We start from the raw sequence: 43,622 nt of genomic DNA, 5'->3' as shown, positions 1-43,622 counted from the left end.
GCGCGGCACAGCCCACCGCCTACGACGCCCCGGAAAATCCCCCGGCCCCCGCTGCGCCGGCAGCGCCCTCGCGCCCGTCCCGGCCCGCCGGTAATCGCCGCGGCATTGGTTTTTGGGTATGGCTGGTGGTGATTGCCCTTACCACCGCAGCGGTGGCCGTGGGCGGTTGGTGGTTCGGCTCCGGACGCTACGGCGATATCCCCTCGGTCCTCGGCATGGACCAAGAACAGGCCGTAGCCACCGTGCAGGAGGCCGGTTTTTCGGTAAGTACCGACGAGATCTATGACGACGAGGTCGCGGCTGGGGAGGCGGTGAATACCCAGCCCCCTTTTGGCGAGCGAGTACCACGGGGTCATGATGTCGTGGTACTCTTTTCCCGCGGCAAACCGACCGTCCCCGCCATCCCCCGGGACCACGATCCGGTGAAATACGAGGCGGCGGTCACCGACCGCACCCTGGAGTGGGAGCTGGGCGAGGCCGCCTATGATGACACCGTTCCCGCCGGCAAAGTCCTCGACGCTTCTCCCTCCCCCGGCACAGAGGTGAAGGTGGGATCGGCGGTATCGGTGATTCTGTCCAAAGGCCCCGCCCCCGTCGAGGTGCCAGATATTCGCGGCCGTAGCGAAGACTCTGCCCGCGCTATGCTCAAGCGGGCCGGCTTGGAGGTCTCCGACGTGCGCAAGGAATACGACGAGGACGTGGACCCAGACGAGGCGGTATCGACCATCCCCTCCTCCGGTACCTCGCTGAACCGCGGCGACTCGGTGATCCTGGTGATGTCGAATGCCATCAAGGTACCGAAGATCACCGGGCTGAGCCTCGACGAGGCGAAAGACGTCCTCTCCGACGCCGGTATCAGCGTCCGGGATGCCTCCTATGTATCGAAGACCGGCCGCGTAGTCGATGAAGTGGTGGCAGTGAACCCCTCCCCCGGCTCCGGTCTGGATCCATCCAACCCCTCCGTCTCCGTGGAGGTGGCGTCAAAGGTGAAGATCCCGAGTGTTTTAGGCAAGCGGGTATCCGATGCGGTGAAACAACTCACCAAGGACGGCTTCGCGGTGGATACCTCGGGGCTAGACGATGATGATCGCGTGATCGCCCAAAGTCCCCTCCCTGGACTGAGCAGAGACTCCTCCCGCGGGGACGTGACCATCGAGCTCACGGCCCTCTAACGCCCAGCTGGCATAACACAACGGCCCGCACTCCCTATATCAGGGAGGCGGGCCGTGGGCGTGTCGCGAGCAGGACGCTACTGGTTGCGCAGCATCTCCGCGACGAGGAAGGACAGTTCCAAGGACTGCTGGGTGTTCAGCCGCGGATCGCAGGCCGACTCATAGCGGCCCGGCAGATCGATATCGGTGATGTCCTCAGCGCCACCCAGGCACTCGGTGACGTCTTCTCCGGTGAGCTCCACGTGGATACCACCGGCGTGGGTGCCGAGGGCGCGGTGCACCTCGAAGAAGCCCTGCACCTCATCCAGCACCTTGTCGAAGTGGCGGGTCTTGTACCCATTCGAGGAGGTGTGGGTGTTGCCGTGCATCGGGTCGGTCTGCCACACCACCTTGTGGCCGGCTTCTTCCACGGCGCGGACGATTCCGGGCAGCACGGTACGCACTTTGTCGTGCCCCATGCGGGCCACCATGGCCAAACGCCCCGGTTCCTTGTTCGGATCCAGCTTCTCGGCGTAGGCAACGGCCTCTTCTGGGCTGGTCTTCGGGCCCAGCTTGATGCCCACGGGGTTAGAAATCAATGCGGCGAAGTTCACGTGGAAATCGTCGATACCGCGGGTGCGCTCACCGATCCACAGCTGGTGCGCGGAGAGATCATAGAGTCCGGTCTCGCCATTTTCGTCCTGGCCGAGACGCAGCATGGCGCGCTCATAATCCACCAGCAACGCCTCGTGGGAGCAGAAGATATTGGCTTGGCGCAGGGACTCATCGGAGACACCGCAGGCCTGCATGAAGCTCAGTCCACGCTCGATCTCCCGCGCGAGGGCCTCATAGCGGGCACCAGCCGGCGATTGCGCCACGAACTCGCGGTTCCACTCCGTCAGGCGGTAGAGATCCGCCGTGCCGGAGGCAGTAAGAGCACGCACGAGGTTCATCGCAGCGGAGGAGTTTGCGTAGGCGCGGATCATGCGGGCCGGGTCGTGGCGGCGCGCCTCAGGGGTCGCCTCCACACCATTGACGATGTCGCCACGGTAATTGGGCAGGCCATTGGCATCGAGATCCTGGGAGCGCGGCTTGGCGTATTGGCCAGCAATACGGGCCATCTTCACCACTGGGGTGGAGGCGCCATAGGTCAATACGACCGCCATCTGCAGCAGGGTCTTCACATTCGCCTTGATGTGCGGCTCGGTATTGGCCTCGAAGGTCTCGGCACAGTCGCCGCCTTGCAGCAGGAATGCATTACCAAGCGCCACTTCACGCAGCTGGTTCTTCAACAGGTGAATCTCCGGCGGCAGCACCACCGGCGGCACAGACTCGAGGATCTTGCGCACCGCAAGGGCTTCCTTCTCGTCCCACGACGGCTGCTGCTTGGCTGGGCGCGCCACGACATCGTCAAAACGCTCCCGAATGCCCGCAGGCAGCGGGGGAAGATCGGGCAGCTCGGATTCTGATATATCTACACTCCAACTCACACGTTTATTCTTAGCACACCGAACTATTCTTCCCTCCCCTTGCCTACCCCAGCAGAGCGGGGCCGATGCTACTTTCGGCGCGAGATGGACTGGGCCGTCCCATCGAGGCCCAGCGGCATGGCGTTGGTGCAGATAAGAAACTTGGCGCGGTTGTGCCTGGCGTCGACAAGCGCATCGTGCACTGCGCTCGGCACGGCCGGCAGTTGCGGTCTACCAGCCATTTCCCAGTACTGCTTCAGCTCGCGGGTAAAGCGCGGCAGCTGCCGTGGAAGGCCCCGCATATCCCCCCAGAGCTGCGCGAGCACAATGTGGTCATAGGCGCCCACCCAGGCCCACAATTCGGGGCGCGTGCCGTCGTGGGTGAGGAACTCAAAGACCTCGCGGCGGATGGTGGCCCGCGTTTTCCACTCGCGGCTGCCGCGCTCCGGCAGCTTGTCGAGCACGTGCGCGCGCACCCAGTCATTGGCTGAGCGCGGATCAAACTCGCTCGACACGGCGTAATATTCACGGCCGTCCTCGGCAACAATCCCGATGGAGACCAGCTCGATGGTGGTCCCGTCCTCAATAAACTCGGTGTCGTAGAAGAATCGCACGGTGGTTGTCTGCTTGCTTTCTACGCCCCGGAAACTCTTCTGCCCCGGCGCGAGCGTGGCCGTCTGCGCGCTGCCCGGTGAAGAGAAGCCGACAGAGCACAGAAAGGCGAACGTACTCGAAGTGTCATTTCAGTCTAAGCACACCAGCGCGCCACGTGCTCAGCGGGGGTATAGCCACCCTCGCCACAGCCCTCCACGCGCCCGCGACTAGGAGTGTTGGTGGTGGACGGGCGCGGCCGATTCGGCGTTATTGTCCGCATGATTCTTCCCCGCACCCCTGCGGCCTGCAATCATCGGCTCGATCGCCGGCGGCGCTAGGGTCCAGCCGATCACTGGCACACGAGAGAGCAGGTAGAAGCCATAGCAGGCGGCCATTGCCACGATGAATACGCCGATCACCCACAGCGATGGACTCGACATCAGCCCGTGATCCGGTTCGATGAGCACGTCCTCGCGGTAGCGAAAGAGCATGCCGAAGAGCACAGAGATCGCGATGGGGTGGCCAATATAGATCACGAGGGTGTGCCGACCGACGAAAGCGAGTGCGGAAAACAGCAGCGGCACGCTGGCGAGCGCCACCGCCAATAAAATCGCTGTGGGCAGCAGCCAGAGCCGCCACAGCAGCCCCTCGATGAGGTCGATGAACTCGGTGCTCCAGCCCCACATGCCTTCCTCGCGCACGGGCATCCCCGCAAGCGCCCCCGAGCGAGCCGAGGCCACCCACCAATCATGCGCGGCATAGGCCGCCAGCCCACTGAGCCCATAGGCCGCAATGAAGCGTGGTTTGGTGCAGCTGCGGGCAATCCAGGTGATGGCGACACGGTAGCGCAGTCCGATCATGTAGATGGGCAGATACTGCGCGAAATGCAGCACAATCGACGCACTCACGGGGGTGAGCTGCAGCAGCAGTGGGCTAAAGGATGCGGCCACCGCCACCCCATTACTCAGCCGACGAGTGGCCCATGCCCACAGGCAGAACACGGCCAAGCAATACAGGAACCAGTACATGCCCTCGCCGCGGAGCACGCTCTCGAATACCCACCCCGCCCCGCGGTGCTCGAAGTCGGCGAAGCGCACCATCTCATATTCTTTGATGAACAAATAGATGGGCATCCACACCAGATAAGGAAGAAAGAAAAACCAGATGCGTTTGGTGAAGACCTCGCGGAGCGAAAAGCGCAGCACTTTCGCCGAGAAGTAGCCGGAGACCAAGAAGAATAGCGGCATGCGCAGTGGATCCAGCAGATGGTTGAGCTCCGCCAGCCAGGTGTCCATCCCATAGGGCACCTCTAGGCACACGTGCAGCAGCGCCACCCCCACAATGGACAGCCCCTTCGCGGCATCGGGCCACTTCAGGCGCTCTTTCACCACCGTGCGCTCATGCATATGCGGCATCCCGTGGCCGGTGGCATCCGGCTCCACCCTTTGTTCCACATCAGCAGCGTTATATCGCGCGGCAGGCTGATTCTGCGTCATGCGCCCTTCACTTTCTCCCTCGTGCCCCTTCATCGACGAGCGCGCTTATCGACGCTCATCTCCCCGACACGATCACCGCGAGTGCGCATGCAGCAGCGGCGCCGATAAGGGGTTGTGCAGGACTGCCCTAACCCTATCGACGCCGCTCAAAAAAGTTAAACTATGCCACCTTAGCGTAACCTAAGAATCGCTGTTTTAGCCCTCCCAATTGGCGGGGAGTTCCGCCCCTTCCGGATAGCCCTTGCCCGCAGCGAGTGCTTCTTTGACATCCGCGGCGTAGAGGTCCACATAGGGATAGCCCGACATCTCCGAGAACAGGGCCGTGATGTGGTCGGTGAGCGCGCGGGCGGCCTCATAGCTATCGGGGTCCAAGCCGCGCTCCTGCACAAAGGCGATGGGGTCGATCGGTGGGGCCACCTTCATCCACACCTTGGCGGGGCGCACAATCCACGAGCCGATGGGATTGGCCTTGCGGGAATTAATCATCGCTACCGGCACGATGGGCTGCTGGCACTCCAAGGCGGTGCGGGCCATGCCGGTCTTGCCGCGATAGATGCGACCATCCGGCGAGCGGGTGCCCTCGGGGTAGACGCCGAGCACGTCGCCGCGATCGAATACCTTACGGGCCGCAGCAATAGCGTTGGCGGCAGCATCCTCCGAGGTGCGATCAATCGGCACTTGGCGTAGGGAGGTAAAAAACCACAGCTGGATCTTGCCCACCAAGCCAGTACCGGTGAAGTACTCGTTTTTGGCGAGGAAGGTGATCTCGCGGTCGCACAGCAGCGGGAAGAAGAAGGAGTCCATCACGGACTGATGGCTAGAGGCGACGATCGCAGAGCCGCTCGCTGGGATATTCTCCTTGCCTTCGATCTCGGGGCGGTTATACACCCGCAGGAAGGGTCCGATGAGGATGTTCTTAAACACCCAGTACCACTTATTTTTCATGTGCGACTTCCCTAGCAAATGGGGCGCTGCAGATGATCTGCCCTGCACGGGGCACACCACGGCTCGGCGCCGGTGAATGCATGATCTGTCCTCCCACGAGGACCGTAAGTATAGGTTAGTAGAAACTAGCCTTCGCGTCCCGAAGTTTCGCCGCAGGCAAGCCCTCGGTGCGCACAGAATCACTCCACCGGGGCGAGGAAACGGATACGCGCCCGATCGGCCGCGCCAATCATGCCGGCATCCGAGCCCAGCTCCACCGTCTTAATATCGGCGAGCGGACGGTGTCCGGCGCCCACAATGCGCCGCGCGAAGCGCTGCTTCGCGGCCTCCAGATACAGCGGGGAATCCTTGGCCACGCCGCCGCCGACCACAATGAGCTCGGGGTCGAGGATATCGGCGACAATGGCCAACCCCTCCCCTAGCCAATGGCTAAAGTGCTCCACCACCTTCAGTGCGGCAGGATCCCCATTACAGGCCGCCTGCATAATCCGCCTGCCGGTGAGCTCATCAGCCTGCGAGCGGAAGCGGCGCACAAAGCTCGAATCCTCGAACTCGCCGGAGCCGATGATCTCCTTGGCGAAATCCGGCAGCGCCGTACCCGAGCAATAGCGCTCTAGGCAGCCTCGTTTGCCGCAGGGGCAGCGGCGCCCATCAGGGACCACCGTGATGTGGCCAAACTCGGGGGCGGTGCCGAAAGCGCCGCGATAAATCTCCCCGTTATGCATGAGCGTCGCCCCGATCCCAGTGCCGATGGCAAAAAGCACCCACGTCTGCGCATCGCGGGCGGCACCGAAACGGTACTCGCCCCACGCAGCGGCATTGGCGTCATGCTCGAGGACGACAGGAAGATCAATGAGGCGCTCGATATCCGCGCGCACATTCTTATCGCGCCACGGCAGATGCGGGGCGAAGCGCACCCGCTCACAGTCGGGATCGATAAAGCCGGCGACAGCAAGCCCCACCGCCCCCACATCGTGGCGAGAACGCAGAGACGTGACCACATACGCAATCGCCTCGTCGAGCCCACGCTGGGTGGACGGGGTCGGAACCTGTGTCGAGTCGATAATGCGCCCCTCGGGCGTCACTACGGCGCCGCGAAGGTTGGTACCGCCGATATCGAAACCGATGGAGTGGGTGGCAGACATAATGGAAGCTCTATAGGTCCCGTCTCTAGACGTTAAAACTCACCCAGTATATATGCGCTAGACTGCGCCAATCTAATCGCTGGACGAGTGGAGAATACGCTGCAGCCGCGCCGCCATAATCGGCCACGCCCAGTGCTCCAGCACATGGGCACGGCCCCGCTGGCCCATGGTACTGCGCAGGGCGTCATCATCGAGCAGGCGAACTAGCGCGTGCACCAAGCTGTCGATATCGCGGCCATCGACCACGATGCCCGTCTCCGTGGTCACGGTCTCGGGCGCACCGCCGGAGTCGCCTGCTACCACCGGCACGCCGCAGGCCTGGGCCTCCAGGTAGACGATGCCGAGCCCCTCGACGTCCAAGCCTTTGCCGCGGGTACGCGCCGGCATACTAAAGACATCGCTGGCGGCGAGCAGCTGCCGCATCTCGGTGAATTCCAGCTGGCCCATGAGATGGATGCGCTGGCTGGCATGGGAGTCGGCGTCGATAAGCGTGCGCAGCTTCTTCTCATACGAGCCGGTGCCGACCAACACAAGCCGCGCCTCGGGATGGCGGGCAAGAATGTGCGGCATGGCGCGCACCAGCTGGTCTTGCCCCTTGCGGGGCACAAGCCGCGAGATACAGATGATCAGCGGCTCATCGCCAAATCCATAGCGGGCGCGCACCTGTTGCCGCTGCGTCTCGCTCAGGGGGTGAAATAGCTCAGGATCTACTCCCGAGGGCAGCGGCTCATAGCGGGGATGGGAGCCTAGTGCTGGGCGGATCCGGCCCAAGGTGTAGTCGGAGATATAGGTGATCACATCCGCGGAGCGACCAATACCCCGCAGAATCTGCCGGGCGCCGGGCAGCATCGACCACCCGACCTCATGGCCATGGGTGGTGGCCACCACCTGGCGGGCCCCAGCCGCCCGCGCCGCCGAGCCAAGCACCGCGAGTGGGGCTGCCGCCCCAAACCATACGGTGTCGATGTCGTGCAGCGCGATGAGGCGACACATCTCCGCCTTGAGCCCCGGGGTAGGCAGCATGACGCGGCGAGGCCAGCGCACCACCGTGTACTCGGCCTGCGCGTCCCACGCCGCGGCCGCCGCAGCGTCTTGTGTGGAGGCCAACACCACAATCTCCGCGGGGTCGAGATAGGAGACAAAATCACGGAGATAGGACTGGATCCCGCCGACTGTGGGCGGGAAATCATTGGTAACAAGCAGCGTGCGGCCCATAGTCACCCCATTTTAGCGACGCACCCCAGGCCGCACAGTGGGGACTAAAAAATCACACCACACGATCCTCCCAGAGAGGACGGTGGTGTGAAGAGGTTTCGGCCGGTATTAGTAGCGGCGCGCGCCGTAGAAAGGCATGGAATCCACGGAGACGACCTGCACGGGAATACCGTAATCCGAGGCGTGAACCAGCTTGCCATCGCCGATGTACATGCCCACGTGGGTGGCTCCGGGGTAGTAGCCAACGATATCGCCCGGCTGCAGCTGATCGCGGGAGACCGGCGTGCCACCAGCCATCTGGGCCTGGGAGGTACGCGGAATGGACTTGCCCTGCTGCGCATAAGACCACACCATCAGCCCGGAGCAGTCGAAGGCGTCGGGGCCGGTTGCTCCCCAGCCATAAGGAGCGCCGAGCTTGCTCATCGCGGCATTCACCGCACTCATCCCGCCCGGGTTCGAGCTGGTGATACCGGCGAGATCGAATCCCTCGATGGGGCCGTTCTTATTTTGCCAGGCCTGGCGCAGGCTCGGCTCGAGAGCGTCGATACGCGCCTCGAGCTCGCTGGTGCGCTTGTTCAGCTCATCCTGCTCGCGCTCGAGCTTGGCACGCTGCGCTTTCAGGTCGCCGAGACGGAAATCAGCCACCGCCTTGGCTGCGGCGGCACGCTCGTGTTCCTGAGCGGCCTGGCGCAGCGCCTCCTGCAATTCCACAATGATGCGCTCATTCCGCTGGCTCAGAGCGCTCATATAGGCGGTGCGATCAATGGCGTCCTGCGGGTTATGGGCCGAGGAGATACCGGAAAGAGGGTCGAGGCTCGCACCTCGGTAGCGGGCCTTAGCCACCTGGTTCACATCGCTACGAATGCTCTCGGCGTTCTCGGCTGCTTCTTGCGCAGCCGCAGAAGCGCGCTGGAATTCCTCCGCGAGGCGAGCCGCTTCCTCATTGCTCTTGTCAATGTCGATGGAGAGCTGCTTGACTTCCTCGTTCTTCGCAGTGGCCTCGTGGGAAACCGCGTCCATCTCCTTAATCAGGCTGTCCATCTGGGCGGGGTCAGCGCTAGCGAGGGGCGCAGCAATGCTGCTGGCAGATAGGGCAAGGGCGCAGGTAATAAGCCCGAGCTTGGTGAGTTTCATGTGTTCTCCACGTGCAAGTTCGAAGTGCCGGCGCTGAAACAACAGCGTCACAGTAAAAGCTACAGCGAGCCAAGGGCTTCGCTGTGTGGTGTTCTCGCTCCCCTAGGGAGCAAACACCCAGATAGCGGGTAAGTTTAGCGTAAATTCCGCCAATACCAACCTTGGTGTGGCCACTGAGGCTTAGAGTAAATCACAGTGGTGAAAGTTATTGGCCTAGCCAGCTCGACACGGCCACTGCCTTGCCCACCCCCGAACGTAGGCGGCGGGCGAAGGAGGTCTAAGAGCACCGGCGACCCAGCGAATGCCGAGGCGCCGCCATAACGGCAAAACCGCAGACCGTACGTTGGTCTGCGGTGTGCTGTCACGGCTAGTATAGCCGGTGGCTCTTAGAAACGAACCACGGAGTGGATCGGCATGTAGTCGAGCGGACGCTCGCCCACTGGGGTGCCGGACTGCAAGGCATCGATGATGGTGCCGTTGCCCACGTAGATGCCCACGTGGGAAGCGCCGCCGTAGTAGGCAACGATGTCACCGGGCTGGATCTGGGACAGCGGCACGCGAATGCCAGCCGCTGCTTGCTGCTGAGAGGTGCGCGGGATGGACTTGCCCACCTGGGAATAGACCCAAGAGGTGAAGCCGGAGCAGTCGAAGGCGTTCGGGCCGGAAGCACCCCACACGTAGGGAGCGCCAGTCTTGGAGCGGGCAATGCTCACGATGCGGTCACCGACGGAGTTCGAGGACGCCGGAGCGATAGAGCGGCTGACCCCAGCCTGGCCGGGAACCTGCACGGGCAGCTGAGAGCTCAGCTGGCCGGTATCAACGATGTTGTTGATCTCTGCCGGCACACTGGGAACGTTCGGTACGGCCGGGATGCTAGGAACGTTCGGCACGCCGGGAACGGACACGTTGCCGACGACCGGCACGTTGATGTCGAGGGCCTGAGCCGGAGTGGCCAGTGCGGCGGAGGCACCGGCAGCGACAGCGGTTGCGGCTGCTGCGTTGCGAACGATACGGCTTGCGCTACGACGATTGTGATTACCCATTTGAAACTTTTCCACGTCTTCCTTGTTTGAACCGGCCGGGTTAGCTGACGGGCTAGGCATCCGGAAGGCCTCCCATCCTCGCGCCGCACTCTCTATAATGAGCACTCTTGCGAGAATTTCACCCCAGATATTTAGGTGGTTCCCCGGCTCCGGCGGCATCCTCGTGATCGGAGTTGATCAGAGACTGTGCCGGATTAGGTCTGGCTTATTCTTTTCGGTAGATGTTCGTCGGTGGCGACCAGATCGTTTTTTACTCTCTGCTTCGTCCCGCGAAGTCTCGTTTAGGTTACGAAACGGCAACGATACTTGTCCAGCTTTCAGCAAAATCGAGGCGCTGTTATCAAGTCGTAATCTTCCAGTGACCATTCAGTGATCGGAACGGGCGATCTCAGCACGACCAGACAACGACCGAAGCCCACCCCTCCAACCTGCAGTTTTTCACATATTTTTGGCCTATGCTGCGCCGATAGTGGGAGGGCCCCAAGGTCACGCAGCCGGTCAAAATTATTTTTTGTGACCTTCCCCACTATGGCCGTTATCGGGCCGTGATCGTGCCCTTAACGTTATCTCAGCGCGACCAAAAATAGCCCTAGGATGTCTGAGGAGTAGCGCCGAGAACGATCGTCTGCCCCGCCGAGCACGGCGCCGCACCGGCCGGCGAGAGGGCGGTACAGCCCCGCGAACCGTGTGCTGGCCCGTGGCGGGCTCTAGGACGATGTGGGGACTCTAGGACGCTGTGGGGGATCTTCCCCGCTGCGCGAGGAGAGGCTGACTGTGCTGCCTACCAAGGCGTTAGTGGCGGTGTCTCCCCCACCGTACGGGCCACAGTTGGATGTGCGGGTCCTAGAGTAAGGGCGCCGCACATAAGAGAAGGACCCTCACCCCAAGGGTGAAGGTCCTTGACTCTATGACGCAGTAGTCTCAGTACAGAATATGTACTTCAGGTGTGACGCTAGTCGCGGCCGGCATCCTTGTCGGCGCGGCGATTAGCCTCGTTGAGGTTCTCGAGCATGGTGCGCTCTTCCTCTTCGTTGGCGTGCTCGATCTCGGCAGCGCGGCGAGCGACGTCCTCGCTGTCGGCCTTCCACAGGCCGCGACCCGGGTGCCCACCGAAACCAAGCTGGTTCGGCTGGTTCGGCACCTTGGCGCCTGCGTAATCGAGCGGAATCTGGTGTCCGTGCTCGTCCACCGGGCCGATGGGCTGGTGAACTTCCACGTACTCGCCGTGCGGCAGGCGCACGATCACGCCGGTTTCCACGCCGTGCTCCAGCACCTCGCGGTCAGCGCGCTGGAGGCCAACGCAAATGCGGTAGGTGATGAAGTAGGAGATCGGCGGCAGCAGGATGAGGCCGATACGACCAACCCACGTCATGGCGTTGAGCGAGATATCGAAGTGATAAGCGAAGAGGTCGTTACCACCAGAGACGGTCAGCAGTCCGTAGAAGACCAAGGCCATCACGCCGATACCGGTACGCACCGGAACGTCGCGGGGACGCTGCAGCAGATTGTGGTGCTCGTCGTCGCCAGTGATCTTCTTCTCGATCCACGGGTAGGCGAAGAGCAGGACCACGAGGACGCCCAGCATGATGGCAACCCAGAACACGGCCGGGATGGTGTGGTTACCGATGTACAGCTCCCACGCCGGCATAACACGGGCGGCACCGTCAGTCCACAGCATGTAGATATCGGGCTGGGAACCAGCGGAGACCTGTGCCGGGTTATAGGGGCCAATGTTCCAGATGGCGTTGATCGTGGTGATACCTGCCATGAGGGCCAGAGCGCCGGCGGTGATGATACCGAAGGCGGAGGCCTTCAGCGCGAACACCGGGAGAATACGGACGCCCACAACGTTGTTCTCGGTGCGGCCTGCGCCCGGGAACTGGGTGTGCTTCTGGAACCATACGATCGCCAGGTGTGCACCGATCAGCGCCAGGATGATGCCCGGCAGGATCAGCACGTGGGCGATGTAGAAGCGGTCCAGCATGATCTCGGAGGGGAAGTCTCCACCGAAGATCAGCCAGTGCATCCAGGTACCGATGATCGGCATACCCACGATGATGGCGGACATAATGCGCAGACCCACACCGGAGAGCAGATCGTCCGGCAGGGAGTAGCCGAAGAAGCCCTCGGCGACGGACAGCAGCATCAGCACGCTACCGATGATCCAGTTAGCTTCACGCGGGCGTCGGAACGCGCCGGTGAAGAAGATACGCATCATGTGCACGATGATGGAGATCGCAAAGGCCAGGGCGGCCCAGTGGTGCATCTGTCGAATAAACAGACCACCACGCACCTCGAAGGAGATGTTCAGCGCGGTCTCGTAGGCACGAGACATCTCCACACCGTTGAGCGGTGCGTAGGCACCGTCGTAGATGACCTTGGAGATTGACGGATCGAAGAACAGGGTCAGATAGACACCCGTAACGATCAGGATAATGAAGCTGTACAGCGCGATCTCACCGAGCATGAAGGACCAGTGAGTCGGGAACACCTTGTTAATTTGGGTGCGCAGGAAGCCGGCTCCGCTGTAGCGAGAGTCAATGGCTTCTGCGCGCTCAGCTAGTTTATTGCTCATGATTTACGCTCCCAGAATGCCGGTCCGACAGACTCGATAAAGTTGCCTGCGGCGACGAGGTAACCATCTTCATCGACGGTAATGGGCAGCTGCGGCAGTGCACGAGCGGCGGGGCCGAACACCGGCTTGCCGTAGTGCAAAGCGTCGAACTGCGATTGGTGACAGGGGCACAGGATTCGGTTGGTCTGGGCCTCGTAGAGCGAGGTCGGGCAACCGATGTGCGTGCAGATCTTGGAGTAGGCGTAGTAGTCGCCGTAGTGGAAGTTTTCCTGTCCGACACGCTCGATCACCTTGGCAGCGTCGGCGCTGCGCAGACGGATCAACATGACGGCGTTACGCGGACCGTGGATCGAGTGCATGTGCTCCTCGTAGACCATGGCCTGCTTGTCGTAGCGGTCACCGTCGTTGACGTACTCGTCAGGAAGCGGGAACACCGTCTCCATCGAGGCAGCCAACAGGTCTTCGGGACGCATACGCACCAGACGGGTCACACCCTGGGTGGTGTAGTGCCCATCGTGCTTCTCCGCGGTCACGCCGGTGTCGCGGCCCAAGTACAGCTTGGTGCCGTGCTCGGAGAGAGTCCAGCCGGACGTCCAGAGGGTACCGTCACCCTGGATGCCCAACTCGTGAGGCTTCCACGGGTTCTTCACCATGCCGCCAAGCGGGGCCAGGATTCCCAGGCCAGCGACGGCTGCGCCGGCGCCCATGACACCCTTGAGCATCTTGCGACGCCCCAGAGTGGAGGTCTCCCATGCGTCGTTGAGCAGCGCGCCGAGGGTCTTTGCATCGACCTCAGCGGAGCCGCCGTCGTGACGCTGCTGGACGGAGATCTCTTCGGGGATGAACTTCTTCACATAGGTGACTACGCCCATACCCATCGAGATGATGCCCAGACCGGCAGTCAGGCCCAACATCGGGGTGTAGAAGGTGTAGAGCCACAGTCCCTCTTGGCCGAGCGCCTTGTACTGCCACGGCCAGAAGAGGTAGATCGCCATGAAGGCGAGCATGAGAACGATGCCCGCGATGAAGAAGAAAGCGACCGAGCGCTCGGCTCGCTTCTCAGCGGGGTCATTCTCAATCGGGAAGCGCTCCTTGCGGTACGCAACCGTGACGTCATCAAGCTCGGTGCCGAGACGGGCGAGCTCCTCGTTGCTCATCGCAGCGAGTTCTTGCGAGGTGTATTCTTTGCTGTTTTTGCTCATGAGCGCGATCCAATCCACAGAGCAGCAGCGATAAGCGCTGCCATACCGGCAAGCCACATGAACATACCCTCAGCCACTGGGCCGAGGCCGCCGAGGCTCCAACCACCGGGGCTCGGGGTTTCCTTCGTGGACTTGATGTACGCGATGATGTCCTTCTTCTCGTCCAGCGAGAGCTGACGATCGGAGAACTTCGGCATGTTCTGAGGGCCAGTGAGCATAGCCTGGTAGATCTCTTGCTCGTTGGCGGGATCCAGAACCGGGGCGTACTTGCCGGAGGAGAGCGCACCGCCACGTCCGGTGAAGTTGTGGCACGACGCACAGTTGAGGCGGAAGAGTTCGCCACCGCGGGCGACGTCTGCCGGATCGATAGTGCCGTCGTAGTGGCTGCCGCGCAGGGACTCCATGGCGATGGTGCCGTCCTCGTTCTTCACGAGGCCGGGACCGCCACCGTTGGCGTCCACGTATGCGGCGAGTGCCAATGCCTGGTGCTCGTTATAACGCGGGGTCTTGCGCTGTGCCTGTGCCTCATTGCGCAGCATCGGCATACGGCCGGAGTGCACTTGGAAGTACACGGCGCCTTCGCCAACACCGATCAGGGAGGGACCGCGTCCCTCAACACCCTGAAGGTTGGTGCCGTGGCACGTGATGCAGGCTACGTCGTAGATGTCCTTGCCCTCTTGAACGAGAGCGGCATCGTCTTTTTGGGCGGTTGCTACCTGTGCATCGGGGGTCAGTGCGTGAGCCAGCAGGCCGGCGCCAGTCAGACCCACCGTGAGTGCAAGAGCACCCGCGACGGAACGGCGTGCCTTACGCCGCGTCCGGGTCTTCTTTGCTTCCGCGGACTTCGCCGCAGAAACATCGTGTGGTGTGGTATCCATCATTTTCCTTTTTCGGGTTTCGGAAAGTGAAGGGCTGTTGATCCGCGACCACTCCTTCTGCCCTCCCGCATCACTGCCTGCCTGTCACAGACTGCGGTTGAGAGCCAGAAATGGCGCTAGACCGATACGGCCTACTGAATGAAGTAAATGGTTGCGAACAGGGCAATCCAGACAACATCGACGAAGTGCCAGTAGTAGGACACTGCCATTGCTGCGGTTGCCTGTGCCGGCGTGAACTTGGACTTCGCAATACGAAGCAGGACGACCACAAAGGCCAGAACGCCCGCGAGGACGTGGGCTGCGTGGAAGCCAGTCGTAATGAAGAAGACCGAGCCGTAGACACTGCTCTGAATAGTCAAGCCGTGCTCGACCAAGTGGTAGTACTCATATGCCTGGCCAACGAGGAAGATCGCGCCCAACAGTGCAGACAGTGCATACCACCGGCGGAGACCGAAGACGTCACCCCTTTCTGCTGCAAAGACGCCCCACTGTGCGGTGAAGGACGACGAAATAAGGATCGCCGTGATCATCATCGCGTAGGGGACATTGAGGTGGCCCGTTCCCTCGTCCCACGAAACTCCCTGGCCATTGGCGCGGGAGACGAAGTACATGGCGAACAGACCACAGAAGAACATCAATTCCTGAGACAGGAACACGATCGTTCCCACACTGACCATGTTGGGTCGGTTCAGTGCGGCAACGCGCTGTGTTGCTGCCGTTCCTGAGTTATTTACTGCGCTCGTCACGCTTCTAAGTATGACTGATTCCTAAGGAAGATTCATCATCTACCCCCGATATAGCGCCAACTTTTTCCGTTTTCCCAGTTCGCACTCGAGGGTTTTCTAAGAATTTAAGAAGTTTTCGATGAGCCGGGAACTTTTTGTAACCGCATCCGACGCCCCTCCGTCGGCGGTGGCAACTACTCCCCCAGGCGGGCCCGCGGCGTGATCGTCGAGGATCTCAGCAGCGTGTGCCCAATTCTCTCGCGCACTGCTATCTCTGCGGGCGAAAGTGAGTATGCGTTTATGCTAGCGGATCAGTGCTTATTAACTCTCATAAATGCACCCTAAGAACGGCGAGATTCATCTCACAACCTCGGACAACCGGACTTCGACCCCCATAGTTACCCCCATGCGGAGGCCCTTTCCGCGCGAAGATTCACCTCCCCCACCCTCAATAAGGAGAGGTCGTCACGCCGCCCCCAAACCACGCCGACGACAGCTCGGGTTCTTAGGCTGACCTTAGATACAACACACGCGGCACCCGCCTCAATCGAAAGTGAGGTGGGTGCCGCGTGAAAGTTTTTGTGAGCTATACGGGCCGTGCGTAGGAAGCAGACAACCTACACACCGCGGGCCCGTCTAACCATTGCCCAGGAAAAGACTTAGTGCTTTTCCTTCGGGATGCCGTACTGCAGGTTGAGCATGGTGGTGGACCAGATAACCAGGACCGCACCGAAGCCAATCATCCAGTAGTGCATGTAGATGATGCCCGCGCCCAGCACGAAGATGGAACCAGACATCACGGCCGGCCAGATGGAGCTCGTGGAGAAGAAGCCGTAGGTGCCGGCACCGTCTTCCACTTCTGCTTCCTCCCAGTCCTGCGGGAGGATATCTTGGCGCTTCTCAGTGAAGTGGAAGTAGCCCGCGAGCATCAGGGTCATGAGAGTGGAGATCACCAGCATGGTGATACCGATCCACTCGCCGCCCGGCAGGTTTCCGGAGTCTTCAACGAAGATGGTCGCGAAAATGTAGATGATGGACGCCGCACCAATGTATGCGGTGAGGGCGTACAAGAGTTTAGAGCTGACCTTCATGTTTCTTGACCTCGTTTCCTAGTTGCCCGCGTTAGCGCCGGGCTTGTCGAGGAAGTTCCCGCCATCGCGAGAGTCCTCACGGCCAGAGACGAACGGAGCGGTGGAGGTGGCGTAGGGGGCCTCGCCGATGGACTCCAGAGCGGACGCATTGGTGGCCTGCGGATTATTAATACGGTACTCGAGGTACTGCTTGAACTTCTCGGGGGAGACTGCACGAACCTCGAAGTTCATCATGGCGTGGTAGGTACCGCACATCTCAGCGCAGCGACCCACGAAGGCGCCTTCCTTATCGATGCTCGTGATCTGGAACTCACGCTGAGACTTATTAGCCTCCGGGTGGGAGTACACGTCACGCTTGAAGAGGAACTCCGGTACCCAGAAGGAGTGGGAGACGTCAGCGGAGGCCAACTGGAAGGAGATCGCGGTGTTGGTCGGCAGGACCAGAACCGGAACCTCTTCGGTGGTGCCGACGGTCTCGATCTTGTTGTAGCGGAGGTACGAACGATCGTTCAGGGACGTGCCGTGAATCGGGTTCGGGTTCTTCACACCCTCGGGATCCTTAGCGGATGCCTCGGCTGCAGCCTGACGCTCCTCATCGATGCCCTGGTACTCATTACCGGTCGGGGTGAACTGGCCGTCCACCTCTTGGTAGCCGAACTTCCAGTTCCACTGATACGCGGTCACGTCCACGGTCACCTTCGGATCCTTATCCAAAGCGGTGACGCGGTCCTGGGTCTGCACGGTGAAGAAGAACAGTGCCATCACAATGATGATCGGCACGCCGGTGAGCACGAGCTCAAGGGGGATGTTGTACTGGGTCTGGCGCGGGAACTCGTCCTTGCCAGCCTTCTTGGCGCGCTTTGCGGAGAACCCGAAGATCGAGTAGATCATGAGTCCCCACATGATGATGCCGATGATCCAGGCCGCAACCCAGACCCACACCCAGAAGTTACCCATCTCGTACGACTCGGGGGTCACACCCTCGGGCCAACCCATGCGCAGGGCATGGAAAAAGCCGTTATCAGGTGGGGTGACGTCACAACCAGTCAGCGCGAGTGCGCTGACACCGGTGACGCCTGCAAGCATCGCCTTGCGCGAAATACCACGCTTTTTACGCTGTTCCACGTGTGTCTGCCTTCCTGTCCACACAAAAACTTTGTGAGTGCCCAGAGCTGCGAGCTCGTCCTAAGACACTCTCTTAACTAAGCAGAGTACTGCATATCGGCTGTTTTTCCATGTTGCTTGTCATGATTCTTTAAGGATTCGGCCGATTCCTGAAAATTCTCTGAGGATTGTCCTCGGCACTTCCTGCCACAACGAGAGCGACGCCCGTCAATATTGTGCCCTAAGTCACCAGTTTTGGGGCGGGCCGTTCTCCCCCGTTCGGGCGTAGCCGCTCCCCCGCTCGCGCTCGCATCATAGCGAGGTTCGCGGCCGCACCATGGCGCGTATCGAGGCTACACGGCCCTCAACCCAGCCCACGTAACGCTTAGGGCTCAACGTGATCACGGCTGTACTATTGGGAACGGCGTAGCGAGCCCTTGAGTTGATACGTCGTGGATACGCCGCGCGCTGAGGTGCTGCGGCCGAGCCCGCGCCACCTCAGGCGCCATAACGCGTGCCCCTCACGGGGATCCCACAGCAGTGTCGCTCGCGCCCGAGCGCACCGTCGGCACTGTACGCTACGTCCTTAAATATCTATAGCCCTCTGACACTCTTTAGGAATCGAGGAACCAGCCCGACTATGTGTGGTCTTCTTGGAATGCTCACCGCCGAGGCGAATGCCGCCGACTTTCAACACGCCGTGGAGCAGGCGCTGCCCTGCATGCACCACCGCGGCCCCGACGCCTCGGGCACCTGGCACGATGAGCATGCTGTCTTTGGCTTCAATCGCCTCTCTATCATCGACCTCGCACATTCCCATCAGCCCCTGCACTGGGGCCCGGAGGGCGAGCCGGATCGTTACTCGATGACCTTCAACGGCGAGATCTACAACTACATCGAATTGCGGGAGACCCTGCGCAAGGAGGGCTATACCTTCCACACCGATGGCGATACTGAAACTATTGCCGTGGGCTATCACCACTGGGGCGATAAGGTGGTCGAGCACCTGCGCGGCATGTTCGCCATCGCTATCTGGGATACCAAGGAGCAGGTCCTCTTCTTGGCCCGCGATCAGTTCGGCATTAAGCCGCTCTATTTCGCCACCACCCCGGCCGGCACGGTGTTTTCCTCCGAGAAGAAGACCATTCTCTCCATGGCGGAGGCCATCGGTCTGGACTTGGACCTTGACTATCGCGCCATCGAGCACTACGTGGACTTGCAGTATGTGCCGGAGCCGGAGTCGCTCCACGAGGATATTCGCCGCCTCGAGTCGGGTTGCTTCGCCACGGTGCGTCCGGGCGAGAACTTGGTGCAGCAGCGCTATTTCCGCCCGCAGTTCAACACCACCCCCGTGGCCAAGGGTGCCGAGCAGGATCTTTTCGACCGTATCGCTCGGGCGCTGGAGGATAGCGTCGAAAAGCATATGCGTGCAGATGTGACCGTCGGCTCGTTCCTCTCTGGCGGTATCGACTCCACCGCCATCGCCACCCTCGCTAAGCGGCACAATCCGAACCTGTTGACCTTCACCACCGGCTTCGAGCGCGAGGGCTATTCCGAGGTGGATGTGGCGGCGGAGTCCGCAGAGGCGATCGGCGTCGAGCACATCGTGAAGATCGTCTCCCCAGAGGAATACGCCACGGCGATTCCGCGGATCATGTGGTACCTGGATGATCCGGTGGCGGACCCCTCGCTGGTGCCGCTGTATTTCGTGGCGCAGGAGGCCCGTAAGCACGTCAAGGTGGTGCTGTCCGGCGAGGGCGCCGATGAGCTCTTCGGCGGCTACACAATATATAAGGAGCCGCTGTCGCTGGCGCCCTTTGAGAAGGTCCCCTCTCCCCTGCGCGCGGGGCTGCGTCGCCTCGGCGCTGTGCTGCCCGAGGGCATGAAGGGCAAGTCGCTGCTCGAGCGCGGCACGATGACGATGGAGGAGCGCTACTACGGCAATGCGCGCTCCTTTAACTTCGAGCAGATGCAGCGGGTGATCCCGTGGGCGAGCCGCGAGTGGGATCACCGGGAGGTCACAGCCCCGATCTACGCCGAGTCCACCCACATGGATCCGGTGGCGCGCATGCAGCACCTCGATCTCTTCAGCTGGATGCGCGGCGATATCTTGGTCAAGGCCGACAAGATCAATATGGCCCACTCCCTTGAGCTGCGCGTGCCCTTCCTCGATAAGGAAGTTTTCGCCGTGGCGGAGACCATCCCGCACGAGCTCAAGATCGCGCAATCCACCACCAAGTACGCGCTGCGGAAGGCCATGGAGCAGATCGTGCCCGCGCACGTGCTCCACCGCAAGAAGCTGGGCTTCCCCGTCCCGATGCGTCACTGGCTGGCCGGCGATGAACTGCACGGCTGGGCGCAGGACACCATCAACGAGTCCCAGACCGAGGAGATCTTCAATAAGCCTGAGGTGCTGAAGATGCTCGCCGAGCACCGCGCCGGCACCTCGGATCACTCCCGTCGCCTGTGGACGGTGCTGGCCTTCATGGTCTGGCACGGCATCTTCGTGGAAAAGCGCATCGATCCGCAGATCGAGCAGCGCGACTACCCGGTGGATCTCTAAACCACCCCAAACAGCACAACAGCCCAGCATCCCGCACAATCGGGAGCTGGGCTGTGGTGTGTGTATGGACGCTTATCGACGCCGCGCTCCACTCACACGTGCGTGCTTAGTGGAAGGAGTCGCCGCAGGCACAGGAGCCGGTGGCGTTCGGGTTGTCGATGGTAAAGCCCTGGGCTTCGATGGTGTCGGAGAAATCAATGGTGGCGCCGGCGAGATACGGGGTGCTCATCTTGTCCACGACGAGCTTCACGCCGCCGACCTCATCCATCTTGTCGCCGTCCAGGGAACGGTCGTCGAAGTAGAGCTGATAACGCAGACCAGAGCAGCCGCCAGGCTGCACGGCGATACGCAGGGAGAGATCTTCGCGCCCCTCCTGCTCGAGCAGGGCCTTCGCCTTCGCGGCGGCAGCCTCGGTGAGGATTACTCCGGTGGCGGATTCGGGTGCAGTCATGGTGAGTGGATTCTCCTTATAGTTATTGAGTCATACGACACACGGCCGTCCTCGCGGGAGGTGGGCTGATGCCGTGCCCCAGGCGCGGACGCTGCTGTCATCTCAGTGGCACCAAGGCTACCGCGTGCCTCTACTGAGTGTAAACACATCCTCACAGGCACCTATTCCCCACCCTGTGTTCGCCGGCGGGAAGCCTGCGGACAGCGCTGCGGCCCGCCGCGGCGCCGCTCGGGCGGGGGTGCGCCACCGCCACCGCGTACCCGTATCACCTGCCGCGCCGGCCAGCGTGGGTACTTCGCGCGCGCCGATGGGTATCTCTGGGGAATCTTTTACTAGCCTATTAGGCGTGAAACTACCGTGGCAGAAGAATCAAGACGAGACCGCATCCGACGCCCCCGCTGACACAAGCGCTGCGGCGGAGCATTCCACCGACTCCGAGGAGCAGCACCCGCGAGGCTATACCCCGAAGAAGGGCCGCCCCACCCCGAAGCGCAATGAGCGCGAGCGCGAGCGCGGGGTGCGCCGCGAGCACTTCTCCGCACCGGAGACGCGCGCCGAGGCCCGCGCGCGGCGGAAGAAGTTCAAGGAGTCGATGACGAAGGAGGAGTACAAGGAGTACAAGGCGCGGCAGAAGCGGCAGCGCCGCGAGGAGCAGCGCCGGATCCAAGAGGGCATGGACCGCGGCGAGGAGCGCTATCTCCTCGAGCGCGATAAGGGCGAGGTGCGTGGCTTCGCCCGCGACTGGGTGGATGCCCGCCGGTTCATCACCAATATGATGATGCCGCTGGCCCTGATCCTGCTGTTTATCATGCTGGTCTCTAATGCCGTGCCGCAGATTTCGATGGCGGCATCGGTGATCGCGATGATCATTATGCTGGCGATCTTCATCGAAGGCATCATCATGGGCCGCCGCGTGAATAGGGCCGCCCGGCTGAAGTTCCCCGGCTCCACCGAGCCTGGTTTCGGTTTGGGCTTCTACGCCTTCTCCCGCGCCGGCCAGCCTCGCCGCTGGCGTTCCCCGCGCCCGCGCGTAGAGATTGGCGCCGAGGTCTAAAGCCATGCTGAAAGGTGCGCGATGCGTCATCTGATTCTCGGCGGGGCCCGCAGTGGCAAGTCGGGCTATGCCGAAGCGCTGCTCGACGATGCCGCGGATGTGCTCTATGTGGCCACCGCTCGGCCGTGGCTGGGGGATGAGGATTTCGCCGCCCGCATCGCCGAGCATCAGCGTCGCCGTGATCCGCGGTGGCGCACGGATGATTCTTCCGATCTTCTCGCTGTGCTGCGCACCCCGCCTGCCGCGACTCTGCTGGTGGACGATCTGGGCACGTGGATCACCCATGAGCTCGACCGCGCCCAGGCGTGGGAGGCACCGCGCGGCACTATCCACCCGCGCTGCACGGCGCTTATCGACGCCATCTCCTCGCTGCCCGCATCCACCACATTGGTAGTGGTCAGCCCAGAGGTGGGCATGGGTGTGATCCCCGAACACCGCTCCGGCCGGCTTTTTCGCGATGAGCTGGGCTGGCTCAACGCGCAGCTCGCCGCGGTGATGGACCGCGTCACCTTGGTGGTCGCCGGCCAGGCGCTGCCCTTGAAAAAATGAAATTCTCGGTGCTGCGGCCGTATTCTGGGTACGTCTGATCCCCAATGCGGAAACCACCCGCGGTTTCCCGTGCCAACATAAGGAGCTGTCTCATGGAGTCCCTGCCCTCCGCCTCCGATCTATTTGCCAAGGTAGATCCCCCTAGCACTGCGGCGCGGCAGGCGGCGATCGCACACCAAGCGGACCTGACGAAGCCTGTGGGCGCCCTCGGCCGCTACGAAGAGATCGGCATCTGGATCTCCTCCTGCCAGGACCAGTGCCCGCCGCGCACCATTACTCAGCCCACCATTGTGGTTTTCGCTGGCGATCACGGCATCGCCGCCAATGGTGTTTCCGCCTATCCTTCTGAGGTCTCGATTCAGATGGCGGAGAATATCCGCCACGGCGGCGCCGCGATCAATGTGCTGGGACGGGCCGCCGGCGCCGAGGTGCGGCTGGTGGATGTCTCCCTCGAACACGATGTGTGGGGCGATGAGCGCGTTTCTCGTTCCTGCGGTTCGATCGACCGCGAAGATGCCATGACTAATGAGCAGGTGGTGCGCGCCCTCGAGATCGGCAAGCGCATCGCCGATGAAGAAATCGATCGCGGCGCGGATCTCCTCATCGCCGGTGACCTCGGCATCGGCAATACCACCCCGGCGGCTGCTCTCACCGGCGTCGCCACCCGCCTGGAGCCCGTCGTGGTGGTCGGCCGCGGCACCGGCATCGACGATGAAGGCTGGAAACGCAAGGTCGCCGCGGTGCGGGATGCCATGTTCCGCGCTCGCTTGCTCAACCGGGAACCCGTCAGTGTGCTGCGCACCATCGGCTCGCCGGATCTGGCCGCCATGGCTGGTTTCCTCGCCCAGGCTGCGGTGCGCCGCACCCCCGTGATCCTCGACGGCGTCGTCGTCACCGCCGCCGCGCTCTGGGCCAACCGCCTCGCTCCCGGCGCGCGGCAGTGGTGGATCGCGGGACACCGTTCCGTGGAGCCGGCGCATAGCGCCGCACTCGAAGCCTTGGATCTCACCCCAGTTCTAGATTTCGGTATGCGCCTCGGGGAGGGCTCCGGCGCCGCCGCTGCCCTGCCGATCGTGCGCGCTGCTGTAGACATCATGACGGATATGGCCACGTTCAGCTCTGCTGGGGTCTCCACCCACAACGAGGACGAGAGTGTCGGGTAAAGCGGGTCCCTCCGGCAGTGGCCGCCACGGCCATCCGCTGTGGGAGGGGCCAGCCACCATCTTTTCTTGGCTCACCGTTCTCCCCCTCCGCGGGGCCACGGTTTTCGATACCACCACTGGTCGGCGGGCCATGACCTCCGTGCCGCTGGTCGGCCTCGCCCTCGGCGCGGTCGCCACCCTGATCGCGCTGCTCAGCGCACCCGCCTCCGCCGCGCTGGCCGCGGTGCTCATCGTGGTGGCGGTGCAACTCTTGAGCCGCCTCATGCACCTTGATGGGCTGGCGGATGTCGGTGATGCGCTGGGCTCCTATGCCCCTCCGGAGCGGGCACGCGAGATTCTTGGCGATCGCTATACCGGGGCGCTGGGCATGGGCGCGGTCCTGCTCGCCCTGCTCACCCAGGTGGCGGGGCTGGCCACTGTTCTCGGCGCAGTATCCCCGTCGGCCGCGCTGCTGCTGGCCCTGCTCAGTATCTTCTTTCTCTCCCGGTGGTCGGCGCTGGTGGTGTGTCGTCGCAGTGCCTCGCCGCAGCGGCAGGCGCTCTCTCCCACCGGTTTCGGGGCGCTCATCATGGGCACCGTGCCCGCGTGGCGGGTGGCCGCATGGGCCGCCGGTTTCGTCGTGATTTCCGCTGCGGGGTGGCTCGCCCTGGGTGCTCCTGGCATGGCTGCGGCCACGATCCTGGGCACCACGGTGATCTGGCTCTGTGCCGAGGGCCTGGTGCGCCATATGGCTCGCCGCTTCGGCGGACTCAATGGAGACTGCACCGGCGCGATCATCGAGATCACCACCGCTCTTGCCGCCGTGGCCTATGGACTCAGCCTCTCCTACCTCGCCTCTTAAGTGCAGGGGGAGGCGGCGGGGGTGGCCCGGCATGCTCCCGCCGCAGCCGTTGTGGACACGTCTACATCGTGGAGATAATTCCCGCCCCGAGCGCGAAGCAATGAATAAATTTTCCGCGGCCACATCAGCAATGTTTCCCCAGCGCACACAGCATTTTTTACTTATTGCCCCTTAGTGAGCGAGCAATTAATCTCCTCTGTGCAAGTGTTCAGAAAGCCACGATTGTGGCACCACAAGAGGGAGACACACTTTGTCCTTCGTCCTATCCATTAATGAGATCGTTGATGGCCCCATCAAGGATCTATACCTCGAGTTCGGCGGCAACAACTGCTGCCCGCCCCCGGCACCGGCGATCCTGCCGAACCTCACCACCGTAGATTTCTCCGGTGCGCACTTCGGCTCCACCGATCTGCTCGACCTCAACATCGATCTCTCGGCTCTCTAAGCCACCCTTAGATTTAAGCGATACATCTCACGCACACAACAACACCGGCGCTCCCCTTCTCTTAAGGGGCAGCGCCGGTGTTGTCTGCTATGACTCAGCCGCTTAGGCCTCGATGAGAGTATGAATCCAGCCGTGCGTATCCTCCACGGTGCCGCGCTGGATACCCGTGAGGTGATTGCGCAGCTCCATGGTGACCGTGCCGGTGGCACCGCCGGCGATCTCAAAATCGCCGTGGGCGGACTTCACCGCGCCCACTGGGGTAATCACAGCCGCGGTTCCGCACGCCAGGGCCTCGGTCATGGCCCCCGAGGTGGCGTCGTCACGCCACTGCTCCTTCGACACCAGCTTCTCCTCCACCTGATAGCCGAGATCGCGGGCCACCTGCAGCAGAGAATCACGGGTCACGCCGGGAAGCAGGGAGCCGGACAGGGCGGGGGTCACCACGGTGACATCCTCCCCCTCGCCGTAGACGAACATGAGATTCATGCCGCCCATCTCCTCGATGTAGTTCAGCTCGATAGAGTCCAGCCACACCACCTGGTCGCAGCCCTTTTCTTCCGCCTGGGCCTGGGCCAAGAGCGAGGCAGCGTAGTTGCCAGCACACTTGGCCGCACCGGTACCACCGCGGGCGGCGCGGATGAAGTCTTCGCAAATCCACACCGACACGGGCTTGATACCCCGCGAGAAATAGGCGCCGGCCGGGGAGGCGATGAGCACATAGGTGTAGCTATTCGCCGGGTGCACGCCCAGGGAGGTCTCGGTGGAGATCATGAAGGGGCGCAGGTACAGAGATTCCTCGCCGCCGGCGGCCGGAACCCAGTCGCGATCAATATCCACCAGCTGGCGGATGGACTCGAGGAATACCTCTTGGGGCAGCTGCGGCATGGCCAAGCGGTGCGCCGAGTTCTGGAAACGCGCAGCGTTGGCATAGGGGCGGAAGGTGACAATGGAGCCATCCTCATGCCGATAGGCCTTCAGCCCTTCGAAAATGGCCTGCCCATAATGAAAGACATTCGTGGCCGGATCAAAGGACAGCGGGCCATAGGGGCGCACCTGGGCGTCGTGCCATCCCTTATCGTGGGACCACTCAATGGTCACCATGTGATCGGTGAAGTGCTTGCCAAACCCCGGGGCCTCAAGAATCTTCGCGATCTCAGCGGCGGGGGTGGGGTTCTCGTTCTTCCTAATGGTGAACTCTAAATCTTGCATGGTATTAAGCTACTCCCTCTCTGGTTTCCGAGCCCTGATTACCCTAAGTTTCGGGCAACCAACTCGCGGCGACGCTTCTCTGCTCACGCTAGGCTGGTGGAAGTCTTATTCACAAGACGCTGTCGGCGCCACCGACCACAGTTCGGCGTCGATAAGCATTGACCGCTGTACAGAAAGGATTGCGAACCATATGGCGAACTCCCTGCCCGCGCGCGGCTACCTGCCTGAATTGAAGCGAAGCAAGAAGCTGGAGAAGAACACCTCCGTGCTGCTCGTGCCCGTTTATGAGGGCGAGAGCGAATTGGAGCTGCCCGTACTGGGGCCGCTGGACGATGCCTCGGCGCGCTCCCTGTGCGCTGCGCTGAGCGCTGTCGGCGCGACCGGCAAGGCCGGCACCGTGCACACTGTGCCCGCCCCGAAAAAGCTCAAGGTAGAGGCAGTCGCCGCGGTGGGTTTGGGCGCTGCCGAGGACTCCGATGCGGAGACGATTCGCCGTGCCGCTGGTAACGCCATGCGTAGCCTGCCCGAGCACGCCGTTGTGGCCACCACCCTCTCTGAGCTCAATACCGCAGCCGCCGTCGAGGGCTGTGCGCTGGGCGCGTATGACTATCGCGGACTGCGCACTGAAGGCGAGAGTACCCGGCCTACGTCGGTGACCTTCCTTGGCGCCGATAAGAAGGACTTCGAGGCCGCCGTGATTGTGGCCGAGTCCGTGGCGCTGTGCCGCGACCTCGTCAATACCCCCTCCTCGCACCTCTACCCCGAGTCCTATGCATCCTTCGTGGCCGAAGAAGCCGCGAAGGTGGGGCTGCAGGCCACCGTGCTGGATGAGAAGAAGCTCGCCAAGCGCGGCTTTGGCGGCATCCTCGCCGTGGGCATGGGCTCGTCCCGCACCCCGCGGCTGGTGCGCCTGGAGTGGAAGCCGAAGAAGGCGAAGACCCACGTGGGCTTGGTGGGCAAGGGCGTGACCTTCGATACCGGCGGCATCTCCATCAAGCCGGGCGCCAATATGGAGAACATGATCTCCGATATGGGCGGCTCCGCGGCCATGATCGCCACCATCGTTGCCGCCGCCCGCCTCGAGCTGCCGGTGCAGATCACCGCCACCATCCCGCTGGCGGAGAACATGCCGGGTGGCAAGGCCTACCGTCCGGGCGATGTAATCACCCACTATGGCGGCACCACCTCCGAGATTCAGAACACCGACGCCGAGGGCCGCCTCATCCTGGCGGATGCCTTGGTGCGCGCCAGCGAGGACAATCCGGACTATCTCATCGATAGCGCCACCCTCACCGGCGCCCAGGTGGTCGCTTTGGGCGATCGCACCTCCGGTGTGATGGGCGATGAGACTCTCCGCGAGCGCATTGCCGCCACTGGCCGCGATGCAGGTGAACCGACATGGGCCATGCCGATTCCGGAGGAGATCGCCGAGCAGTTCTCCTCGCCTTCCGCGGATCTGCGCAACATTGGCACCAACCGCTCCGCCGGCATGATGCAGGCCGGCTATTTCCTCAGCCGCTTCGTCGGCGAGGGCATCCCGTGGGCCCACATCGATATCGCGGGCCCCGCCTTCAACACCACCGCCGTCCACGGCTACACCCCGAAGCGCGCCACCGGTGTTCCGGTGCGCACCTTGGTGGATCTGCTCCGTGACATCTCGGTCAATGGTTAAAGACCTGCACCCATGACTAATCCCATCCACCTCGGTGGATGGGATTTTTCCTTTTCTCTGCCTTCTACCTAGGGCTACTTATCGACGCCGCCCTCGGGCTCATTGTGTCTCTTTTCCCACTCCTCACGCCGCTGCCGCTGTTCCTCGCGCTTGCGGAGGATACGGTCACGTTCGATTCGCTCGCGCATCCTTTGCGGATACCCCGTCTCCTCCACATCGAAGAGGCCGATACCCAGCGCGGAGGCGGTGGCGTTGATGCCCTTGGGCCCGCCAATCCGGCGGCGGATGAAGTCCCCATGCTCATCCACCAACACCACGCTCATCTCATTCACCAGCGTTTCGGGCTCGACGAAGCCCTCCACGAAGCCACGGCCCTGCATCCATGCGCGCAGCTCGGCGAGATCGGCGTCCCGGATGGATCCGGTGGCGCTGCGGGGAGCCTTGAGTCCCTTTTTGGATCTGCCACGGTTGAAAAGATTGAACATGACACATCATTCTACAAGCCCCCTGCGATAAGGCGGGGCTGCTCTCCACTGGGGCCGCGGCGGGCCTGCACAGCATGCAGAGATCCGCTCCTACGCGCGGGGCCACGCGGATGGGGGCACGCTATGCACAGAATGCGGAGCCTAACCGCCTACAATGGACCGTTAAAAGCGGTACTCTCTTTGTTGTTACCGTTTGACGATTTTTCACACGCTACTTTCATGCGAGGAGACTTAAAAACAATGGCGTTCTCCGTAGAGATGCCCGAGTTGGGCGAGTCAGTTACAGAAGGCACCATCACCACGTGGCTGAAGTCCGTGGGCGATACGGTCGAGGTCGACGAACCGCTCCTCGAGGTGTCCACCGACAAGGTTGATACCGAGGTCCCCTCCCCCGTCGCCGGCACCCTCCTCGAGATCCTCGCCGAAGAAGACGACACCGTCGACGTCGGTGACGTCATCGCCCGCATCGGCGACGCCGACGCCGCCAGCTCCTCCGACGACTCCGACTCCGACGACGACTCGGACGAGGCTGAAGCCGAAGAGGCTGCAGCCAAGGAAGAAAAGGAAGAGAAGAAGGAGTCTGAGGACAAGCCGAAGGCAAATAAGAAGTCCTCCTCCAGCGAGGCCACCGACGTGGCCATGCCCGAGCTGGGCGAGTCCGTTACAGAAGGCACCATCACCTCCTGGCTGAAGTCCGTCGGCGACACGGTCGAGGTCGACGAACCACTCCTCGAAGTCTCCACCGACAAGGTCGATACCGAGGTCCCCTCCCCCGTCGCCGGCACCCTCCTCGAGATCCTCGCCGAAGAAGACGACACCGTCGACGTCGGTGACGTCATCGCCCGCATCGGCGACGCCGACGCCGCCAGCTCCTCCGACGACTCCGACTCCGACGACGACTCGGACGAGGCTGAAGCCGAAGAGGCTGCAGCCAAGGAAGAAAAGGAAGAGAAGAAGGAGTCTGAGGACAAGCCGAAGGCAAATAAGAAGTCCTCCTCCAGCGAGGCCACCGACGTGGCCATGCCCGAGCTGGGCGAGTCCGTTACAGAAGGCACCATCACCTCCTGGCTGAAGTCCGTCGGCGACACGGTCGAGGTCGACGAACCACTCCTCGAAGTCTCCACCGACAAGGTCGATACCGAGGTCCCCTCCCCCGTCGCCGGCACCCTCCTCGAGATCCTCGCCGAAGAAGACGACACCGTCGACGTCGGTGACGTCATCGCCCGCATCGGCGACGCCGACGCCGCCAGCTCCTCCGACGACTCCGACTCCGACGACGACTCGGACGAGGCCGAAGCCGAAGAGGCTGCAGCCAAGGAAGAAAAGGAAGAGAAGAAGGCGTCCGAGGACAAGCCGAAGAAGGAGGAGAAGTCCGAGGCTCAGCCTGAGAAGAAGGAAGAGAAGAAGCAGGAGAAGGTCAATACCGGCGATAACCTGCCGTATGTGACCCCGCTCGTGCGGAAGCTGGCTGATAAGCACGGCATTGATCTCTCCACTGTCGAGGGCACCGGTGTGGGCGGCCGCATCCGCAAGCAGGATGTGCTGGCTGCCGCCAAGGGCGAGTCGAAGGGCGAGTCCGAGGACGCGGCCCCGGCCAAGGAGGAGACTCCCCGCGTGTCCACCAAGTCTGTGGACCCGGCCAAGGCCGAGCTGCGTGGCACCACCCAGAAGGTCAACCGTATTCGCGAGATCACCGCGAAGAAGACCCTCGAGGCCCTGCAGATCTCCGCGCAGCTCACCCAGCTGCACGAGGTCGACATGACCACCATTGCTGCCCTGCGCAAGGAGGCCAAGCCGGCCTTCACCAAGGCTCATGGTGTGAACCTCACCTACCTGCCCTTCTTCGCGAAGGCCATCGTGGAGGCCTTGGTGTCTCACCCGAATGTCAACGCCTCCTACAACGCTGACACCAAGGAGATCACCTACCACCCGAGCGTTGGACTGGCTATCGCCGTCGACACGCCGAAGGGTCTGCTCACCCCGGTGATCCACGAGGCAGAGAAGCTGTCCCTGCCGGAGCTGGCGAAGGCGATCGTGGACTTGGCTGATCGTGCCCGCAATAACAAGCTCAAGCCGGCCGATCTGACCGGTGGCACCTTCACCATCACCAATATTGGTTCCGAGGGTGCGCTCTCCGATACCCCGATCGTGGTTCCGCCGCAGGCAGCCATGGTGGGCACCGGCGCTATCACCAAGCGCCCGGTCGTGGTCAGCGAGAACGGCAATGACGCCATCGCTATCCGCCAGATGGCCTACCTGCCCTTCTCCTACGATCACCAGATCATCGACGGCGCTGACGCTGGTCGCTTCATGACCACCGTCCGTGACCGCCTCGAGAACATCGACTTCACCGAGGATCTCGAGCTGAGCTAAACACCCGGCTCTCCCCAACCACCCCGCGCTGTGCTTCAACGCCAGCGCGGGGTGGTTGTCTTTATGCACCACCCCGCAGTTACCCCCACCGCTACCCCCGCATTCCATCACCGCAGGATGTCTGCAATCCGAGAATGGGGGCCACCACTCTCAATCCCAAACAGTGACCCAGCTCCTATAATGAGGGGGACATTTCTTTTCCTTACTGTCCTTCATCCCCAAGGCACATCAACCCCACGGAAAGGCCCACTTTGTCTTTCAGCGATCGCCATATCGGCCCCGACGCTCATGAAACTTCGATCATGCTGGATACGCTTGGCGTCTCCTCATTGGACGAACTCATTGAGAAGGCCGTCCCCGCCTCGATTATCAATACCGAGCGGATGAACCTGCCGAGCGAGCAGTCGGAATTTGAGGCGCAGCGCGTGCTCGCCCACGACGCCGAGCAGAACATCCCCCTCAAGTCCTTCTATGGCCAAGGCTTCTCCTCCACCATCACCCCGTCGGTGATCCGCCGGGGCGTTCTTGAGGATGCCGGCTTCTATACCGCCTATACCCCTTATCAGCCGGAGATCTCCCAGGGCCGCCTCGAGGCCCTGCTGAACTTCCAGACCATGATCTCCGAGCTGTGCAACCTGCCCATCGCGAATGCCTCGCTGCTGGATGAGGCCACCGCCGTGGCCGAGGCCATTAGCTTGATGAGCCGCAAGGTGAAGAAGGGCCGCAGCGTGGTGTTGGACAGCCGCCTGCATCCCCAGGTGCTGAGCATCGCCCGCGAGCGTGCCCGTGTGATGGAGCTCGAGGCGCACGTCCAAGACCTGTCCGTGGGGTTGGTCGCCGAGGATCTTGTGGGCACCGTGATTGCCTACACCGGCACCGAGGGGGATATTCGCGATATTTCTTCGCTTATCGACGCCACCCACGATCGTGGCGGCCTCGCCACCGTGGTAGCGGATCCCATGATGCTGGTCCTGCACACCGCCCCTGGTGATCTCGGCGCGGACGTGTGCGTGGGCACCACCCAGCGATTCGGTGTGCCGTTGTTCTTCGGCGGGCCACATGCCGCGTTCATGGCGGTCACCGACTCCTTGAAGCGCCAGATCCCGGGCCGCATCGTCGGCGTGAGCAAGGATCTCGATGGCTTCCCGGCGTATCGCCTGGCCCTGCAGACCCGCGAGCAGCACATTCGCCGCGATCGCGCCACCAGCAATATCTGTACCGCCCAGGCATTGCTGGCCGTCATGGCCTCGATGTACGCCGTCTATCACGGCGCGGAGGGGCTCAAGGGCATCACCCGCGAAATCCACCGCAAGGCGTGCAGCTTTGCCGATGCCATCGAGTCTGCGGATGCGGAGCTATCGCTGGTGCACTCCACCTTCTTCGATACCGTCTGCATCTCCACGGGCGGCCGTGCCGACGAGTTCGCCACCACCGCTCTCGAGGAGGGCTATCTCATCCGCGCGGTGGACGAGGACCGCGTGTGCGTGAACTTCGGCGAGGCCACTACAGCGGACGATATGGCGGCCTTGTGCCGCATCTTCGGTATCGCCGACGACGCCCTGGAGCAGGAGGCCGAGTCGCGCATCGAGCAGGAGCGCGCCGATGAGCCGCTGCGGCATGAGATCTTCTCCCAGATCCACTCCGAAACCCAGATGATGCGCTATATTCGCCGTCTCGGCGACCGCGATCTGGCCCTCGACCGCACCATGATCCCGCTGGGCTCCTGCACCATGAAGCTCAATCCCACCTCTGCGGTTGAGCCGATCACCTGGCCTCATCTGGCGGATGTGCACCCCTTCGCGCCGGAATCGCATACCAAGGGCTGGCGTCGCATCATCGAGGATCTCGAGAAGTGGCTGGCAGAGATCACCGGCTACGCCAAAGTGTCGGTGCAGCCCAATGCTGGCTCCCAGGGCGAGCTGGCCGGTTTGCTGGCTATCCGCCGCTACCACGTCTCCCGTGGCGATGAGCAGCGCGATGTCTGCATTGTGCCCGCCTCCGCCCACGGCACCAATGCCGCCTCTGCTGCGCTGGCGAACCTGCGCGTGGTCGTGGTGGCTACCGCTGATGATGGCACGGTCGATATCGAGGATCTCAAGGCCAAGCTGGAGGTCCATGCCGGCCATGTCGCCGCCATCATGATCACCTACCCCTCCACCCATGGCGTGTATGAGGAGAATGTGGGCGAGGTGTGCGAGCTGGTGCATGAGGCCGGCGGCCAGGTCTACATCGATGGCGCCAACATGAATGCCCTCGCCGGTATTGCCCGCCCCGGCGCGTTCGGCGGCGACGTCTCCCACCTGAATCTGCACAAGACCTTCACCATTCCGCATGGTGGTGGCGGCCCAGGCGTGGGCCCGATCGGCGTGGCCGAGCACCTGGTGCCCTTCCTGCCCACCGATGCCCGCACCGCTGATCCGCATGAGGATGCCCCCGTGGGCGAGGGCGTGCCGATCTCTGCCACCTACTATGGCTCGGCGGGCGTGACCCCCATTTCGTGGATGTATCTGCGGTTGATGAGCAGCGAAGGCCTCTTCGCCGCCTCCGCCCATGCCGTGCTTGCCGCCAACTACATCGTGAAGAAGCTCGAGGGCGCCTATCCGGTGCTCTATACCGGCAAGAATGGTTTGGTCGCGCACGAGTGCATCGTGGATCTGCAGGAGCTAACCAAGCAGTCCGGCGTCACCGCCCTCGACGTGTGCAAGCGTTTGGTGGACTTCGGCTTCCACGCCCCCACCCTCGCTTTCCCTGTGGCCGGCACCCTCATGGTGGAGCCCACCGAGTCCGAGGACCTCGCGGAGCTCGATCGCTTCGTGGAGGCGATGCTCGTGATCCGCGAAGAGATCCAGGAGATCATCGATGGCACGGTCGCCGTGGAGGACTCCGTGATCCGCAAGGCTCCCTTCACCGCGGCCAGCGTCGTCAGCGATGAGTGGAATGAGAAGTTCAGCCGCGAAAAGGCCGCCTTCCCCGTGCCGGGGCTGCGCCGCGATAAGTACTTCCCCGCCGTCCGGCGTATTGATGACGCCTATGGCGATCGCAACCTGGTCTGCTCCTGCCCGCCGCCGGAGGCCTTCGACATCGACTCCGACCACGCTTAACCCGAAAGGCTCACCATGACTGATCTTTTGCACTCCCCGTTGCACGATCTCAACGAGAAGCTCGGCGCCAGCTTCACTGACTTCGGGGGCTGGAATATGCCGCTGAAGTACGGCCGCGAGCTCGAAGAACACCGCGCTGTGCGCGAGTGCGTCGGTGTGTTCGACCTGTCCCATATGGGCGAGCTCTCGGTGCGCGGTAGCGATGCCGCCGCATTCTTGGATTATGTGCTCGTCTCGCAGCTGTCCACCTTGCCGGTGGGCAAGGCGAAGTATTCGATGATCGTCAACGCCGAGGGCGGCATCATCGATGATCTCATTAGCTATCGCCTCGCCGAGGACGAGTTCTTGGTGGTGCCCAACGCCGGCAACCAGCCCGCCGTGTGGGCCGCCTTCGAGGACCGCGCTCGCGAGCGCTTCGCCGATGCCGATCTGGTGCTCGAGAACCAGAGCCTGGACACCGCCCTCATCGCCGTCCAGGGCCCGCGCAGCGCCGAGCTGCTCAGCGAACTGGTTCCCGCCGATTCGACCGACACCCTCAACGGGCTCAGCTACTACTCCGCCGCCCCGCTCGCGGTGGCCGGGGTGGATACCCTCGTGGCCCGTACCGGCTACACCGGCGAGGATGGTTTCGAGGTGTATGTGGACAAGGAGCACGCCCCCGCTGTGTTCTCCGCGGTGGTCGACAAGCTCGAGGCCTATGAGGGTGTCGCCTGTGGCCTTGCCGCTCGGGATTCCCTCCGTCTCGAGGCCGCTATGCCGCTCTATGGCCATGAGTTGAGCGAGGATCTCACCCCCGTCGATGCCGGCTTACGCGTGCTCGTGGGCAAGAACAAGACGGGCGAGTTCTACGGCGATCAGCTCCGTGAGCTGCCCACCCCGCAGCGCAAGCTCGTGGGGCTGCGGGGCGAGGGGCGTCGCGCCGCCCGCGCCGGCTCCGTGCTGTATCTCGGTGAGGAGCGGGTCGGCGAGATCACCTCCGGCCAGCTCTCCCCCACCCTCGGCCACCCCATCGCTTTGGCCTATGTAGACGCCGATCACGCCGCAGAGGGCACCACCCTCGAGGCGGATGTGCGTGGCAAGCGCCAGCCAATGACCATTGTTGCCCGCCCCTTCTACAAGCGCGGCTAAACTATTTCCCATTACCTTCTCCAGCTCGACAGAAAGGACTCACCCATGTCCCAGCTGCCCTCCACTTTCTCCTACTCCGAGGATCACGAGTGGGTCGATTGCGCCGCGGATGACGCCGCCGGCAACACCGTCAAAGTTGGTCTGACGTCCATCGCCGCGGATCGTCTCGGCGAGATCGTCTTCGTGGATCTGCCCGCTGTGGGCGATTCCGTGGAGGCCGGCGAGATCTGCGGTGAAGTCGAATCCACCAAGTCCGTCTCGGATATCTACGCCCCGGTCACCGGTACCGTCACCTCCGTCAACGAGGAGCTCGAGGACAACCCGGGCCTGATCAATGACGAGCCCTTCGCGGGCGGTTATCTCTTCGAGGTCGAGGTGCAGGAGGTCGGCGAGCTCATGGACGCCGCCGAGTACGAGGCACAGAACGCCTAACTCGTCTATCAGCCGCTTCACGCTTATTGTGTGGAGCGGCCTTTTCCTGCTTATCGACGCCCACCTCTGCCCCACAACCAGCTGCCGCCCACGGCAGCAAGGCGAGTGAGGTGCACGCCACAGGGCGCGTGTACCCTTGAGTCATTATGACTGCACCGCGCGAGCCTTTTACCCCCGCAAGCCAAGCAATCAGGCATCTCGATACCCCTATTGAGCTGCACCGGCTAGGCACCCGCGACTATGTGGAGATGTGGCACGAGCAGGCGGATCTGGCGGCGGCGCGCGCCCGCGACGAGATCGCTGACCGGGTACTCATGCTCGAGCACCCCTCTACCTATACGGCGGGGAAGCGCACGCAGGAATCAGATCGCCCAACCAATGGTGTGCCCTGCATTGATGTGGATCGCGGCGGGCGAATCACCTGGCATGGCCCCGGCCAGCTGGTGGGCTATCCCATCATCAAATTGCGGGATCCGGTGGATGTGGTGGACTATGTTCGCCGCGTCGAGGAGGCGCTCATTCAGTTGGTGCGCTCGCTGGGGCTGAGCAGGGCTGGGCGGATTGATGGCCGCTCGGGGGTGTGGGTGCCCGCCGATGAGCGCGGCCCAGATCGCAAGATCGCGGCGTTGGGTATTCGCATTACGCGGGGAATAACTATGCATGGTTTTGCGCTGAACTGTGATAACACCTTGGACTATTACGATCACATCGTTCCTTGTGGCATTAGTGACGCTGGGGTCACTACCCTGTCACGGGAGCTGGACACCGATGTACGGGTGGAGGATGTGATCGAGCCGTGTTACCACTGGCTGGTTGAGGCTTTTGCAGGCCGGCTGGAGGTGGCAGATCACAGCTTTGGCTCCGCCGAGGACCCCTGCTCCCCGGCTGCCATCCGGAAACTATCGCTATAAAACACACGCCTCGCCCACGGTGGGGCCCGTAATTTGAGGACAAAGTGAGCGAAAAGAAGCTACTACGCATCGAGGCGCGGAACGCCGAGACTCCGATCGAGAATAAGCCGCGCTGGATCCGCACCCAGGTCAAAACTGGCCCGGAGTATAAGGACATGAAAAACCGCGTGTCCGGCGCCTCTCTGCACACGGTGTGCCAAGAGGCCGGCTGTCCCAATATTCACGAGTGCTGGGAGGACCGCGAGGCCACCTTCTTGGTCGGCGGCGATCAGTGCACTCGGCGCTGCGATTTCTGCCAGATTGCCACGGGCCGGCCCACCGAGGTCGATCGCGATGAGCCTCGACGTGTTGCTGAGTCCGTGCAGGAGATGCAGCTGAATTACTCCACGATTACCGGCGTCGCCCGCGATGATCTTCCCGATGGGGCATCGTGGATTTATGCCGAGACCTGCCGCCAGATCCATAAACTCAACCCCAACACGGGTGTGGAGCTATTGGTCGATGATTTCCGCGGCAATCCAGACGCGCTGCAGCAGGTCTTCGAGTCCGAGCCGGAGGTCTTCGCACACAATGTGGAAACGGTGCCGCGCATCTTTAAGAAGATCCGTCCCGCCTTCCGCTATGAACGTTCTTTGGATGTCATCCGCCAGGCTCGTGATTATGGTCTCGTGACCAAGTCCAACTTCATCCTTGGCATGGGCGAGACGGTGGAGGAAGTGCGCGAGGCCATGCAGGATTTGCATGATGCCGGCTGTGAGATCCTCACCATTACGCAGTATCTTCGCCCCGGCCCGCTCTTCCACCCCATCGATCGCTGGGTGAAGCCCGAGGAGTTCGTGGCGCATTCCAAGGCCGCGAAGGAGATCGGATTTAAGGCCGTGATGTCCGGGCCACTGGTACGCTCTTCCTACCGCGCTGGACGCCTATATGCGCGGGCGATGGCCGAGCGCGGCGAGGCCCTGCCGGAGAACCTCGCGCACCTGGGCGAGGATACCGGCACCACCGCCCAAGAGGCCTCCAGCCTCATTCAGCGCTATGGCGCGTCCAAGGACACTCCGGTAACCTCTGCCCGCCGCTAGGGCGGCTCTAAAAGACACACGTGAGGAAAGGGTGACACAGGAGGAGGCAATGCGGGCGTGAGCACGCTGATCGCCTATCCTAAAACACATGGCTGATACGAATAAGAAACAACGGAAACTAGCGGCAAAGCAGGCCGCCAAGGAAGAAAAGGCGCTGAAGAAACAGCAGCGCAAGCAGAGCCGGGCGCAGGTCTGGCAGGCCTTTAAGATGCAGGCGAAGAACGACAAAAAGCTCGTTCCGCTCATGCTTCTCGCCATCATCGGCCTCGGCCTGGTCTTCTTCCTCATCGGTTCGCTCTTTGGTGGCCAGTGGTTCCTGCTGCCGCTGGGTTTGGTGCTGGGCTTCGCGCTGGCGATGTACATCTTCACCAAACGCGTGGAGAACACTGTGTACGATCGCGCCGAGGGCCAGGCCGGCGCCGCCGGCTGGGCGCTCGAGAATCTGCGGAGCGGCCCCGGCGTGGAGTGGCATACCCGCACTGCGGTGGCCACCAACCACCACATGGACGCCGTGCACCGCGTCATCGGCCCCGCCGGTGTGGTGCTCGTTGGCGAGGGTGACATCAAGCGGGTCCGCCCGCTCATGGCGAATTACAAGCGCCGCCTCGTGCGTATCGCCGGGCAGACCCCGATCTATGAGATCTTCGCCGGCGAGGGCGAGGACCAGGTGCGGGTGCGCAACCTGCAAAAGGAAATGATGAAGCTGCCCCGCAACTATAAGAAGAAGGAGCTGGGCGCCCTTTCTGCTCGTTTCGAAGCCATGGACCGCGACCCGCTCCAGGCCGCTGGCATGCCGAAGGGGCCTGTGCCCAAGGGCGCATCCATGGCCGGTATGAACCGCCGCGCCCGCCGCGCCGCCCAGCGTCGCTCCAAGTAGGCCGCGCCTAAAAATCAGCCACGAGCACTGCCTCTTACCTCCGCTGCCCCTCGGGCGCGGAGGTTTTTCTCTGTCCTCCCCCCAGCCCTGCATAGCACCGGTGGACGTTCTATGTTTTAGAGCGCCGACGTGCAATGATGGATGGGTGAGTATCTTTGCTGAGAACCACCTGCTCGCGCTCACTGTCATCATGGCGGTGGGGCTGATTATCGGCAGGATCAACATCGGGGGATTTCGCCTCGGGGTGGCCGCTGTACTCTTTGTCGGACTGGGCTTCGCCACCGTTGAACCGGGCGTCAAGCTTCCCGAGGTGGTGTACCTGCTGGGATTGGCATTATTCGTCTATACCATCGGGCTCGAGGCAGGGCCGACATTCTTCGCCTCTTTACGTACCCGGGGGCTCAAGCACAACGCGTTCATCCTCGCGGTGCTGTCTCTGGTCACGGCCATATCGTGGGGATTGATCACCCTCACCGGCTTGGGGGTGTCTACCGGTGCCGGCATGTTTACCGGCGCGATCACCAACACTCCGGCGCTGGCCGCCGTGGTGGATTCACTGGCCGAAATCTCACAACCGGAGCACCTCGATCTGCCCGTGGTGGCCTACTCCCTCGCCTATCCGCTGGGTGTGCTCGGCGTGATCATGGTGATCGCCATCTTGGCGAAAGTGCTCAAGATCGATCATGAGCAGGAAGCCATTGATGCCGGCGTGGCGCCCCACGAGCTGGTCTCACAGCGCGTCCTAGTGATCGCGAATGATGTTCCGGCGGTGGACAATATTCCGCTGCTGTGGCAGCTGCGCGTCATCATCTCCCGCGTCCAGCACGGGCATCGAGAAGGGCTGGCGGAGTATGGCGATCGGGTACGCCCCGGCGATATCCTCACACTCGTCGGCGAGCCGACCGAGGTCGAGCGTGCCGTCGAACGCCTCGGAAAACCTCTCGAAGGCGGCCCTTCTCATGATGAAGATCTGGACTTTCGCCGTATCTTCGTCTCCTCGAAGGACGTCGTGGGGGTGCCGCTGTCGAAGCTGGAACCGAAGCTCCAGGGCATGCTGGTGACCCGTGTTCGCCGCGGCGACGCCGACATGGTGGCCACTCCCGATATGATGCTGCAGCTCGGCGACCGCGTCCGCGTGGTGGCCGACCCGCAGACGCTGCGCCGGGCGAACCGTATTTTCGGTGACTCCTATGCGCGGGTATCCAATGCCGACATGCTGCCGCTGCTGGCGGGCTTGGCCTTGGGACTGCTCGTTGGCCTTATCCCCTTCCCGCTGCCTGGCGGTTCTGAGCTCAAACTGGGCAGCGCGGGTGGCCCGCTCCTCGTCGCGCTGATCTTGGGCGCGATTGGCCGCACCGGGCCGGTGGTCTGGCAGATTTCCTATAGCGCAAATAACGTTCTCCGTACCACCGGTATCACGCTCTTTCTCGCGGGAATTGGTACCACGGCGGGGGCAGGCTTTAAAACTGCGCTCAGCGACCCTGCCTCATTGACCATTATCGGCGTGGGTTTCATCATCACCGTTCTGGTCTCTACGATCACGATTCTCGCCGGTTACTTCTGGATGAAGATTCCTTTCGGTCAGGTCGCCGGTATTCTCGCCGGCGTGCAAACCCACCCTGCCGTGCTCAGCTACGTCTCTGACCAAACCAAGAATGAACTGCCCGCGATCGGCTACACCACGGTCTATCCCGTTTCCATGGTGGCGAAGATCGTCCTGGCTCAAGTCTTGGTATTCATGCTGCTCTAGCGAGCGCCGCGACGCACCTCATAGTTCAGGCCCCTGGTACATAACCAGGGGCCTGTGGTGTTCTTTTAGCCGAAGATTACTGCGGTTTTGGTGACACGGTCGTGGATGCCGCGGCCGTCCTCATCCACCATTGCGGCGGGGAAGATCAGCAGGGTGAGAGCAGTACGAGCGGCGGCCCTCCACAGCCCCACCGTGGTCTCCTCATCAATGCGGGCCACACCAATTCCCAGCAAAGCCTGGCCGGGAGTACGGGCGAGCAGCGCCACGCTGATCGTGCCCAAGATGAAGTAGCACAGATAGGTCAGCGTGGCCGTACCGGTGAAGAAATCAGAGAACTGATCAATGATGATGGCGGTACCCCAACACAGGGTCCAGTCCACCAGGACACCAACGGACCGCCGCATCACCGATGCCAAAGCGCCGGGTCCCGTCTCTGGGAACCCGAGCTTTTCACCAGCCCACTTGGCGGGTCGATCGGCGTTCTCGGCCGAACTAGGAATTGCGGGACCGTCAAGCCAGCTACGCCTCTTTTCTGCCATGATCCCAATGTAATCGGGGACACGAGAGAAATGAAACTATTCGCATTATCCTTTTCTCATCAACCCCACGGCCGCGGGGCCTCAGCCGCGCTATGGCGGCTGGGCGGCCCACCCACCCCCTTTTCGTTCGAGCTATAGATATTCGGGTACTATGGGGTTCCAGCGGCACGCGCCATATCGCAATATAGCCCGCGCCGTTCTCCTCATACCTGACGGTGTTCCTAAGCTGGAGGGCTGCGTCGATAAGCGCGTATAACTCACACGCCATAGCGGCCCCACGGCAGTGATGTAGCACCTAGACTGGGAGGAGATCTCAACCCAATAAAATAGCCCCAAGGAGCTAACACCCGTGGAGTTTGAAACCTCGAGCGACGTAGTCAAATTTATTCAGGACGAAAACATTGAGTTTGTAGACGTGCGCTTTACCGATGTTCCCGGCACGGAACATCACCTCACTATCCCAGCGTCCATGCTCGATGAGGACGCAATGGAGGAGGGACTGGCGTTCGATGGCTCGTCGATTCGCGGATTCACCACGATCGACCAGTCCGATATGAACCTTCTGCCGGATCTGTCGACCGCCTATATCGATCCCTTCCGCGCTGCGAAGACCCTCAACGTTCGCTTCTTCGTGCACGATCCCTTCACCCGCGAGCCCTTCACCCGCGACCCGCGCAATGTGGCCCGCAAGGCGGAGGAGTATCTAGCCTCGACCGGCATCGCCGATACCTGCTTCGTCGGCGCCGAGGCCGAGTTCTATCTCTTCGACAAGGTGCGCTACGCCTCCGATGTGCAGCGCAGCTTCTACGAGGTGGACTCCGGCGAGGGCTGGTGGAACCGCGACGCCGCGACGCAGATCGACGGCAGCCCCAACCTGGGCTATAAGAACCGCCACCAGGGCGGCTACTTCCCCACTGCCCCCTATGACCAGACCATGGATCTGCGTGACGCCATGGCCAAGAACCTGCTGCGCATCGGCTTCGATGTGGAGCGCTTCCACCACGAGGTGGGAAATGGTCAGCAGGAGATCAACTACCGCTTCGACACCCTGCTCCAGAGCGCCGATCTGCTGCAGAGCTTCAAGTACGTGGTGAAGAACACCGCCATCAAGTGGGGAAAAACCGCCACCTTCATGCCGAAGCCGCTGGCGAACTCCGCCGGTAGCGGCATGCACGCGCACCTGTCGCTGTGGAAGGACGGCGAGCCGCTCTTCCACGATGAGTCCGGCTACGCTGGCCTCTCCGATACCGCCCGCTACTTCATCGGCGGCATCCTGGAGCACGCTGGCGCTGTGCTGGCGTTCTCGAACCCGACGCTCAACTCCTACCACCGCCTGGTGAAGGGCTTCGAGGCCCCGATCAACCTCGTGTACTCGCAGCGCAACCGCTCCGCCGCCGTGCGCATCCCGATCACCGGCTCGAACCCGAAGGCCAAGCGCATCGAGTTCCGTGCCCCAGATCCTTCGGCGAACCCCTACTTCGCGTTCTCCGCGATGATGCTCGCCGGCTTGGACGGTGTGAAGAACCGCATCGAGCCGCATGCGCCCGTGGATAAGGACCTCTACGAGCTGCCGCCGGAGGAGGCCGCGTCCATCCCGACCGCGCCGACCTCCCTGGAGGAGTCCTTGGCCGCGCTTGAGAAGGACGCCGACTTCCTCACCGAAGGCGACGTGTTCACCGAGGATCTCATCGACACCTACGTCAAGTACAAGTGGGACACCGAGATCACCCCGTCTCGCATGGGCCCGACCCCACTGGAGTACGAGCTCTACTACGACTGCTAAACGCTGCGCGTAGCTCCACCGTCCGCATCATCCGTTTCGGGCGGTGTTTTTTATGCTTATCGACGCCCACCCGCGCCACCATCACCGTCCAGACAGACGCCGACCGCCTTCCCGCAGAGAGCGAAAGAAGGCGGTCGGCTACGGCGCTTCCGGCTTAGTCGTCGTGGTCGTGATCGTCGTGCTCGTGATCATCATGATCGTCGCCGTCGTGGTCATAGCCATCGTGGTCATGCTCGGCGTGATCGTGATCGAAGAGCAGTTCCTCGATGCTGGACTGATCGGCGGTGGCGGGATCGACGAAGGTCGGCAGCTGCTGGGAGTCCAGCAGCGCGTCCTTGTCCTCGCCAAAGCGGGCATGGAAGAAGGTGGTGTCATTCTCCTCTTCCTTCTCGCCAAGCAGCAGGAAGGGGTACGGGGCGGAGTCATCCGTGGCCTTGAATACGAACCACGTGAAGTCGTCATCATCGCCGACCTTACGATCCACGGTCTCGAGGAACTCATAGGCGCTCGGGGCGTCGGCGGGGTTGTCGAGGTCCTTATAACTGCCCACGAAGGTCATCTGATCGCCATCGATCACAAGCCCCTCTTTGCCGTCGCCATAGGTCTCGAGGATCATATTCTTCAGATCATCCCAGTTCTCGGAATACTCGAGAGCGGCCTTGGCGAAGTCGGCGGCCATCTCGGGATCGTTGATATAGCTGCCGAGGCTACGGTAGGAGCCATCCCAATCCTGCAGGGCGGCGGCAGCCTCATCGGCCTTATCGGAGGCCTCAGTGGCCGCCTCGGAGGCGGCGCTGGTGGCATCGGACACGCTATCGGAGACCTCGTCGCTGGAGCAGCCGGCCAGGGTCACTGCACTGGCGGCGCCGAGAGCGATGAGTGTCTTCGGTAGTTTCTTCATAAATAGATATCCTTCGATACTGCGACAAGGGTGAGCAGCACCCAAGGCTACCTGAGATATATCGACGTCGGTCTCTATAGAGATAACGATCCGTTTACGATTGCCCGCAAGTGACCGCGCGCGTCAGGCGCCGGACGATACACAAACACGGGCCCTCGTCGTGCCTGCGGTGGGAATGAGGTTCTCTTCCCTGCAGGTCGACCAAGGCCCGTGGTGGTGTCTGTGCCCAGCGGCGGCCGTTTAGGCGGAGCGGCTGAGCACTGCGGAAGTATCGCTGAGTGCCGACTGCTTACGATCCGGCTTCACGATGGCGCGGTAGCCCACGAAGATCAGGAGGCCCACCACAGCGGTGACGACGATCGCACCACCGGGGCGCAGATCGAAGGTGTAGCTGAGGGTCATGCCGAGCATGGTGTAGATGATGCCCAGCACAATCGAAAGCAGATAGGCCTGCTTGTAGCTGCGGGCCACAATGAGTGCGGTGGCCACTGGCAGCACCATGAGAGAGACCACGAGCAACGCACCGATCACCTTGGCAGCCAATGCCAC

37 protein-coding genes and 1 riboswitch (1 of these 38 running past the window's edge) are annotated in these 43,622 nt (G+C 62.4%); of the genes, 17 read left to right on the top strand and 20 right to left on the bottom strand.

Translation table 11 applies throughout. From position 1 onward, the window contains the following. Window positions 1-1,172: PASTA domain-containing protein (locus GBB14_RS08680; RefSeq protein ID WP_151588409.1), on the top strand; the 1,172-nt coding region annotated here is incomplete at its 5' end. A 77-nt stretch (window positions 1,173-1,249) separates the two neighbouring features. On the opposite strand, the gene GBB14_RS08675 is transcribed toward GBB14_RS08680, so the two are convergent. The 14 genes from GBB14_RS08675 to GBB14_RS08610 form a co-directional block, all read right to left on the bottom strand. Next, on the bottom strand, window positions 1,250-2,641 hold the full coding sequence (locus GBB14_RS08675) for a class II 3-deoxy-7-phosphoheptulonate synthase (protein ID WP_151529256.1): 1,392 nt from the start codon (window positions 2,639-2,641) through the stop codon (window positions 1,250-1,252). Window positions 2,642-2,709: 68 nt separating this feature from the next. Continuing rightward, window positions 2,710-3,234, bottom strand: coding sequence for a polyadenylate-specific 3'-exoribonuclease AS (locus tag GBB14_RS08670; protein ID WP_151529255.1), 525 nt, complete (start codon window positions 3,232-3,234; stop codon window positions 2,710-2,712). Window positions 3,235-3,441: 207 nt separating this feature from the next. Further along, entirely contained in the window at window positions 3,442-4,710 is a 1,269-nt protein-coding gene (locus GBB14_RS08665; protein ID WP_192796124.1) for an acyltransferase family protein, read from the bottom strand. A gap of 195 nt (window positions 4,711-4,905) precedes the next feature. Beyond that, window positions 4,906-5,655, bottom strand: a complete 750-nt coding sequence (locus GBB14_RS08660; RefSeq protein ID WP_151529253.1) for a 1-acyl-sn-glycerol-3-phosphate acyltransferase — start codon at window positions 5,653-5,655, stop codon at window positions 4,906-4,908. A gap of 179 nt (window positions 5,656-5,834) precedes the next feature. Beyond that, window positions 5,835-6,800 carry an ROK family glucokinase gene (locus tag GBB14_RS08655; protein WP_151529252.1) on the bottom strand — a complete coding sequence of 322 codons (966 nt, stop codon included), beginning with the start codon at window positions 6,798-6,800 and terminating at the stop codon, window positions 5,835-5,837. A gap of 72 nt (window positions 6,801-6,872) precedes the next feature. Further along, on the bottom strand, window positions 6,873-8,015 hold the full coding sequence (locus GBB14_RS08650) for a glycosyltransferase family 4 protein (RefSeq protein ID WP_151529251.1): 1,143 nt from the start codon (window positions 8,013-8,015) through the stop codon (window positions 6,873-6,875). 108 nt (window positions 8,016-8,123) lie between these two features. Then, window positions 8,124-9,149 carry an NlpC/P60 family protein gene (locus tag GBB14_RS08645; protein WP_151529250.1) on the bottom strand — a complete coding sequence of 342 codons (1,026 nt, stop codon included), beginning with the start codon at window positions 9,147-9,149 and terminating at the stop codon, window positions 8,124-8,126. Between the two features lie 386 nt (window positions 9,150-9,535). After that, on the bottom strand, window positions 9,536-10,192 hold the full coding sequence (locus tag GBB14_RS08640) for a C40 family peptidase (protein WP_151529266.1): 657 nt from the start codon (window positions 10,190-10,192) through the stop codon (window positions 9,536-9,538). Window positions 10,193-10,205: 13 nt separating this feature from the next. Further along, a riboswitch (cyclic di-AMP (ydaO/yuaA leader) is annotated at window positions 10,206-10,381 on the bottom strand. 763 nt (window positions 10,382-11,144) lie between these two features. Next, window positions 11,145-12,767 (bottom strand): cytochrome bc complex cytochrome b subunit, encoded by a 1,623-nt coding sequence (locus GBB14_RS08635; RefSeq protein ID WP_151529249.1) that lies wholly within the window; start codon window positions 12,765-12,767, stop codon window positions 11,145-11,147. Continuing rightward, window positions 12,764-13,969 carry a ubiquinol-cytochrome c reductase iron-sulfur subunit gene (locus GBB14_RS08630; RefSeq protein WP_151529248.1) on the bottom strand — a complete coding sequence of 402 codons (1,206 nt, stop codon included), beginning with the start codon at window positions 13,967-13,969 and terminating at the stop codon, window positions 12,764-12,766. The genes GBB14_RS08635 and GBB14_RS08630 overlap by 4 nt, the downstream gene beginning before the upstream one ends. Then, window positions 13,966-14,847 (bottom strand): c-type cytochrome, encoded by an 882-nt coding sequence (locus GBB14_RS08625; RefSeq protein WP_151529265.1) that lies wholly within the window; start codon window positions 14,845-14,847, stop codon window positions 13,966-13,968. The genes GBB14_RS08630 and GBB14_RS08625 overlap by 4 nt, the downstream gene beginning before the upstream one ends. Before the next feature lie 131 nt (window positions 14,848-14,978). Beyond that, entirely contained in the window at window positions 14,979-15,593 is a 615-nt protein-coding gene (locus GBB14_RS08620; protein WP_151529247.1) for a heme-copper oxidase subunit III, read from the bottom strand. 638 nt (window positions 15,594-16,231) lie between these two features. After that, window positions 16,232-16,663 (bottom strand): cytochrome c oxidase subunit 4, encoded by a 432-nt coding sequence (locus GBB14_RS08615; RefSeq protein ID WP_151529246.1) that lies wholly within the window; start codon window positions 16,661-16,663, stop codon window positions 16,232-16,234. A gap of 18 nt (window positions 16,664-16,681) precedes the next feature. Continuing rightward, the gene (locus tag GBB14_RS08610; RefSeq protein ID WP_151529245.1) at window positions 16,682-17,788 is read right to left on the bottom strand and encodes a cytochrome c oxidase subunit II; all 1,107 of its coding nucleotides are present in this window, start codon (window positions 17,786-17,788) and stop codon (window positions 16,682-16,684) included. Window positions 17,789-18,407: 619 nt separating this feature from the next. On the opposite strand from GBB14_RS08610, the gene asnB reads away from it, so the two are divergent. Then, window positions 18,408-20,330 (top strand): asparagine synthase (glutamine-hydrolyzing), encoded by a 1,923-nt coding sequence (gene asnB, locus GBB14_RS08605; protein ID WP_151529244.1) that lies wholly within the window; start codon window positions 18,408-18,410, stop codon window positions 20,328-20,330. A gap of 106 nt (window positions 20,331-20,436) precedes the next feature. Here the strand turns inward: asnB and erpA are convergent, their stop codons facing one another. Next, on the bottom strand, window positions 20,437-20,781 hold the full coding sequence (erpA, locus tag GBB14_RS08600) for an iron-sulfur cluster insertion protein ErpA (protein WP_151529243.1): 345 nt from the start codon (window positions 20,779-20,781) through the stop codon (window positions 20,437-20,439). 346 nt (window positions 20,782-21,127) lie between these two features. Here erpA and GBB14_RS08595 point away from each other — a divergent pair, with 346 nt between their 5' ends. From GBB14_RS08595 to GBB14_RS08575, 5 genes are all read left to right on the top strand, one after another. Then, window positions 21,128-21,835 (top strand): DUF3043 domain-containing protein, encoded by a 708-nt coding sequence (locus tag GBB14_RS08595; protein ID WP_151529242.1) that lies wholly within the window; start codon window positions 21,128-21,130, stop codon window positions 21,833-21,835. Window positions 21,836-21,856: 21 nt separating this feature from the next. Then, window positions 21,857-22,384 carry a bifunctional adenosylcobinamide kinase/adenosylcobinamide-phosphate guanylyltransferase gene (locus GBB14_RS08590; protein ID WP_151529241.1) on the top strand — a complete coding sequence of 176 codons (528 nt, stop codon included), beginning with the start codon at window positions 21,857-21,859 and terminating at the stop codon, window positions 22,382-22,384. A 92-nt stretch (window positions 22,385-22,476) separates the two neighbouring features. After that, on the top strand, window positions 22,477-23,547 hold the full coding sequence (gene cobT, locus GBB14_RS08585; protein WP_151529240.1) for a nicotinate-nucleotide--dimethylbenzimidazole phosphoribosyltransferase: 1,071 nt from the start codon (window positions 22,477-22,479) through the stop codon (window positions 23,545-23,547). Beyond that, window positions 23,537-24,388: an adenosylcobinamide-GDP ribazoletransferase gene (locus tag GBB14_RS08580; RefSeq protein WP_151529239.1), complete on the top strand. Its 852-nt coding sequence runs from the start codon at window positions 23,537-23,539 to the stop codon at window positions 24,386-24,388. The genes cobT and GBB14_RS08580 overlap by 11 nt, the downstream gene beginning before the upstream one ends. 250 nt (window positions 24,389-24,638) lie before the next feature. Then, window positions 24,639-24,833, top strand: a complete 195-nt coding sequence (locus GBB14_RS08575) for a hypothetical protein (RefSeq protein WP_151529238.1) — start codon at window positions 24,639-24,641, stop codon at window positions 24,831-24,833. Between the two features lie 102 nt (window positions 24,834-24,935). Here GBB14_RS08575 and GBB14_RS08570 read toward each other — a convergent pair whose 3' ends face one another. Further along, on the bottom strand, window positions 24,936-26,042 hold the full coding sequence (locus GBB14_RS08570) for a branched-chain amino acid aminotransferase (RefSeq protein ID WP_151529237.1): 1,107 nt from the start codon (window positions 26,040-26,042) through the stop codon (window positions 24,936-24,938). Between the two features lie 190 nt (window positions 26,043-26,232). Here GBB14_RS08570 and GBB14_RS08565 point away from each other — a divergent pair, with 190 nt between their 5' ends. Beyond that, complete coding sequence (locus tag GBB14_RS08565; RefSeq protein WP_151529236.1) at window positions 26,233-27,714, top strand: leucyl aminopeptidase; 1,482 nt, start codon at window positions 26,233-26,235, stop codon at window positions 27,712-27,714. Window positions 27,715-27,788: 74 nt separating this feature from the next. Here GBB14_RS08565 and GBB14_RS08560 read toward each other — a convergent pair whose 3' ends face one another. After that, the gene (locus tag GBB14_RS08560; RefSeq protein ID WP_151529235.1) at window positions 27,789-28,199 is read right to left on the bottom strand and encodes an oxidoreductase; all 411 of its coding nucleotides are present in this window, start codon (window positions 28,197-28,199) and stop codon (window positions 27,789-27,791) included. Between the two features lie 240 nt (window positions 28,200-28,439). On the opposite strand from GBB14_RS08560, the gene sucB reads away from it, so the two are divergent. From sucB to GBB14_RS08520, 8 genes are all read left to right on the top strand, one after another. Next, window positions 28,440-30,572 (top strand): 2-oxoglutarate dehydrogenase, E2 component, dihydrolipoamide succinyltransferase, encoded by a 2,133-nt coding sequence (gene sucB, locus GBB14_RS08555; RefSeq protein WP_151529234.1) that lies wholly within the window; start codon window positions 28,440-28,442, stop codon window positions 30,570-30,572. 251 nt (window positions 30,573-30,823) lie between these two features. Continuing rightward, window positions 30,824-33,673 (top strand): aminomethyl-transferring glycine dehydrogenase, encoded by a 2,850-nt coding sequence (gene gcvP / locus GBB14_RS08550; RefSeq protein WP_225978864.1) that lies wholly within the window; start codon window positions 30,824-30,826, stop codon window positions 33,671-33,673. A gap of 15 nt (window positions 33,674-33,688) precedes the next feature. Then, a complete protein-coding gene (gene gcvT / locus GBB14_RS08545) occupies window positions 33,689-34,801 on the top strand; it encodes a glycine cleavage system aminomethyltransferase GcvT (RefSeq protein ID WP_151529232.1) in 1,113 nt (370 codons plus the stop codon). A 45-nt stretch (window positions 34,802-34,846) separates the two neighbouring features. After that, window positions 34,847-35,233, top strand: a complete 387-nt coding sequence (gene gcvH / locus GBB14_RS08540) for a glycine cleavage system protein GcvH (protein WP_151529231.1) — start codon at window positions 34,847-34,849, stop codon at window positions 35,231-35,233. 146 nt (window positions 35,234-35,379) lie between these two features. Next, window positions 35,380-36,144, top strand: coding sequence for a lipoyl(octanoyl) transferase LipB (lipB, locus tag GBB14_RS08535; RefSeq protein WP_151529230.1), 765 nt, complete (start codon window positions 35,380-35,382; stop codon window positions 36,142-36,144). 44 nt (window positions 36,145-36,188) lie between these two features. Next, on the top strand, window positions 36,189-37,223 hold the full coding sequence (gene lipA / locus GBB14_RS08530) for a lipoyl synthase (protein WP_151529229.1): 1,035 nt from the start codon (window positions 36,189-36,191) through the stop codon (window positions 37,221-37,223). Window positions 37,224-37,311: 88 nt separating this feature from the next. After that, on the top strand, window positions 37,312-38,100 hold the full coding sequence (locus GBB14_RS08525) for a DUF4191 domain-containing protein (RefSeq protein WP_151529228.1): 789 nt from the start codon (window positions 37,312-37,314) through the stop codon (window positions 38,098-38,100). A gap of 145 nt (window positions 38,101-38,245) precedes the next feature. After that, on the top strand, window positions 38,246-39,850 hold the full coding sequence (locus GBB14_RS08520) for an aspartate:alanine exchanger family transporter (protein WP_151529227.1): 1,605 nt from the start codon (window positions 38,246-38,248) through the stop codon (window positions 39,848-39,850). A 65-nt stretch (window positions 39,851-39,915) separates the two neighbouring features. On the opposite strand, the gene GBB14_RS08515 is transcribed toward GBB14_RS08520, so the two are convergent. Then, the gene (locus GBB14_RS08515; RefSeq protein WP_151529226.1) at window positions 39,916-40,389 is read right to left on the bottom strand and encodes an RDD family protein; all 474 of its coding nucleotides are present in this window, start codon (window positions 40,387-40,389) and stop codon (window positions 39,916-39,918) included. A 349-nt stretch (window positions 40,390-40,738) separates the two neighbouring features. Between GBB14_RS08515 and glnA the strand changes: the two genes are divergently transcribed. Next, a complete protein-coding gene (gene glnA, locus GBB14_RS08510) occupies window positions 40,739-42,172 on the top strand; it encodes a type I glutamate--ammonia ligase (protein WP_151529225.1) in 1,434 nt (477 codons plus the stop codon). 154 nt (window positions 42,173-42,326) lie between these two features. Here glnA and GBB14_RS08505 read toward each other — a convergent pair whose 3' ends face one another. Then, window positions 42,327-43,073: a ZinT/AdcA family metal-binding protein gene (locus tag GBB14_RS08505; RefSeq protein ID WP_151529224.1), complete on the bottom strand. Its 747-nt coding sequence runs from the start codon at window positions 43,071-43,073 to the stop codon at window positions 42,327-42,329. 240 nt (window positions 43,074-43,313) lie between these two features. Then, window positions 43,314-43,622, bottom strand: partial view of a metal ABC transporter permease gene (locus GBB14_RS08500; RefSeq protein ID WP_151529223.1) — the final stretch only. 552 nt of this gene lie beyond the right edge of the window; 309 of the gene's 861 nt are visible here — the last part of the coding sequence; its start codon lies off the right edge, out of view; it ends in the stop codon at window positions 43,314-43,316.

Source organism: Corynebacterium sp. 51B, from assembly GCF_008930785.1.
Classification (GTDB): Bacteria; Actinomycetota; Actinomycetes; order Mycobacteriales; family Mycobacteriaceae; genus Corynebacterium; species Corynebacterium megadyptis.
This window is presented reverse-complemented; position numbering and strand designations above follow the sequence as displayed.

What these genes read in the sequence shown, in the direction of transcription:
- gcvT (WP_151529232.1), top strand. Translation starts at nt 33,689, where the DNA reads ATGACTGATCTTTTGCACTCCCCGTTGCACGATCTCAACGAGAAGCTC.
- lipB (WP_151529230.1), top strand. Translation starts at nt 35,380, where the DNA reads ATGACTGCACCGCGCGAGCCTTTTACCCCCGCAAGCCAAGCAATCAGG.
- gcvH (WP_151529231.1), top strand. Translation starts at nt 34,847, where the DNA reads ATGTCCCAGCTGCCCTCCACTTTCTCCTACTCCGAGGATCACGAGTGG.
- asnB (WP_151529244.1), top strand. Translation starts at nt 18,408, where the DNA reads ATGTGTGGTCTTCTTGGAATGCTCACCGCCGAGGCGAATGCCGCCGAC.
- GBB14_RS08640 (WP_151529266.1), bottom strand. Translation starts at nt 10,192, where the DNA reads ATGGGTAATCACAATCGTCGTAGCGCAAGCCGTATCGTTCGCAACGCA.
- GBB14_RS08525 (WP_151529228.1), top strand. Translation starts at nt 37,312, where the DNA reads ATGGCTGATACGAATAAGAAACAACGGAAACTAGCGGCAAAGCAGGCC.
- erpA (WP_151529243.1), bottom strand. Translation starts at nt 20,781, where the DNA reads ATGACTGCACCCGAATCCGCCACCGGAGTAATCCTCACCGAGGCTGCC.
- GBB14_RS08655 (WP_151529252.1), bottom strand. Translation starts at nt 6,800, where the DNA reads ATGTCTGCCACCCACTCCATCGGTTTCGATATCGGCGGTACCAACCTT.
- GBB14_RS08560 (WP_151529235.1), bottom strand. Translation starts at nt 28,199, where the DNA reads ATGTTCAATCTTTTCAACCGTGGCAGATCCAAAAAGGGACTCAAGGCT.
- GBB14_RS08625 (WP_151529265.1), bottom strand. Translation starts at nt 14,847, where the DNA reads ATGGATACCACACCACACGATGTTTCTGCGGCGAAGTCCGCGGAAGCA.
- GBB14_RS08590 (WP_151529241.1), top strand. Translation starts at nt 21,857, where the DNA reads ATGCGTCATCTGATTCTCGGCGGGGCCCGCAGTGGCAAGTCGGGCTAT.
- GBB14_RS08505 (WP_151529224.1), bottom strand. Translation starts at nt 43,073, where the DNA reads ATGAAGAAACTACCGAAGACACTCATCGCTCTCGGCGCCGCCAGTGCA.
- GBB14_RS08660 (WP_151529253.1), bottom strand. Translation starts at nt 5,655, where the DNA reads ATGAAAAATAAGTGGTACTGGGTGTTTAAGAACATCCTCATCGGACCC.
- GBB14_RS08630 (WP_151529248.1), bottom strand. Translation starts at nt 13,969, where the DNA reads ATGAGCAAAAACAGCAAAGAATACACCTCGCAAGAACTCGCTGCGATG.
- GBB14_RS08665 (WP_192796124.1), bottom strand. Translation starts at nt 4,710, where the DNA reads ATGACGCAGAATCAGCCTGCCGCGCGATATAACGCTGCTGATGTGGAA.
- GBB14_RS08565 (WP_151529236.1), top strand. Translation starts at nt 26,233, where the DNA reads ATGGCGAACTCCCTGCCCGCGCGCGGCTACCTGCCTGAATTGAAGCGA.
- GBB14_RS08615 (WP_151529246.1), bottom strand. Translation starts at nt 16,663, where the DNA reads ATGAAGGTCAGCTCTAAACTCTTGTACGCCCTCACCGCATACATTGGT.
- GBB14_RS08645 (WP_151529250.1), bottom strand. Translation starts at nt 9,149, where the DNA reads ATGAAACTCACCAAGCTCGGGCTTATTACCTGCGCCCTTGCCCTATCT.
- GBB14_RS08635 (WP_151529249.1), bottom strand. Translation starts at nt 12,767, where the DNA reads ATGAGCAATAAACTAGCTGAGCGCGCAGAAGCCATTGACTCTCGCTAC.
- cobT (WP_151529240.1), top strand. Translation starts at nt 22,477, where the DNA reads ATGGAGTCCCTGCCCTCCGCCTCCGATCTATTTGCCAAGGTAGATCCC.
- GBB14_RS08650 (WP_151529251.1), bottom strand. Translation starts at nt 8,015, where the DNA reads ATGGGCCGCACGCTGCTTGTTACCAATGATTTCCCGCCCACAGTCGGC.
- GBB14_RS08515 (WP_151529226.1), bottom strand. Translation starts at nt 40,389, where the DNA reads ATGGCAGAAAAGAGGCGTAGCTGGCTTGACGGTCCCGCAATTCCTAGT.
- sucB (WP_151529234.1), top strand. Translation starts at nt 28,440, where the DNA reads ATGGCGTTCTCCGTAGAGATGCCCGAGTTGGGCGAGTCAGTTACAGAA.
- GBB14_RS08570 (WP_151529237.1), bottom strand. Translation starts at nt 26,042, where the DNA reads ATGCAAGATTTAGAGTTCACCATTAGGAAGAACGAGAACCCCACCCCC.